The sequence below is a fragment of the Nostoc sp. 'Peltigera membranacea cyanobiont' 210A genome, assembly GCF_002246015.1.
GTDB lineage: Bacteria > Cyanobacteriota > Cyanobacteriia > Cyanobacteriales > Nostocaceae > Nostoc.
In genome coordinates this window covers 644,169-701,839 of the sequence record NZ_NOLJ01000005.1, presented here as the reverse complement: position 1 = coordinate 701,839, position 57,671 = coordinate 644,169, and the positions used below count along the sequence as shown (strand labels likewise).

Sequence of the window (57,671 nt, the reverse complement as noted above, 5' to 3'; positions counted from 1 at the left end):
TACATCTAGTGCTTGTCAAATCTTCAAACTTAACAGCAAAGACCTGTTCAAATCAGTTGTGGTTCAGTTCTCTCTTCTCACTCGTTATTTCTTTGCCTTGTTTTCTCGGCGTTGCTGAATGACAGTGTGAAATTTAAAAATTCAATCTTTGAAACTGTTTCCTTTACACCTTTGGGGGAAACCAAATTCATACTCTTAATCAGCAACACCGTTTTCTGATGGGAAAGTGACGAGGTTATTTTTTACCCACTAAGTTCAGGAGAAACTTACTAATGGCAATTATCAACGGTACCATTTTTAATGACAACAATACCATCAACGGTTCCCCACTAATCTTTCGCCCTGCCCTAAATGGGGGTGCTGGCAGCGATATCCTTAACGGCAATGCCGGCGACGATATCTTAAATGGGGGTGCTGCTAGCGATATCCTTAACGGCAATGCCGGCGACGATAGTCTAAATGGGGGTGCTGGCAGCGATATCCTCAACGGCAATGCCGGCAGCGATACCCTTAACGGTAATGCTGGCAGTGATATCCTCAATGGCGGTGCTGGCAGTGATATCCTCAATGGCGGTGCTGGCAACGATACCCTTAACGGTAATGCTGGCGGCGACATCCTCACTGGCGGTGCTGGCACTGATTCTCTTATTGGCGGTGCTGGCAACGATATTTTCGATTTCAACTTAGTTTCAGATAGTCCGACTGGTTTATCACGAGATATTATTGCTGACTTCGTTGGAAACGGTATCTTTGCAGGCGATCAAATCGATCTATCTACCATTGATGCTAACTCCAGTGTAGCAGGCAACCAAGCCTTCATTTTCATCGGTGCTGGCGCATTCTCAGCAGCCCGTCAGGTTCGTTATTCAGGAGGTATTCTTCAAGCTAACATTGATGGGGATCTGTCGGCTGAGTTTGAGATTGGACTGACAGGAGCACCACCACTAATAGCAAGCGACATCATCCTCTAATCTAATACACCTCTTGCAAAAGCGCTGAACACCCTACTTCTAAGAGCAAGCGCTTAGATGTGGGGTTCTTATTTATGATTTATGCAAGAAGTCTAATATTGAAGAATAATTTAGGTGCAAAGCAAAACATACTCTAATTGTGAGAAAATTCAGTAGGCTTTAACCTCTTAAGAATGATATTACTACAGTCAAACACAGTTAAATACTAACAAAGTTGCTCATATCAAATGCACCGAACAGAAGCACATCTAAAAAATAGAAAATTACCAATGCTTGCCAAGGTTCGATCGTGCTGTGTATGCATCAGAAAATCTGTTAATACAATCAATCGCAAAAGTTGTGATAATGCCACAATAGCCAAATTGTAACGCTAAGGATGCGCGATGTCTACGACGGGCTACGCCTACGTACTGGTCTAACAAGGGAATGGCACTCAATTCAAATACAGCCTCGATCCTGTAAGACTCTGCCTCCAGTGCCTTTACCATATAAAGCAAAGCAGTCCTCTCGAAATACATTTCCAGTCTAAGACTGAAAGCGAATTCAAGTTACACAAATCTTTAGGCTTTTCTTCGTCTCATGCGTCTAACAAAGCTTTTAACTTATTGGCAATTATTTGTTATATATAACTACAGAAACCACTAAACAAATACCAATATGCAAAACCAACTCTATCTGTACAAAGGTTTTTGATTTTATTCTGGCCAGAGAATAAAAGAAAGTTAATTATTCTTTTTTCTATTTATAAAAAAATCTGCTGGAGGGTAATACTATAGTATTGTTACTATGAATACAGTACCAATAGACTCAAGTCTATATAATTACGTAGAAAAAATCTCCTGTTCCCTTAGTATTTTCCAACTAAAACAACTGAAAACATAAGGTACAAGGAGATTAGATGATTTTTGGTACAATTTTGATGTAAACATCATCAAATACATCTAGTACTTCTTAAATATTCTCAAATATTCAAACTTAATAGTAAAGACCTGTTCTTGCCAGGTTTATTCAAGAATATATTCCCACTCTTGATATTTTTACCTTGCTTTTTCGGCATTGCGGAATGAAAGTATGAAATTCCCAAATTCTATGTTTGAAATTGTTTACTTTATGCATTTGAAGGAAAGCAAATTTATACTCTTAATCAGCAATGGCGTTTTATAATGGGGAAGTAAAGACGTAATTTTTTTTCCTCTAAGTTTTAGGAGAAATCCATCAATGGCAAGTTCAATATCAATTTCCTACGGTAGCGGCAGTGTTAGTGCCAGCTCTAGTAGTCATAGCAGTAGCAGTAGTAGCAATAACGGTCAGAGCGATGTCATTAACACTAGTGGTGGCAACAGTACCCTTATAGGTGGTAGTGGCAACAGTCTCCTTAACGGTGGTGGTGGCAATGATAGCCTCTTTGGTGGCGCTGGCAACGATACTCTTAACGGTGGTGGTGGCAACGATAGGCTCAATGGCGGTACTGGCAAAGATATTCTTTTTGGCGGTACTGGGACTGATAATCTCATTGGCGGTGATGGTGATGATGTCCTGATTGGCGGTAGTGGGAATGATATTCTCACTGGAGGATCGGGTAATGATATTTTCGAGTACAACTCAATTTCTGATAGTCCACTTTCGTCACGCGACTTAATCACTGACTTTCGTGGAAACGGTAATTTGCCAGGCGATCGAATTGATCTATTTACTATCGATGCCAACTCCACTATTGGGGGCAACCAAGCTTTCACTTTCATTGGGAGTGGCCAATTTTCCACACCCGGCCAAATCCGTTATTCAGGAGGTATTCTCGAAGGTAGCACTGATGGGGATCGGTCGGCTGAGTTTCAAATTCGGCTTATAGGAGCACCACAAGTAGTGTCAAGTGACTTCATTCTTTAATTTAATATTCCTGCCTTGAAAATAAGGTAGGAGGCAGATCGCTTTTAGCGTCTCCCCTTCTCCCACAGGGAGAGGCTAGCGCCAAGGGAGAAGGCAGAAAGCACTAGAGAATGAAAACATCTCTTTCCCAGTCCCTAGTCACTATTTTCAAGGCAGATATAATTTTGAAGAACTCTAGTGCAAAGTTAGAGTGTCTCCACCTTTGCGCCGGAATCAATATCAATATACTAAGCTATAAATGTGGAAAGTCAGAGCCTCAGCTTGGGGCAATGACTTTTTTTCATATTTAAATTCGTATTGCTATCTCTAGTATTTCCGGCACTCTAGATGCCTAACACACAAGAATCATCCCTATTTTATACAAACGCTTAGATGAAGATTTATTCTAATTAGGGCTGACCAAAAGACACGGTGAAATATAGAGAATTACTCATATTCGATCGCACCGCCCAGGCATGAGAAAATCATCAGGTAATACAATCGCAACTGTTGCGATAATGGCACGGAAGGAAAAAAGATGTCGGAGAATTTGAGAAGCCAAATTGTGACGCAAGGAGTGCAGCGATCGCCTAATCGAGCTATGCTGCGTGCAGTTGGTTTTAAAGATGAAGATTTCAATAAAGCCATTGTGGGCATTGCCAATGGCTACAGTACGATCACTCCCTGTAATATGGGAATAAATCAACTGGCGCAAAGAGCAGAGGTGGGGATTAAAACCGCCGGGGCGATGCCGCAAGTGTTCGGTACGATTACTATTAGCGATGGGATTTCGATGGGAACTGAAGGGATGAAATATTCCCTAGTGTCGCGGGAAGTGATTGCCGATTCCATTGAAACCGCCTGTACTGGACAAAGTATGGATGGTGTGCTGGCTATTGGCGGTTGTGATAAAAATATGCCAGGGGCAATGATTGCAATGGCCCGGATGAATATCCCTGCTATCTTTGTTTACGGTGGCACAATCAAACCCGGTCACTACAACGGACGCGATTTAACTGTTGTCAGTTCTTTTGAAGCTGTTGGTCAATACAGTGCTGGAAAAATTGACGAAAAGGAATTATTAGAAGTTGAAGGTCGAGCTTGTCCTGGTGCGGGTTCCTGCGGGGGAATGTTCACAGCTAACACCATGTCTTCAGCGTTTGAAGCGATGGGGATGAGTTTACCCTATTCTTCGACAATGGCAGCCGAAGATGCTGAAAAAGCGGATAGCACGGAGAAATCAGCATTTGTGTTAGTCGAAGCCATTCGTAAACAAATTTTGCCTCGTCAAATTATCACCCGCAAATCTATAGAGAATGCCATCTCTGTGATTATGGCAGTTGGTGGTTCGACCAATGCAGTACTGCACTTTTTAGCGATCGCCCGTGCCGCTGAGGTAGATTTAACTATAGACGACTTTGAAACTATCCGCGCCCGCGTTCCCGTTTTGTGTGATTTGAAACCAAGTGGTAAATATGTCGCTACAGATTTGCACAAAGCTGGCGGCATTCCGCAAGTAATGAAGATGTTACTTGTGCATGATTTATTACACGGTGATAGCCTCACCATCAGCGGTCAAACCATTGCAGAGATATTAGCAGACATACCAGAAGAACCATCTGCCAATCAAGATGTGATTCGTCCTTGGAAAAACCCGATGTATCCTCAAGGACATTTAGCTATCCTCAGAGGTAATTTGGCAACGGAAGGGGCTGTCGCCAAAATTACCGGCGTGAAAAAACCAGTAATTACCGGGCCCGCACGGGTGTTTGAATCAGAAGAAGCCTCTTTAGATGCAATTTTGGCTGGTAAGATTCAAGCTGGTGATATTCTCATAATCCGCTACGAAGGGCCTAAAGGCGGCCCTGGAATGCGGGAAATGTTGGCTCCCACTTCAGCAATTATCGGTGCTGGATTGGGTGATGCGGTGGGATTAATTACCGACGGGCGTTTTTCTGGCGGTACTTACGGCATGGTGGTTGGTCACGTTGCGCCAGAAGCCGCAGTTGGTGGAGCGATCGCGCTTGTAGAAGAAGGCGATAGTATTACTATTGATGCACCCGCTCGTTTATTGCAGTTGAATATATCTGAAGAAGAATTGGCCCGTCGTCGTGCTAACTGGCAACCTCCGGCTCCGCGTTACACTAAAGGCGTGTTGGCGAAATATGCCAAATTGGTATCTTCTAGCAGTATTGGTGCTGTGACAGATTTGGACTTGTTTTAGTTAACCTGACAACTGTGGCGCAAGTTTGCCTACCTTTAACAAGGGGCTGAAGCCCCTTGTCTAGTTATTTGAGATGATCGCTGGATTTATGCCGTACTGTAATAGTTTGATCTAGCGATCGCTTCTAAAGAAGTTGCAAGGACAAACTCGTAACTTACTTTGCGATCGCAAGCGTGGTAAAACATATTGCTGTATCGAAACAACTTGTCAGATGAAATACTGTTGATTGCCTCTAACTTTTGAAGCTATTGAAGAGGGATGTTCTGTATTTATACCAGATTTTTGCCTGAATTTTATGAGTTTTTGGAAAAATCTTGAAAAATTTTCAGGAAATTTACATAGAAGATGTGATGTCAATCGATATACTACAGAAATACTATTGACCATCAACTGCTGAAAAATCTAAAAGGGCACAAAATGAGTTCTGAATCTAACGTCAAACTGACCATCGCTCTTTCTAATCCAGACTTAGATGCAGAGGAGCAAGAACGAGAAGCACGGAATCTGCTGCGAGAAATCAAAGACTTAGATGTAGAAAGTGCTGATCTCGTAGCAGTTACAGAAATACCCGAAGGAGCCAAATCTGTTGGCGGTTTTCTGGTAGGGGTGTTGCAGGCAGAGGTGAGCCTTGCCAATTTTAAGAAATTGTTGGGATTTTTGGGCGATCGCTTGGGCAACAAAACCATTGAATTGGAAGTTGAGGCTAACGGTAAGAAACTGAAGGTGAAAGCTAGCAGTCAGGAAGAGTTAAACGCCGCCATTGAACAAGCGCAAAAGTTTATCGCAGGTAACTAAAAAATCCCAGCAGTAAGGAAGAATAGTGGCATGGTAAAAGTAGCACTGCTAATAGGAGTCGGTGAATATGAGTCTGGTCTTACTCCACTACCAGCAGCAGCAAAAGATGTCGAGGCTATGCACCGAGTTTTACTGCATCCAGAGATGGGTGGTTTTGATGATGTAACGCCCCTGATAAATCCTCGACGGCAAGCAATGGAGGAAGCCATTGAAACCTTATTTGCTGGTCGCCAAAAAGATGACCTAGTGCTGCTATTTTTCTCTGGTCATGGAATTAAGGATGAGGGCGGCAGGCTTTATTTCGCTACTCGCAACACTCGCAAAAATGAAAAAGGAGGGCTAGTTCAGGCAACAGCAGTTTCAGCCAATTTCGTGCAAGAAATCATGCGTACTAAAGGTCGCTCTAAGAGACAGGTAGTGATTCTAGACTGTTGCTTTAGTGGGGCTTTTGCTGAGGATATGCTAGTAAGAGATGATGGTTCTGTAGATGTCATGAATCAACTAGGCGGCGAAGGAAGAGCTGTGCTTACCTCTTCGACTTCAACTCAGTATTCTTTTGAGCAAAAGGAATCTAATCTGTCAATTTACACCCGTTACTTAGTGGAGGGTATTGAGACTGGAGCAGCAGATACAAATGACAATGGTGTAATTACGGTAGATGAATTGCATGAGTACGCCAGAAAAAAAGTTCGAGAAACTGCTCCAACAATGAGTCCTGAAATCTATCCAATCAGAGAAGGCTACACAATCGTACTTGCAAAAGCACCACTTGGTGACCCAAAGCTTAGATATCGCAAAGAAGTTGAACGTTTTTCCCGTGCTGCTGAAATTTCTCCTATAGGTCGTAAAGCATTAGAAGAGCTTCAAGTTAAGTTAAAACTATCTTCTGAAATAGCTACTGCAATTGAGAATGAGGCTCTACAACCTTATAGAGACTACCAGAAAAGATTACAAAACTATGAGCAAGCATTACTAGAAGAACTTCAACGAAACTCGATTCTCAGTAGTAATGCTCAAGATGAGTTACAACGTTTTCAGCAAATTTTAGGACTTAGAGATGAAGACATAGCTCCTATCAAAGAAAAACATACTAAAAATCGGGTAGATGAAAAATTTCTACGTCGTCGAAATATTAATTTTCGATACTACATAGGAGCGTGCATTATCGGAGTAATCGGAGTGTTTGTTGGCGGTACTTTAGCATATTTTTTTATAGGGCGCCCAAATCGAACTCACGTGATAGCTAAGAACAAGTCCTGTGATGATAAAGAGCAGTATAGTTTAGGCGACAGAATCAGCTTAGGTGAAGAAATTTTCTTGAAACAAGATACAAATTCAGATTCAGATAAACAAACTGCGGTTCAAGCATTTGCTAGTGGAGATTGTCAAACTGCTGTTGATAAATTCACTTCATACAGGAAAGCTAATCTTAGAAATCCAGAAGCACTGATTTACTTGAACAATGCTAAGGCTCGCCAGACAAAAAAATGGCTCAAAATTGCTGTGACCGTACCTATTGATAACGACCCAGATTTAGCAGAAGAGATCCTACGCGGTGTAGCTCAAGCTCAAGATGAGGTAAACAATGATAATAAGGGGATTAATAACCAATTATTGCTGGTAGCGATCGCCAATGATGATGAGCAAATAGGCAGTTCTAAAAAAATTGCGAAAGCCTTAGTCGAAGATCGGAAAGTCTTAGGTGTAGTAGGTGCAGCTTCTAGCAATGCTACCCTAGAAGCAGGTAACATCTTCAATACTGAAGAACTTGTAGCTATATCTCCTACTAGCACTTCTGTTAATATTTCTAATTTTAGCCCCTATATTTTTCGCACAGTTTTTAGTGATGAAGTAGCAGGTAAAAAATTAGCTAATTATATGGGGGAAAAATTGCATAAAAAAAAAGCAGCAGTATTCTCGGTTTTTAGTAGCGATTATAGTAAATCGCTCACGGAGCAGTTTGTGAAATATGTTGAAAACCCTAGTAATAGTAAGGTACTAAGAGACAATGAGTTTGATTTATCAAAGAGTGATTTTAATCCAAAAAAGGCTGTAAAAAAGGCGATTAGTCAAGGTGCAGAAGTATTGATGCTAGCCTCGACTAAAGAAACGCAAAACAACGCTTACGAAGTAATTAAGGCGGCGAATAATAGCAGATTAAATATACTTGCAGGAGATAATCTTTACAGCCAAGAAACTTTAAATTATTTGGGGCAACAAGCTGAGGGGATGGTAGTTGCAATTCCCTGGCATATTAATAATCCTTCCAACTTAAAGTTTGTTGAAAATTCTAAAAAATTATGGAACGCTCCAGTAAGTTGGCGAACGGCTACGGCTTATGATGCAACTCTAGCGATCGCCAAAGGTTTGGAGCAAAGTACCACCCATAAAGAACTGCAAAATACGCTACACAGTGCTGGTTTTTCAGTCGATGGTGCAACAGGGAAGATTGAGTTTAAACAATCAGGCGATCGCAAAGATAATTCCATCTCCTTAGTCAAAGTTCAAAAAAAATCTGGCACCGATCAATATGAGTTTGTGCCAATACCTTAGTTTTAAAGCTTTACCTAATAGCGATCACACTCAGTTTTTTATTTATAACAACTCGATAAATTCATCAAAAAAGCCAAAATTTCTCACAACATATCTGGATTTTCCCCCAATTCTCTCAATCTAGCCGCTAAACGAGCCACCTGTGCAGCAGCCGCTTCTTCTCGTATAGCAGCAACTTCTGCTTGTGCAACTGCGGCTTGTGCTTGTGCAACAGCAATTTCCGCTTGCGTGACTGCAACTTGTGCTTGTGCAGTTGCAGCTTCGTCTGGTAACAAAATCAAATTGCCAGCTACATCGTAAAACCGCAACCATACTGCCGTTTCTCTGTCTATTGTTCCTTCATACGTTCCCAACCATAAACCTAACTTTTGACACCACAACCAACCACGCTCATTTGGTGTCAAAGATTGATATTGCTGATTATGATCTAAATGCCACCCTTGCAAAGAAGTCGGGTCAAAGGGGTCATAGACAAAATAATCTGAAGTATGAAAAGTTTGTTCGTAAAGGTCTTTCTTAACAGTCTGATCTATTTTGGCTGTAGATGGTGACATTAATTCTACAATCACGTCAGGATAACGACCGTTTTCTTCCCACACTACCCAACCTTGACGAGAATTAGTCCCATCCACATTCAGGACAGCAAAGAAATCGGGGCCACGGAAATCCTGGTTACGTACTTGGGCGCTGCTGTAATAAATAAACATATTGCCACCAGTAAAAAAATCATTCCGGTCAGCCCAAGCTTGCTGCAATGACCGAATCAACACATTCATGGCAATGCGGTGGCGATTTGATTCCAAGGGTTCTCCGTCATCAAAAATTAAATCTGTAGGCGGTGTGGGGTGTTCCCAGTCTAGAATGGCTCTTGGGTTGTTTTCGGTAGTCATGAGCGATCGCCTTTCTCAGAAAGCCTTAGATTTCTATCATAAATTATTCTTCACCCAACCCCGAAAATTACGCATAGCTTGACTTCTACCAATTGTTAAACACTGCTGAACATATTCATTAACTAATTCAACAATTGGGATATTAGGAAAATTAGGGCTAGATTGAGATTTAATATACTTTCCCTCTTGTAGAATCGAAATTTCTAAACCTTGTTGTGTATGTCGCCAAAGTTCAGGAACTCCCAAAATTTCATAATTATCAAATCTAGTGCGAGAAGTAATATCAATTTTGATTGCTAAATCTGGTGGTGGGTCTATATTTAAATCGATGCGATTTTTACCAATAATAGCAGCTTGATTTTGAATATAAAAACTGGTATCTGCTTCTACTGCTTGCAGCATTCGCTCATTTTTAAGAGTTGTAGAACCAAAAGGTTCAAAATCAATTTGAAGTTTGTCTAATAAAACTCTTACTAACTCACCAATATATTCTTTATCTTTTTCGTGTTCTGGTAGGGGAACCATAATTTCTAACCAACCATGACTATAAGAAATACGTGCAGCACGTCTTTCTCCCATTTCTTCTAAAATATTTTCTAACTGCTGCCAACTAATATCTTTGACTAACATTTGTTGGCCAGGTTTAACAATAATTTGTTGCAGTTTTAAAAGCATATCACCTCAGAGAGTTGATGTAGTAATTTATGTAGCCGATATAATTTACAAATCAACTTTCTTAAAGTATATCGCCTCTGAGCATGAGTGCAGATATTATGTAAAAATATCAATGTAATGGAAGATATGCAACTCACTATTCGTAAAGCTTCTGGCGAGGATATTCCGGCTTTAGAAGCTTTGATTTAAAACTCAGTGAAAAATCTCTAAACTGCCTATTACAGTCGGGAACAAATAAATGGCGCTCTTGGATATTATCAGTAATTGTTACTTGTTAAAGGAATAACGATGGTAAACTCTGTTCCATATCCTGGAGTAGAATCAACTTCAATAGTTCCTCGATGTTTATCTACAACTATTTGATAAGCGATCGCCATTCCTAATCCAATTCCTTTACCCACAGGTTTAGTAGTGAACATATAGTCAAATACTCGTTGCTTTATTTCTTCTGACATCCCAATACCATTATCGGAAATCTGAATAATCACTTGTTTTTCATCAGTGAGTTCAGTCTGAATGCGAATTTGTCCTTCATTCTTTACTAATGACTCTTCTACAGCATCAATTGCATTCACTAGAACATTCATAAACACCTGATTGAGTTGCCCTGCATAGCATTCTACTAGAGGTAAATCACCATATTTCTTAACGATCTGAATTTCTGGTTGATTAGGCGTGGCTGTCAGGCGATGATTCAGAATCATCAGAGTGTTGTCTAATCCTTCATTAACGTCTACAAATTTCATGTCTGCTTCATCAAGGCGCGAGAAATTACGCAGCGACAGCACAATCTGACGAATGCGCTTGGTTCCCACTTGCATTGATGCCATTAATTTGGGTAAATCTTCTGCCAGAAACTCAATATCAAGTTCTTGGACGCGATCGCTAATTTCTGGGGTAGGATTTGGGTAGGTTTGTTGATAAAGCTTGAGCAAATCAAGGATGTCTTGGCTGTAAACGCTGGCATGATTGAGGTTGGCATGAATAAAATTAGCAGGATTATTGATTTCATGTGCCACTCCAGCAACCAATTGTCCCAGGCTAGACATTTTTTCGGTGTGGATAAGTTGAGCTTGGGTATTTTGCAATTCTTTCAGGGTTTTGCTGAGTTGTTGCGCCTGCTGGCTAGAAATCAAGGCGCGATCGCGAATCTGTTCGTATAGTTGCACCTGTCGCCATGCACTAATCAACCCAATCAATAGCAATCCTCCCAAAACTGTAGCCAAAAGGTTCAACGCCTGTAATGGCGATTCAATATTTTCTTTTGGCACAATTAACGCTACTGACCAATTTGCCTCTTTCAGAGGAGTGTAAGCAACATAACTCCACTTACCATCCAGTTGAAGCAATTCAATATTTGTGCGTTTAGCTACCATTTGTTGAGTAATTTCGACTAATCTGGGATTGCGCGAGTTCAGAAAACTCTTGGCAGCTTTTTCGGGTGTACCAATTAGTTCCGTGTTGGGATGGGCGATGGGAACTCCCTGAGAATTTAGCGCAAAGGCATAGCTGCCTTTACCTTGATGTAAATTGCTGATGACCTCAACGACCCGGTTAATTGGAATTCCTCCCATTAAAACACCTGCTGGCTTTGTACCTCTTTCGGCAGGAATCGGCGAACTAATCTGAATCTGTAACTGTTTAGTTGTGCGTCCAATAATTGGATCGGCTGCTATGGTTTCACCCGTCATACTCCGTTGAAAAAATTCTCGGTCTTTAACATTGAGATGATCTCCATGAGTATTAGTTAATGCACTATCCGGTGTTACCAACCCCATGAGCAAAAACGTTTGCAGCCGCTTCAACTCAGATTGCAAGTAAGGTTCCATCACAGACCAATCCAGCGATCGCACCACACCAGAATTTGCCAAAGTCTTAATTTCTGTCTTCCGAATGGCTAACCAGTTATCGATATCATCCTGACCTTGCCGTGTTTTTAACAGTGTTTGTTCTTTGAGACTATCGAGCAGCAACCCCTTAACAATCTTGTAACTAGTGATAGCTGTGGCGCTAATGCTAATGGACAGAATCACCACAATTGATAACAATAGTAAGTTTCGCGATCGCCATTTAAATGAGTAGTATTTTTTGTTGATTATGGCACTCCATCGGGGATTTATTTTCAACCATACTTTCCGCAATTTAAGCATCATCGTAGCTTTACTCCAAGTTAAAATTTCAAAAGCAAAAATGAAAAGTGCTGAGTAAAGTAGAAATTACTCAGCACTAATTATTAGACCTCTTGCAAAAGTCCCTAACACCCCACCCCCAACCCCTCCCCGCTGTTCGGGAGGGGAGACAAAGCGTAGCTTTGGCGGGGTGGGGTTCTTTCTTATTTTTGATTTATGCAAGAGGTCTATTGTTGTTGAGTAGAGATTTGAATGACAAACTCTGTCCCCTTTCTAAGTTCGGAAGTGCAAGAGAGTGAACCGCCATGTGCTTCTACAATAATTTGACGAGCGATCGCTAATCCTAATCCAGTGCCTTTTCCTACAGGTTTGGTGGTGAACAAATGGTCAAATACTTTTTGTTTAACCTCTGGTGACATCCCCACGCCATTATCAGCAATCTTAATCAAAATATTCTGACCTGAGTCTGCTACACGAGTTTGAATGGTGATGCAATTGGGGTTAGCAAGAATCGCTTCCAAACTCCGTTCTGTATTGTATTGTTCAAGCGCATCAATGGCATTTGCTAACAAGTTCATAAATACCTGATTTAGTTGTCCTGCAAAGCATTCCACTAGGGGAAGTTTGCCATAATTCTTCACCACGTCAATTGCTGGACGGTTTTCGTTAGCTTTTAAACGGTGTCTGAGAATCAGAATAGTACTGTCAATGCCTTCGTGAATATCAAAAGGAACTTTATAATCCTTATCTGCTCTGGAGAAGGTTCGCAAACTGGTACTAATACTGCGGATACGGCTAACACCCAATTTCATCGAGTCCAGCAATTTCGGTAAATCTTCTTGTAAATAATTCAGGTCGATGGCATCAATTTCATCTTGAATATCTAAACCGGGATTGGGAAACTTTTCTTGATAAAGATTAATTAGACCAAGCAAATCTTTGACATAATCTCTGGCTGGTTCTAAGTTGCCAGCAATGAAGCCGACAGGATTGTTGATTTCATGGGCAACACCTGCTACCAAATTACCAAGGGCAGACATTTTTTCACCTTGGACTAATTGCAATTGCATCGTTTGGAGTTCTTGCAGTGCTTGTTCTAATTGTTGCTTTTGCTGTTGTAGCAATTGTTGTGCTTGCTGGTATTTAGTGATGTCTTCAGACGTTCCAAGGATGCCAAAAACGTTTCCTTCTCTATCTTTTAGGGGAATTTTATTTGTATTAGACCAGATTTGTTTTCCGTCTGCTTGCTGTAACGTTTCAATAATATTTAGTTCAGCTTGTCCAGATTCCATAATGCGGCGATCGCACTCTACATACCAATCTGATTCCTCGCGAGTCCAAGATAAATCGTAGTCTGTTTTATCAACAACATTTTCTGGTATTCCTACACCCGAAGCTTGAGCAAACTTATGATTACAGCCTAAATAAACACTATTGCGGTCTTTCCAGAAAACAGATTGGGGGATATTGTCCATAATTAACCGCAAGAATTGTTCCGTCTGTCCCAAGTTTTCTAGAGTATTTTGTGCTTGCTGATAAAGTCGGGCATTTTCCAGGGAGATTGCAGCTTGAGTACATAATAAATTGAGAATTTCGACGCGATCGCTAGTAAACGCTCCAGTCATCAAATTGTTTTCTAAATATAAAATCCCTAAGAGTTTCCCTTGATAGAGAATCGGTGTACATAGCAAGCTTTTGGGTTGCTGACGAATAATATAGGGATCGGCTATTAGCGCCGGATGCAATGCTGTATCAAAGATAACGGTAGATTGCAGGTTACGTTTTATGGCGTAAATTAGACTATGGGGAACCTCTGCACTATCTTCCACAAAAATGGACTGTAACACCGTTGATTTTTGCCCAGCTTCAGCAGTCGCCTCAACTACCAATCTATTTTCTTTAAGCAGTAGTAACGCACACTTATCTGCTCCAGCATTTTCCATTACCACTTGCAGCAGCTTTGTAAGTAATTTATCTAGTTCAATTTCACTCGAAAGAGTCTGAGAGGCTTTTAAAACTGTTGCCAAATCTAGCATTATTGATGTGTTACTGCTAGAAGTTACTGATTTATTAATGCTGGGATGGAAGGTAGTAATGCTGTCAATATTTGCAAACGTCTCATTAGGTGTGAATAGTGAACGCTTCTGTTGTAAAATTGGGGCTAGCAGTTGTGGATAACGCTGTTCTAAGTCATTGACTTTGGCTTTAGCATCCCAGTGTGTGTAGCAATAGTAAGCATTAATCAAATACTCTTGAGCAATGCGCTCTTTACCCCATTCTAAATAGAACTTGGCTGCAAGTTCGTTGGCGAGAGCTTCTTCGTTAATGTATTCGTTTTCTTTAGCTTTAGCAATGGCGCGATCGTATGATTCGATTGCATCCATATACTTGCCAGAAATTCTTGCTATTTCCGCAGATAACAAGAGATATCGATGTAGAAAGTTGTCTGGGCAACTATTAGCCCAGGTTTTCTGAATTTGTTGATGCTCTCGAATAATGTCCCAATACTGCTTTTTCTTTTCTAATGCCACATTGGGATAGAGAGCTATCAAACTGAGTGGATAATAGAAATGATACTGAATAATTGGGAAGAAACCAGAGTTACAACCAAGAGTTTTCTCAGCTTCTTCTGCTGCTTCCACAGCATCTGTGTAGTGACCATAAAGGTACGACAATTGGATTTTGAGAAAGCAGTACCAATTAATTCCATGTTCAAAGTTCTTCTTCTGTCTCCACACTTCGATATAGGGAATATCTTCGTCATTGCGATCTTCTAATAAATCGGTGGTTTTAGATATATCTTGCAGGTTTAATAAGAACTGCCGCTGTAAAGTAAAGGCATACAGCATATTGGCATCATTAACCTGTTGGACATAGCTCAGATATTTTTCAGTTTCCGCGTAAACATCTGAGAGGCGATCGCCCTTAATTAACATCGCCCAAATCAAAAACGAAACCGCCCATACACCAAACACCAAATTTCCAGTTTCTTGACAGACTTGAAATGATTGTTGAGAAAGCGGCAAATTTGTTTTTAAATGCTGATTATAGGGATTAGTGGTGTGGGCAAAGATATTATTGGTCTTAAAAATAAACTGGGTACTATTGAAGTGACGATCGAGTTTTAGTGCTAATGTACCAAACTCATAAGCAGTTTGATAATTTCCTTGATTTGCCAGATTCATTCCATATAAACAGTAAGCAAAACCAGAGCTTTCTGCATTGCCATATCTCAATGATAAACCGATCATTAATAGAGGAGCCAAGCAACTGAGGTATTGATCTCCTCCCATATAAGCTGCTGCCCAAAGGTCAGCTAAAATACCCATACAAACCTTCTGATCTCGATCTGTCATCTCAGGCAGATCGAATAAATCTGATATACGAACCGTTTGCAGTTTAGCTTTTAATTCTTGAAGTTCAGTTTCGATAGCAGCTTGCTGTTCTTCAGGAGTGACTGGCAGATTCATCCCCATGATGCTCAAACCTTTTACTCCAGCTTCAATGCTAGCTGCTATATTTTCACCCTGAGTCATTTTCAGATACATCTGAATTCTATAAATATCTACTTGTTCAAACCTATCTTGGCTTTGAGCTAACGCTATCTCAAACAATCTTTCGGCTTGGTCAAAGCTACCAGTTAGATATTCACATTCTGCGGATTCTCGATGTAATTCAAACGTAATATTATAATTAACTAACCAACTTTCGTCTATTAGTAATTCTCTGCCCAAGGTGAAATACTTAAGGGCTGCTCTATAAGCAGTAGAAGCTTTTGCTTTCTTACCAGCAATTAGATTCAGTTGAGCCATTTCATATCTTTGGGATTGTTCATCAATTATGTCAATTCCCTCATTTAGCTGATTAACAATGTCAAAAATACTAGCTTCAAGCGCTTCAGGTAATGTATTGTTTAACAGTAATTGACCAATTTTGAAATGAGTAGCTTTTCGTTGAGATTCAGGGATAAGAGAATAAGCCGCTTGCTGAACACGGTCATGAAGAAATCTGTAAGAGCAAGAGGCAGGAGAATTGTATTGCTGAAATTCTGAATTCTGAATTATAAATTCAGACTCATCATGGTAAAACTTATAAACTTCATTGGTAGGAATAATCAACCCATCTTGCACAGCCTTCCAAAAATCTGTGGCTGTTTCCAATTGGGATTTTTCATGGACGATCGCTAATGTCTCTAAATCAAATTGGTTTCCTACACAAGCTGCTAACTTCAAAACTTCTTGAGTTTCTTTTGACAACTTCTGAAGTTGAATTGCCATGAACTCTACTACATCATCGGTAAGGGCGAGCGATCGCACCTGAGCAATATCACATTCCCACCCCCCTTGACTTCCCCCCTTAGTAAGGGGGGACTGAGGGGGGTTAAATGTAATTAGTTGATCTTGATGTAGCGCTTTGAGAAACTGGGTACTGAAAAAAGGATTTCCTTTAGTTTTGCTCAATACTAATTCTGTTAAAGGTGTGGCTAAAGCTAAAGAGCAACTCAATGTATCTGCAACCAAATGATTGATAGAAACCCGATCGAGGGGTAATAAAGTAATTGTATTGACTGTGGCATCTAATTTCTGAATTTCCTCCAAAGTTAGCATCAGCGGATGTACTGGGTTGACTTCATTATCTCGATAAGCACCAATTAACAGTAGATAGCGGATGTCAGCTTCGCTCATTAACAAGTGCACTAACTTTAAAGAAGCAGAATCTGCCCATTGCAGATCGTCAATAAAGATCGCCAATGGATGTTCTAATGCAGTGAAGACTTGAGTGAATTTCAAAAACAGCGAATTGAAGCGATTTAGTGCCGCACTTCCAGAGAGTTCCGGCGCAGGTAGCTGTTTACCAATCATACTTTCCAGTTCTGGAATCACCTCAATCATCACTTGTCCGTTGTCACCCAAAGCAGAAAGAATTTTGGACTTCCATTGCTCAAATTGGGCATCAGTTTCACTCAGCAGTTGCCCGATTAAATCTCGAAAAGCTTGCACAAAAGCAGAGAAAGGAATGTTGCGCTGGAACTGGTCAAATTTACCTTTAATGAAATAACCCCGTTGTCGCACAATTGGCTTGTGGACTTCGTTCACCACAGCAGTTTTGCCAATACCAGAGAAGCCTGCTACCAACATAATTTCAGTGCTTCCCTGACTGACTCTCTCAAAGGCATCCAGTAAGTTTTCAACTTCAGCTTGGCGACCGTAAAGTTTTTCTGGGATGATGAAGCGATCGCAAATATCCCGCTCACCTAATTCAAAAGATTTAACCCTGCCAATTTCCTGCAATTGAGACAAACATTTTTCTAAATCAAATTTCAGCCCTAATGCACTCTGATAGCGGTCTTCAGCATTTTTCGCCATCAATTTCATCACAATCTCACAAAGAACTTCGGGAATAGGTTCTTCATTTTTGAATTTTGAATTTTGAATTTTGAATTGATTTGGTTGCTTGGCAATATGACAGTGAACCAACTCCATCGGATCGTTAGACTGAAAGGGTAGATGTCCAGCCAGCAATTCATAGAAGGTAACGCCGAGGGAATAGTAATCACTGCGATAGTCGATTCCGCGATTCATCCGCCCGGTTTGTTCTGGGGAAAGGTAGGCGAGAGTACCTTCTAAGACATTAAAACTGTGAATTTCCTGGGTTTCTCTAGGTAAAAGAGAGGCAATACTAAAGTCAATCAACTTGACTTGGTTAGTTTCCGGGTTGATGAGAATGTTGGCTGGCTTGATATCTTTGTGGATAACTCGATGGCGATAGAGTCCGTCAAGAGTATTACTCAGAGCGATCGCAATATCCAAGAACTCTGTCAGAGTATATTGGTTGCTCCCTATTTTTTGGTTGAGCCAATCTTTGAGGGAAATGCCGCCAAAATCCTCCATCACCAAAGCATAGCTGTTGCGGTAAGGTTCCAGACTGTAGGGACGAACAATACCGGGTAGGTCAAGATTTTTAGCAATCGTGTACTGATTACGGAACAGCAGCAGTTCATTGAAGGTAGGATACTCTTGCTGGAGAAGTTTAATCACAACCGGAAGTCCATCCGCCTCTCGAATAGCACGGTAAACTAAGGTTCTAGAGCCTGCATAAAGTTGCTCGCTAATTTGATAGTTCAAAAGCTTGTCCATCGGCTCAACTGCTGTATTCATACTTCATCAACTCTTGTGAAATCAGCTACTTATTTAAAGTAGTTTGCCCAAGAATAAGCTTTTGCTAACTCAGTTTTCTTTTAAACAATCGCATTTTACGCGTGTAATCTATCTGTAGCTCCTTCAGCAAAACTACCGCTATTTCCGGTAAAATCAAGTTCTAAGGACTGTGGATTTGGGAGAAACTTGGGGTGCCTACACTTGGCGTTAACATTGACCACATCGCCACTATCCGGCAAGCGCGTCGGACGGTGGAACCAGATCCAGTAGCGGCGGCGGTACTGGCAGAATTAGCGGGTGCGGATGGAATTACGGTGCATCTGCGCGAAGATCGGCGGCATATCCAAGATCGGGATGTGCGCATATTGCGGCAAACAGTGCGATCGCATCTTAATTTAGAAATGGCCGCTACAGATGAAATGCTAGCGATCGCTCTCGATATCAAACCAGATTACGTAACTTTAGTCCCCGAAAAGCGCGAAGAAGTGACAACAGAAGGCGGACTAGATATTATCGGCCAAATTGCTAGAATAGGTGAAATAGTCGATAAATTGCAAAGCGCTAGCATTCCAGTTAGTTTATTTATCGATGCCGAACCAGCACAAATTGAAGCATCTGTCAAGATACAGGCGCAGTTTATTGAATTGCACACCGGACAATATGCTGAGGCTAAAGATGAAACAAATCGCCACCGAGAATTAGCCATATTAGCAAAAGGGTGTGAACAAGCGATTCAAGCCGGATTGCGAGTTAACGCTGGTCATGGACTCACCTACTGGAACGTCTATCCGGTGGCTGCGCTTCCAGGCATGGAAGAACTGAACATTGGTCATACCATCATCAGTCGGGCAGCATTAGTAGGTATGGAAAGGGCAGTCCGCGAGATGAAACAAGCTATAAGAGGGAATGGGGAATAGGGCATTGGGCATAGGGCATAGGCATGGGGCATGGGGCATTGGTTTTTCCCTCATCTTCCCCCCACCCCCCAGTCCCTAATCCCCAGTCCCCAGTCCCCCACAGAGGGTTGTCACTGCGAAATCTAGAAATTGGGATCAAATCTTCAGCAAAAACTTCTATGAGCGCAACACAATCTAACAACTTGCCACTTTGGGTACAGAACCGGGATAAGGTGATAGCAGAAAGCACTGATGTCGAGTGGCGCTATCAGACACCACCTGATTATTCCCGTTCAAATGAGAATCTTGCTAAAGAAAGTATCTACAATCATCTTGAAGGAACACTGGAAGCGATCGTCCAAAACTTAGTCAGAACCTTTGAGATGGAGGTATCCTTCAAAGCTAACCCGCAAGAGTGGTTATCTATTGTGAATGAACAGTTTCGCGTCAGTACCAATGGTGGAGTAGAGTATACCGCAGCAGATGTATCAGCCCAAGGTACTTACAATCTATTTATGCCTGATTCAGAGCATTACAAAGCTTCAGAAGAAACCTTTGAATCATCCGCAAAAGTCTTCCACACAACATTCCCTCAAGGATTTCCTTGGGAAGTTCTGGAAGTTTTTTCCGGTCCCCCAAATGTCACATTTAAATGGCGGCATTGGGGACATTTTAACGGAGAATATAAAGGCCATGCACCTACTGGAGAGACAATAGAAATTATCGGCATGAGCATTGCAAAAGTTACCGATGACTTGAAGGTTATTTCGTTAGAACACTACTTCGACAATAATCTGTTCTTGGAAAAGCTAACATCTGGTGGCAAACAGACAAAATCTGAAAACCAGAAAAGTGCTTGTCCGTTCAGTTCTTGGTTCAAGAAATCCCAGAAAAGTTAGTAGTTTGTCAGGGTACAGAGTCACTGTGCCCTGAAATTATTCACATAGCAACCAAAGGATGAAAATGCAAACATACTATTACGTTTTGGCAAGTCACCGCTTTCTTCTCGAAGAAGAACCGATACACGAAGTTCTCAAAGAACGCAACCGTAACTACCACGAACAAGAAAAACAAATAGATTTTTGGTTGGTTGAACAACCAGCTTTCTTGGAAGCACCGCAGTTTAAAGAGTTGAAGGCGAAGTGTCCCCAACCAGCAGTCGCAATTATTTCTACAAATCCTCAATTTATTACTTGGTTAAAACTGCGTTTAGAGTACGTCATCACTGGAGAATTCCAGGCTCCTTCTGAGGCAATACCAGATGCTTTGGCATCGCTTACTACCGTATCTTAGGCATAGCGCATTGACATTGGGCATGGAGAAAAGACAAGGGGTGTGGGAGGTGTGGGAGGTGTGGGAGGATGGGGAAGAAGTCTTACCCCCCACACTCCCCACACTCCCCACACNCACTCCCCCTGCCCCTCTGCCTCTTCCCCACACCCTAATTTTATTTTTGAGTAACAAAATATATTTTTTGACACATATTTCATTACCATACTGAAGTAGCTAGGTTTTCAGCTTTTTTCTTATAAAATCTTCTAGGACACCTTAATTTACATAATCTAACTTTTGTGCATAGATTTCAGAATTTACCAAGTGTTTTAGGATTAGCGATTGTAGGGTTGATTGGTGGCATGAGTTCTGTACTTGCTCAAAAAACCATTCCCTCTTGTCAACCACCAAATGCAGGTGAGTATCTTTTATTAGTAGTCAGTCCCACAGCAAATAATCAAAAGCAGTTACGTAGCGCCTTACCACCCGAACTTAAAACTATCACCTGCAAATATCTCAACGAAACCGTGACGCGAGTCGGGGGTTTTAATAAAATTGACGATGCCAATCGTTGGGCAAGATATGTCAGCAATATTGTTGGCTTGTCTGCCATAATTACCACTCGACCAACGACAACGGCAGATGTGCAATCACAGCCACAACAGTCACAGCCAAAACCACCTCAGCAGACAGTCAGCTATAATCCTCAAGCATTAGGAGAAGGTTATGCAGTGCTGGTAGATTATTACAACCGTCCAGAACTAGTAAATAGTGTGCAGCAAGTGGTGGGAGGTAACGTCGGTTTTGTTTCTTATGGACAACGCCCTTACTTGCTGGCAGTTTATACCACTAACCAAAGTGAAGCATATAATACATTGCAAAAGCTAAACAATGGTGGTTTCGTTGCCAGCCTAGTAGATAGTCGTAAAGTGATTCTGCTACGCTCGACTGTGCGGTTTTAGCAATCTTAAGTTCACTGGCATACTGATGCGATACCAGAGTGGTAATTTGTCAATTGACCTAATTTGTGATTTTAAATTCAAAATTTCAAAGGATTTTCAGCAAATATGTTTATACTCGCTTTGCGTGAAGCAAGTTATTTGGAACAAATCCTTTCATCCTTAATCCTCTGAATTTATTCACGGGATAAATCTAAAATCCAAAATTGATTGACAAATTACCAGTTACTAATTATCAATATCCCCTCAAACAAAAATTTATTGCCCTAGTTTAATAAGCAGACCTAGCTAACCAATAAATGGTTATACCCAAAGCCGATCCAGCAATTACCTGAACTGGTGTATGTCCGAGTAATTCTTTCAGACGGTCTTGGCTAAAGTCTGGTTTTTCATGGAATAATTCATCAATCATTTGATTGAGAATACGAGCTTGCTTACCAGCCGCTTGTCGAACTCCGGCTGCATCATACATGACAATGATGGCAAAAACGATCGCAACGGCAAAATCAGGAGATGCCCAACCCAGTGTTTGCCCTACACCAGCGGCTAGAGCTGTAACCAGAGCCGAATGGGCACTGGGCATACCTCCGGTTGTCACCAAAACACGCACATTCAATTTGCGATGTTTGACGATCTCAACTACGAGCTTTAATGCTTGAGCAATTAAACAAGCTACCAGAGCAACCAGCAGCACCCGGTTGTCTAAAATGTTGCCTATGTCCTGCATGTTATTTTGGTTAGGTTAGTAAATATTAGCAGCAGTTGTTGGTTGAGGAAACATTTAGATTCAACCCAAAATCCCAAATTAATCTAGTACATCACGGTGGAAACAGACCTACTATTCAAAATCACCTAAAAGCTTATCAAATAAGCTTTTGTAATTTTGAATCAGTGAATTTTGAATTCCGCTGGGCAGTAGTAGTACAGTATCGTGTAAATAAACTACCCATTCCCAATCAATAAAACGCTTGCGGTACAGGAATTACGAATTACGTTAGCGCAGCGTTAGCGACGCAGGAGCGTCATTACGAATTACGAATTACCCAAAGCGTTACTAGTTATTACGGCTGGTAATATAATGAGCGATCGCTTGGAGTGGTTTAGCTCTGTCTCCAAATGGTTCTAATTCCACACAAGCTTCTTTAACTAGCTCTTGGGCTTTTGAGCGCGATTCCTCAAGTCCCCAAAGGCTGGGATAGGTAACTTTCTGAGCTTTTTGGTCTTTGCCAGCTGTTTTACCTAATTGCTCTTGGGTAGAAGTGATATCCAAAATATCATCAATGATTTGGAATGCTAGCCCAATATTTTGAGCATAACGGGTTAATCGCTGCACATCTTCAGGTGATGCATTAGCAATCAGTCCGCCACAAACTACGCAAGCTTCCAAAAGTGCGGCTGTTTTGTGTTTATGAATGAAATTTAAGGTTTCTAAGGAAATATCAGATTTACCTTCCGACTCTAAATCGACAACTTGACCGCCGACCAAACCACCTGCCCCCAACGCCCGACCAAGACGGGCAATAACCTGCAAGACTACCTCTCTCTTAACACTTTGGGGGGTTTGAATGGCAACAGACTCAAAAGCAAGAGCCAACAAGCCATCCCCAGCCAAAATCGCAACATCTTCACCATAGACTTTATGATTCGTCAGCTTTCCCCGGCGGTAATCGTCATTATCCATCGCCGGGAGGTCATCGTGAATCAACGACATTGTGTGGATCATCTCCACGGCACAAGCTGTTGGCATGGCCATCTCAATGGTTCCACCCATCATTTCACAGGTGGCAAGGCAAAGAATGGGACGTACACGCTTACCTCCAGCTAATAACGAGTAGCGCATCGCCTCATAAATCTTTTCTGGATAAATGACCGGGATAGACCGATCCAAAGCATTATCACAAAGCTTTTGCCGCTCTTTTAGATAGCCTGCTAAGTTAAATGTGGCTTCCTCTGGTGGTGTCTTTTGGACTTTATCAGTTGCTACCATTCTTTAATTCCTGACATTTTGCGATTTTTGCCTTATACGTCACAATTTTAAGGTGCTGTGGGGCTGAAAAAAATGAAGAGTTAGGAGCAGAGACGCGATTAATCGCGTCTGTACAGGATTTAGAAGTTAAGAGTTATTAAGAATAACTTTTAACTCTTCACTCTCTTTCTTCTTTTGCCGCTCTGGAATAGCTAGCAAATGTATTTTCCAACAATATGGCAACAGTCATCGGGCCAACACCACCAGGAACTGGGGTGATAAATCCTGCTATATCAGCGGTTGATTCAAAATGGACATCGCCAATGAGACGACTTTTGCCATTCGCATCGGTGACGCGATTCATCCCCACATCTACCACAACAGCGCCCGGTTTCACCATATCAGCAGAGATCAATCCGGGACGACCTACTGCTGCAATTAGAATATCAGCATTTTGGGTGATGGTTTTGAGGTCATGCGATCGCGAGTGAGCGATCGTGACTGTGGCATCAGCTTCTAATAGCATCAGCGCCATCGGTTTACCCACTAAAATACTGCGCCCCACGACTACTGCCTGTTTTCCCTGCAAAGGAATCTCATATTCTTCTAAAAGCCGCATCACACCAGCCGGGGTGCAGCTACGTAAACCCCTTTCTCCCCGTACTAGTCGCCCCAAGTTAACTGGGTGCAGTCCATCAGCATCTTTATCGGGATCAATTTGATGTAGCAGAGTTACAGCATCCAGGTGGTTAGGTAAGGGCAATTGCACAAGAATGCCATCAACCCTTTTATCGTGGTTGAGTGCAGCAATTACCTCTTCTAACTCCTCAAGGGTAGTTTCAGCAGGAAAATGCTTACCAAAAGAAGCGATCCCAACTTTAGCGCAGGCTTTTTCTTTATTGCGTACATAAGCGGCTGACGCTGGGTTATCACCAACCATCAACACTGCTAAACCAGGAGGTCGTCCAATTTTTGGTTGTAATTGTGTAATAGCAACAGCAAGTTCTTGCTGAATTTTTGCAGCTAATGCTTTCCCATCAAGGAGTTTGGCAGTTTTTGTTTCCATGAAAATTCCCAGCTATGTTCGCTTTTTATCCAAAGTCCAAAATGAAAATATTGATTCTTAACTCTTGACTTTCGACTATTATTGTGTTGCTGTTTGATGTCGTAGCGTTTCTCTCACAGTAAATCCATAATGTTTATTTTCTCAGATCAACGGCATCATCTGAAGAATAAAGAATTGGGAGAGTGGGAGTGGGGGAGGAGAGGGGCAGGGGAGCAGGGGGGAAGTCAGTTGCAGTAAGTTTTTCGTTTCTGCACCTCTGCCTCTTGTGCCAAATGCCCAAAATAAATAAATCGGTGGCTTTTATGCGACAAATAAGAAATTTATCTCTTTCGTTCTTGTACGGGCACAGTATTGTTCCTTACCGTTTGGGGTTGACTTTTTTCCTGATAACAGGACTTTGTAGTTGTGGTAACTTGACATCGACTGGTTTGCGTGGGGCTGGCTTAAAAATTGGTACAAATGTCACTCCAATTGGAGAGATTAAAGCAAAACAAGACAATCAGGCTATAGTTTACATCCAAGGTCAGGTAGAAAAGCAAGCTCCCCTGATCAAACAGTGGGCTTATAAAATTAAGGACTCAACGGGCAAAATTTGGGTAGTCACCAATCAAAAGAATCTGGGTGAAGGTTCAGAAGTTGTAATTAAGGGTAAAGTTCGCTACCGAAGTATTCCTTTAGCTGGCAAAGAATTGGGGGAAGTTTATTTAGAAGAAGAATAATCCGCAATTAAAAATAAAGATATGAACAATCAACAGGTGCACGTAGCGATCGCAATTCTCTACCAGAAAAACAAGTTTCTCATGCAACTGCGTGACAACATCCCCGGTATTCTCTACCCTGGTTACTGGGCACTGTTTGGCGGTCACATCGAACCTGGTGAGACGCCGGATGTAGCAGTAAAACGAGAAATTTTAGAAGAAATCGGTTATAATTTACCACCTTTTGTTGAATTTGGCTGTTATCCCAACGAAAGAGTTGTCCGTCATGTCTTTCATGCACCACTCTTGGTGGAATTAAATCAACTGGTTCTGAATGAGGGCTGGGATATGGCGTTATTTACACCAGAAGATATTCGCCAAGGTAACTGTTATTCACAAAATGCTGGCGAAGTGCGACCTTTAGGGGCAATGCATCAGAAAATTATGTTGGATTTTATTGAGAAAAATCCAACATAATTTGGGGATTAGTCATTTGTCATTTGTCATTGGGCATTGATTATTAATTCTTCTTCCCCATCTCCCACATCCCAAGAAGCCAAAATAAAGTTAGAACGAACTCTTATGAGGTCATCACTAATGCAATCAGCAAACAAACTGCCGCGATGGTTAACTATAGGATTGGCATTTCCCATTGCCATTCTCAACGGCTGGCTATTGCTCCAGGTTATACAATATTTTCAACCCTTAGTTAGCATCATCGCCGCCGCCATCCTACTGGCTTTTGTCTTGAACTATCCAATCCAGTTTCTTCAGGAGCAAGGAGTGAAACCCAACTTAGCGATCGGGGGAGTGTTGCTTTTGACTCTGGTGGTTTTAGTAGCTTTAGGCATCACCTTGGTTCCCCTGATTATTCAACAGCTGGTTGAACTGGCTAATATTTTGCCCAGTTGGATTGATTCTGGCACTCAGCAGCTGCAAGCTTTTCAGGATTGGGCGTTAAGTCAACAGCAACTTCCGATTAATTTAAGTGGTTTATTTACCCAAGTTCTGGAACGATTATCTAACCAACTTCAGTCTTTCACTGGTAGAATTCTTGGTTTTGCTGTCGATACCATTGGTATTGTTCTCAATGTGCTGCTGGCTGTAGTGTTGACTATCTACCTAATATTGAACGGTGAACGTCTTTGGGACGGAATTTTTCAGTGGTTTCCCCTTAATATTGGGTCAAGAGTACGGGAACTACTGCGAGACGATTTCCACAATTACTTCATCGGTCAAGCAACATTGGGAGCTGTGTTAGGTGTGACAATTACACTAGTGTTTTTGGCGCTGCAAGTTCCCCTAGCTTTACTTTTTGGCATTGGTATTGGCTTATTTTCACTCTTCCCCTTTGGTACAGGAGTCGGTATCGCGATAGTAAGTTTGTTGGTAGCGCTGCAAAATTTTTGGTTAGGGGTGGAAGTCTTAGGTGTAGCTGTTGCGATTGACCAAGTTAATTCTAATATTATTGCACCTCGAATTCTCAGCAATTTGACTGGCTTAAATCCTGTATGGGTGGTGATTTCTTTGTTGCTGGGCGCAAAGTTGGGAGGAGTACTGGGTTTGTTAATTGCGATCCCGATTGCTAGTTTTATCAAGGATATAACAGATAGCTGGCAGGCTGGAGAGTTTAATAAGATAGTGGATATGGAGTCAGAACCCGTGGCGGTAAAAAGTGAGAGAGCAGGAACTTATAGCTAAAGTTTCATCATTCAGATTAACTGAAAAGCTGGTGCGATAGTCGATAAATAAACTGCAAAATCCTAATTTAAGATGTCAACAAACAAGAAGCTATTATTTTGCGATCAATAGTTTTTTAGAAAGCTTCGTCAAGGTAATAACGAAATACAACGTTTGCAGAACATGACCGAAAACGAAAAGGATGCAAGCCCCTAAATTTATTTATGGGGATCATTAATTTTGAATTTTGAATTCGGAGCGTTCGCGCAGCGTCTCGTAGAGAAGCGACGTGACTGCGAAGCTCTACGCCAGAAACCCTAAGCAGTCAGTATTTTAAAAAAATGAAAAGTTGTTTAAAACTTACCTTTAATAATGGGAAAACAGCATTAGCTACTCAAGTTGAACAGCCAGCAGAATTGCCTTATGCTCTTGAGACAATAGGGCTGTGCGGTTCGCGTCCTGTTTTAGTAGTAGTGGGGGGTGCAAGTAACATCAGTGAAGCTGACTTTTTCCGTATTCAACGGTTGTTTGTGGAAGTTTTAGCCCCCATCGCCGAAACTTTGGGGGCTTATGTCGTGGATGGGGGTACGGATGCAGGAATTATGCGAATGATGGGTGCGGCTCGTAACCAAATAGGTGCTAAATTTGCTTTAGTTGGTGTAACACCTGAAGGCAAAGTAGCTTTACCTAATCATTCGGAAACTGCTGCTGATTTAATACCCTTAGAGCCAAACCATACTCATTTCGTGCTAGTTTCTGGTAACGATTTGGGCGACGAGTCTCCTTGGATATCTCGCGTTGCAACTATGCTGGCCAATGATGCACCTTCGGTGACAGTACTCTTGAACGGTGGTGAAATTACCTTTAAGGATGCGTTTTCTAGCGTTGATAGTGGAAGGTTAGTTATTGTGATTGCTGGTAGTGGTAGAACCGCAGATATACTTGCAGATGCCTTGCGTGGAAAAGCTACTGATGAACGAGCCAAAAACCTAGCTAAATCTGGTACATTACAATACATCGACTTAATCGATATAGAGAAAGGAGTTGAGAATTTAGGCAAATTAATTAAGGGGTTACTTTCTAATTAGGAGTAAAAAGGGCTAAAAAAGATAGTTATCACGAATTTTTAAAAGAAGATTTTAACAAGTTATTTGCAGGTATTAACTTAGGTTATGTGCAAAAACATTTTTTGCGATCGCGCTGGTTAGACCAAGTACTTTTGATGGAAAGTAAGGCGAATTTCTCACGCGATCGCCATTATTTTCACGGATAACAACTATTATTGGTAGTGTAATTCTTCCGGCATTAGTAAGTCTAAATATTAACACTAATTTCAAACCTAACAATAGGGATATCATTATATGGTCAACTTTTGGTTTGAGCCAAATAGTTGCTATTAGTGCTGCCATTGAAGAGTTTTTTCACTATGGAGAACGCTGGCGACACTATCGCCGAACAGTTGAATCTTTGAAAACCCAAGGGTGGCAATTCTCGCAGATGACAGGCCCTTATCGTATTTATCCAAGTCACGAACAGGCATTTAATCTATTTGCAAGTCATGTAGAAGATATTATTCAGCGTGATGTGGAAATATATGCCACTCAAGTTGTACAAGAAAAGAAAGAAGAAAGACACAATCAGGAAGACCATATCCTTCTGCAAAATACAAAGATAACCAATTTAGAAGAGAAGAAAGAAGAATAAAATCGTATAAACTAATCCTCTAAAATCTGGATTTCATCAAGTTTATTAATCACCACATCCGCACCTCGGACGTTATCTGACTTACCTATCCAAGTGATACCAATACAACCTGCGGCTTTAGCATTACGCGCCATTTGCATATCACCAACTGCATCACCCACCATCAAGGTAGCGTTTGGTTCAACTCCCAAAGCTTGGCAAGCTTGCAAAAATAGCACCGGATCTGGTTTACTCGGCCCTTCATCTACGCCCATTTCCAACTGGATATAATCACTTAATTCGTGATTGGCTACAAAATTACGTACTTCTTCAGTTGTTGCAGCTGAGAGGATGCCAAGTTTTAGCCCACCATCTCGCAGGTATTTCAAAATTTCTAGGCTACCTACAAATAGGGGTGAAGGAGTTTGTCCAATGTATTTTTCCGCTTCATCCAAAGCTTGACGGGCTATTTTTAAGCACTCAAACCATCCTCTTCCTGTTTCGGCAATATATGCCGCAGCCGCAACTTCTGTTTCACGGCGGCTTGCTACTGATATTAAACCTGCGGGATCTAGAAAATTGCCATTGATGCCAAATGCCATTAATAGGGGTTCCCCAGTTCCAGGGATTTGAGCATCTATTAATCTTGCTGCTTTTTGTGCTAGCGATCGCAAATACGTTTCTGAATCTTCTAGAGTACCGTTTTTGTCAAACAAAATTGCCTGGATATTATCAAAAGTGATATTTCTACATTTAATGGTTGCCATAATATTTAACTTCTAACTACTCCCAACTCTTCACTTTTAACGATTCTCCACATAAAAAAAGAGGGAAAAACCCTCTTTATAAAATGATTTAATACTCTTACTTAAAGACAAGTAAAACTATAAAAAATTTATTACTCTTCAATAGCTGCTGGAACTGGTGCAATTTCCTCTTCAGTTTCCGTCGCTACTGGAATTTCCTCTTCAGTTTCCGTCGCTGCTGGAATCTCTGTTTCAATTGCCGCAACTACTGGAATATCTTCTTCAAGTTCTGCTGCTGGTGGAATATCTTCTTCAAGTTCTGCTGCTGGTGGAATATCTTCGTCAAGTTCTGCTGCTGGTGGAATATCATCTTCGTCTGCAATCACTTCCGCAGGTGCAGCCGCAGCAGTAGCACCTTGCTGCTTGGCTAATAGCTGTTCGCGATACTTAGCAGCCATTTCTTCTGCCTTATCGTAGACCAAATCCCGGTTTTTAATCATGTCGCCGGGTTCGGGTTCTAGCTGCTTGGTAGATAGGGAAATGCGACCCCTTTCTGCATCCAAGTCAATGATCATAACTTTCACTTCATCATTGACATTGAACACGCTATGGGGTGTATCAATATGTTCGTGAGAAATTTCAGAAATATGCAGTAGACCACTGACGCCGCCAATGTCGATGAAAGCACCGTAGGGTTTGATACCACGAACAGTACCAATTACTACTTCGCCGACTTCTAGGCGGTTCATCTTACGCTCAACCAGCGCCCGACGATGAGATAGAACGAGGCGATTACGTTCTTCGTCTACCTCTAGGAATTTCAACGGCAGATCCTCGCCGACTAATTCTTCTTTAGGTTTGCGGGTACTGATGTGGGAACCTGGGATAAAGCCACGTAATCCTTCAATTCGTACCAATGCTCCACCGCGATTGGTTGCAAATACACCAGAACGGACAGTAGCATCTTCTGCTTGCAACTGTCGCACGCGTTCCCAAGCCCGCATATATTCAATACGGCGAATGGAAAGGGTTAATTGACCATCTTCGTTTTCATCGGTAAGGATAAAAAATTCGCGCGTTTCGTTTGACTGTAATACTTCTTCCGGGCTATCCACCCGGTTAATAGACATTTCTTGTATAGGAATATATGCTGCGGTTTTAGCACCAATGTCAATCAGAGCGCCGCGCGGCTCTATACTGAAAACTGTTCCTGGGACAACATCGCCAGGGCTAAAATGATAATCGTATTTGTCAAGTAGAGCAGCGAAATCTTCGTGAGTGAATCCAATTTCTGTAGCGGTTAAATTCTGATTGACCATGCTGATTTGTTCCTGGTTCTAGTCTCCGTAAAGGTGGTGCGACAGGCGCGATGCGTTATGTAAGCAGTACTATGGCAGCTTACACAAAACATCCTTTTTCATCCTAGCGCAGAAAAGCTAGCATTAACACATATCTACTCCCAAGATTGGAAATTATATCACAATATAAAAATGATTTGTCATTTACTTAGTAGTGAAAACCAACAAAGGACAAACACAATAATATCCGTTGCCACCATACTTAGTAGCAACGGATATTAAGATTAAATCCGCTTAAAAGTCTGTGGATAGGATCTACTTATCTTTTGGTTTCTCAAAGCGAGGGGGTTCGCGAAATGCGATCGCAAAGAAGAGAGTACCTATACACAGAGTAAAAATCAAGATGTACGCAACGCTTTCCATATTACGATTTCCTCTTTATCCAGCTAGTTAATGAGGGATTAGGGATTGGGTACTGGGTATTGGGGATTGGGTATTGAAAAGAGTCAGCGGGGAAGGGTGCGAGGACTAGAGGGGAAAACTCTTCTCCCTTGCTTCTTCCCCAGTCCCAAGTCCCCAGTCCCCAGTCCCTTAAAGGGCTTCCTTACGGCGGGTTGACTTGTCACCCACTTTCTGGAACAGACCCCACTCAACTTGCTCTTCAAGATCGGCGTCAACACCAGCAAATACGTCTCGGTAGATTGTCCGAGCGCCATGCCAGAGATGACCAAAGAAGAACAGCAGAGCAAATACGGCGTGTCCAAAGGTAAACCAACCTCTAGGACTGGTGCGGAATACACCATCAGAGTTCAAGGTTTCTCGGTCAAATTCAAATATTTCACCACCTTGAGCCTTACGGGCATACTTCTTCACATCAGCTGGTTCTGTAAAGGTCTTACCATTCAGATCGCCACCATAGAAACTAACGGTGACACCAGATTGCTCGAAGCTATATTTAGATTCTGCCCGACGGAAGGGAATGTCAGCGCGGACAATTCCATCTGCATCAGTCAAAATCACTGGGAAGGTTTCAAAGAAGTTGGGGAGACGACGTACAGTCAATTCTCGTCCTTCAGAATCTTTGAATACGGCGTGACCTTGCCAAGATTGGGCAATGCCATCACCCTTCACCATTGGCCCTGTACGGAATAGACCGCCTTTAGCGGGGCTATTACCGACGTAATCGTAGAAAGCCAATTTTTCAGGAATCTGCGACCAAGCTTGATCGAGGCTTTCACCTTGAGCAACGCTAGTTTGGACGCGGCGCTGAATTTCTTGACCGAAGTAGCCTTGATCCCATTGATAGCGGGTGGGGCCAAACAATTCGATGGGTGTGGCGGCATTACCGTACCACATAGTACCAGCAACAACGAAAGCAGCGAAGAAGACTGCTGCAATACTGCTAGAAAGTACTGTTTCAATGTTCCCCATCCGCAAGGCTTTGTAGAGCCGTTCGGGGGGTCTAACTGTCAGGTGGAATAAGCCTGCAATAATACCAACAACACCAGCAGCAATGTGGTGAGCCGCAATGCCACCAGGGTTATAGGGGTTAAAGCCATCTGGCCCCCATTCTGGTGCTACTGCCTGTGCTGCGCCAGTTATACCATAGGCATCAGAAACCCATATTCCCGGCCCAAAGAGTCCGGTGACGTGAAAAGCACCAAATCCAAAACAAAGTAGACCAGATAAGAACAGGTGAATGCCAAACATTTTTGGCAAGTCGAGAGCCGGTTCACCAGTGCGGGGATCTCTAAAAAGTTCCAAATCCCAGTAAACCCAGTGCCATACGGCGGCTAGAAATAGCAGACCGGAAAGAACAATATGAGCGGCAGCAACGCCTTCAAATGACCAGAAGCCAGGATCGGTTGATGGCCCACCAGTAACGTTCCAACCACCCCAAGATTGAGTAACACCTAAACGTGACATGAACGGCAAGACGAACATTCCTTGACGCCACATCGGGTTGAGAACTGGATCGCTAGGGTCAAAAACAGCTAGTTCGTAGAGTGCCATCGAACCAGCCCAGCCTGCTACTAAGGCTGTGTGCATTAAATGTACAGAAATCAGTCGCCCTGGATCATTCAGAACGACTGTATGTACTCGGTACCAGGGTAGTCCCATCGACTACGCTCCTCCTCGATGAGTTAGTTTACAAAGCAATTTTCTTACTGAGGTTATGAGAGACGAAAATCGCCACTCATAAAACTCTCTCTTGTTTTTTGTTATTGCCAGAGCCAGAGTATCACCACGGCTTAGTCTTAATAAGTCAGACAGCGTGGGAGATGAGGCAATGCTTACTCGCTTCGGGAGGTTTACCTATGTAGGGTAGCCATCGCCAAGCAAAAATGAGAATGTTTTAAAAAGTGTAACTATTGATGGAATTGTTTGCAAGCGTGTAAATTGATGCGATCGCGTAGCATCTCCAAGTTTTTTCGCTACCAATACTCGTCGGGGATTAAATTTTCTTATCTTTTCTTTACGAGGAGGGTGGGGAGTGGGGNCAGTTACAACGGGCAGTATTTGGCAATTCCTGAAACTAGAAGAACAAACATTGACTATTGATTTAAGCGGGGGAGAAGAGAAGTTGTAGTAAGTTTTATCCCCTCTGCCTCTCTGCCCCTTGTGCCCCATAGCTACTATCTAGTGAACCACCAACTGGATATTTTGCAGTTGACACTTCGCCTCAGCTGTACCCAGGCGTTCGATTACCTGTTCGGCGCTCATCAGACGCTTGAGTACTACTTGGCCGATGGGTTGACTGGCAATTGCTGGTGTTGTTGGCTTCACTTCCACGGTTAAAACGGCTTCTTCAACTCGATAAAGCCAGAGCAATTCATTTTCTTCGACTATACAAATATTCATTCGCTGAATATCTGGTTGGCGTCGCCATGCAGTTATTTGCCAGAGTCCATCAGATGCCCAGACTCTTGCAACTGCCCATCCCTCAGATAGAAAGAAATACTTCACGGTCTTAGTCTCACTATTTCGACTTTCAATCTGCTGTTAACAATATCGCGATCGCTTTAGTCGCTGATGTTCAAACACTCTTCTTTTTGACAATACAGCCAATCTTGACGATAAACCGCTCTATCGGTGTCTGTTCCCAAGCAGCAACAGGTAAAATCTCAACGTACACTACTTGGGCTAAAGTCAAACCTTAACAAGACCTATTTTCCTAGTAACTATGAATTTAAGACAAATTTAACCAATGTTGAAAATTTTAATTAAATAAAAACTTTTCAATACTTAACAAATCTTAAATTTAAAATTCTGTATCTTAATCAATAATTTTTTGTAATCAAATAGTGCATAGGTGTAGGTATCACACAGTAGCAATAAACTTAATTATTAAGTTGAGTATCCGCCACAAATTTTTGATTTAGATGGCTACGAGTGTTCCATCGAAACAAAAACTGCTATAAATTGTGAAGATTCAGCAAAAGAGTCACAAATGTAGTAAAATTGCTGACCGCTGATATCAAATATATTACTGCCATGACCTGGTTTTCCTTGTCCGTGAAACGGTGGGGTCGGATTACACAATTCCTATCTTTATTCTGTTTATGTTTATTTTTAGTTGTTAGTTGCGCTCCTCGTCCGCAGCCAACTACGCCGCCATCTGGTTCTGTAAATACCCCTACAGGTGATGGTCGTATTACTATCGGTACAACAGCCAAGCCAAGAACCCTCGATCCGGCTGATGCTTATGAGTTAGCATCTTTAGGTTTGGTGTTTAATATGAGCGATCGCCTCTACAACTACGAACCAGGAAGCACCGAAATTAAACCCCAATTAGCCACAGCATTACCCAAAGTCAGTCAAGACGGCCTAACTTATACCATCCCCTTACGTCAGGGAGTAGTTTTTCACGATGGAACTCCCTTCAACGCTCAAGCAATGGCCTTTACCATCCAGCGTTTTATTGAAAATAAAGGAAAACCCTCATTCTTACTAGCTGATATAGTAGATTCGATAAAACCTACAAGCGAGTATGAGTTAACCATCAAGTTGAAAAAGCCCTTTGCAGCTTTTCCCTCACTGTTGGCATTTCCTGGAATTTGTGCAGTTTCGCCAAAAGCTTATGAAGTCGGCGCTGGTAAATTCAAACCGAATATTTTTGTGGGAACTGGCCCTTACAAATTAGGACAGTATGGTACTGATTCGATCCGATTTGATGTGTTTGATAAATATTGGGGAGAAAAACCAGCTAACAAGGGTGTTAATCTCCAAATTCAAACTAGTCCAGTTAATTTGTTTAATGCTTTCCGTACAGGCGCAGTTGATGTAGCTTATCTGTCGCTGCAACCAGATCAAAATCGCAGTTTAGAAGAAGGTGGTAAAAAAGGGGATTGGCAAGCGATCGCAGCTGAAGGTAGTGTAGTAAGTTATCTGGTATTAAACCGGAATCAAAAGCCTTTAGATAAATTAGAGGTAAGACAAGCGATCGCATCCATAATTGACCGTCCACTTTTAAACGAGCGAGTGTTACTTGGTCAAGCAGATCCGCTTTATAGCATGATTCCCACGACATTTAAAGTTTCTGTGCCATTATTCAAAGATAAATATGGCGATGCTAACTTCGATCAAGCTAAAAAATTGTTAACTACTGCTGGCTTCTCCAAAGAAAATCCTGCAAAAGTGCAAGTTTGGTATCCTTCTAGTTCACCTACTCGGAGTTTGGCAGCACAGACACTCAAATCCCTTGTGGATGTCAAAATGGATGGAATACTCCAATTTGAAGTTACCCAAGCGGAAGGGCCTGCCTTCTTTAAAAACATTGCCAAGGGTTTGTATCCGGCAGCTTTACTTGATTGGTATCCAGACTTTTTAGATCCAGATAATTACGTCCAGCCATTTTTATCTTGTGACAAAGGTTCAGTTGCTAAAGGATGCGAAGATGGAGGCAGTCAAATTCAGGGTTCGTTCTACTATAACGAAGCCATAAATAAATTGATTGATGGGCAACGCAAAGAACAAAACCCCGAAGCGCGTCAGAAAATTTTTAACGAAATTCAAACGCAAGTTACTACTGATGTACCTTACGTTCCCTTATGGCAAAACAAAGACTATGTATTTGCCCGAAATGGTGTTAATGGCGTGAAACTTAACCCTACCCAAATTTTGCTTTACCAGACACTTAAAAAGTAGTCATTAGTCATTGGTCATTAGTCATTAGTAATAACTGTTGACTATTGACTTTTGACTATTCGATAAAAAATTTCTTGTTCAATATCTATCTAATTTATAGCTAAAATAGGTTCCAAAAGTGCTTTGTAAATTTTAAAATTTAAATTACTTATGTCTCGTTCTAAAGCTTTACAATATTACATTATTTCTCGGTTGCTTCTTGCGCCACTTCAGCTATTAACGATCATCACCATTGTATTTCTTTTACTAAGAGCAACACCAGGAGATCCAGCAGATGCAATTCTTGGTGGACGTGCGCCAGAAGCTGCAAAAGAGGAATTACGCAAACAACTAGGTTTAAACCTTCCCCTGTGGCTACAGTACCTAAATTATTTGGGAAGCATACTGCGCTTTGACTTGGGAACCTCTTTAATGAGTCGCGGACAAAATGTTTGGGACATCATTGGGCAATATTTCCCGGCGACGGTGGAGTTAGCAGTATGTAGTATGGCGGTTGCACTCATCGTCGGAATTGCAGTTGGGACTCTTTCGGCTTCTCGTCCTGGAACATATTTCGATGTCGGTGGGCGCTTATTTGGGATCATCACCTACGCACTCCCCATGTTTTGGGCGGGAATGCTTTTGCAGTTGATTTTCTCAGTCCAATTGGGTTGGTTTCCCAATTCCAACCGCTTTCCGCCCAATCTCCCGGCTCCCACTCCTGTCACTGGATTATATACAATTGATAGCCTACTCGGTGGAAATTTTACCCAGTTTTTGGCATCTTTGCACCATCTTGCCCTACCAAGTCTCACACTAGGAATTTTGCTCAGTGGGATTTTTGAGCGAATTGTGCGAGTGAATTTAAAGCAAACCTTGCAAGCAGATTATGTAGAAGCTGCTAGAGCCAGAGGTATTGGTGAAAATAAGATTTTAGCCTCCCACGCTTTAAAAAATGCGCTAATTCCAGTGATTACAGTCTTGGGATTAACCTTTGCATCTCTCTTGGGTGGGGCGATTTTGACAGAGGTAACATTTTCTTGGCCTGGGTTAGCTAATCGACTTTATCAAGCGATCGCCGATCGCGATTATCCCACAGTCCAGGGAGTGTTGGTATTTTTTGGTGCGATCGTTGTGAGTGCCAGCATTTTAATTGATATTTTAAATGCTTATGTTGATCCGCGAATTCGTTATTAAGCTGTTGGACATTTTGTTAAATTTCTTGAGAAATACCATTGGCTAAAATTCCAAGAATTTTGTTTACATCTTTGAGATAATATTCGCTTAAATCAATAGTCAATGTTTGTTCTTCTAGTTTCAGGAATTGCCAAATACTGCCCGTTGTAACTGCACCATAAATTGTTTTAATCTCAGTTGCAGCTTGTTCATTAAATATTTGGGCTGCTACCATTTCTGCTGCACACTGACCCAAACCTCCATTAATATTTTCTTTTTTAGCTTCTACAACTGTAATTACTGGTGCTGTCAAAATGAGAATTTCTGGAGATTTAGTAATAATAAAATCGCAAGTGCCGTTTAATCCTTTGCTATTATCGACAGTAAAATCTACTCCAGAAAATAAACTAACCTGTTCGTGTAATTGTCGGCGTAAATCAACTAAGATGGGAGCAATAATTAACTCAGAACGAGCTTTTTCACTATTACTTCCTAAAGCGATATCCAGGTTATAATTGAGTGTTTCTACAAGTAAATTACTCGCTGTTAATTCAGAAACACCAGCGAAAATATTGCGTTTTTCTAATGTGCTTAAACTAAAGTCTTGTTTTGCTTTAGCTAGACTAAACTCACTGTAAGCCATAAAACTATTACTCTCTTTCGCTTTTAAATAGAAGACTTAAATTACCGTCCAACGTCTAAGTTAAAGTAGAAACTACTATCTACAATTCTGTTGCTGCCAAGATATTTGATAATGGGTATGCTAACTCGGTGCTGTCCTGGTTCAAGCTTCCAAGCTTGTTGAAAATTACCAATATTATGACAAGCAGCATTAATCGGGAAGTTACTAGGAGTGAAAAGTCCATTTCTATAACTCTCAACTCCATTTGGAAACAGATAAACTTTTACTTCTACTCGATTGACTGGAGTTTTAGATGGTATGCAATAGGTTAGATTTGATAATCTTAGAGTATCTCCAGCTTTTAAAGGTATGCGATCGCTATTTTTTACTTGCTGAGGTTCGTTGCTATTAAACTGCACTGTAAGATTATTAACGCATACTTTAGCCACAGTAACTTTATCACACGTTGTAGAAATGGCGGTGGCAGAGGGTAACTCTAGAGAAGATTTGTTGCCAAGCCCCATTATGGTAGGCACTCCAGCAGCTACTATGGCGGCTGTAGCAGCGATAAGAGCAAGTGCAAGCTGTTGTCTAAAAGTTGTCATTTCTCAAACTCCTCAACTTTTGTGCTGTAACACCATCATCACTTGAGACACAGGCACTATAGGTAGGCGCTAGTAGGAAGTTTGAGTGATTAAATTGTTGTAAGAGAAAGTAGGCAAATGTAGGTTTGTAGGGTAAAGTATTGCACTAACAGCTGATTTTTACTTTGCTCTGCCAATTCAATTACGCCTAATGGACTCAAAACAAGCGTTAGCATTCATTAATGCGCTGTTTGCTAAAAAGACTAATCAAGTCTTAAATGAATTGGAAGAAAAGCTTTTTTTAGGAATCTGGGAAGGTCAGATTTATTCAGATATTGCTACTCAGACTTTTCTCTCTGAGCAATATTTGAGAGATGCAGGTGCAAATTTATGCAAAAAGATTACAAAAGATTTAGGGATAAAAGTTAATAAGAGAAATTTTAAAAATCAAATTAAATATCATTATCAACAGCATTCAGAAACAACTTTACCTTCCCAACAAACAATTATAGAACCAACTAATCCAGCACAAGGAGATGAATCACAGTCAGATAATCTATTACAGCGAAATCATAATCCCTTCATTCCCTTTAATGGCAGAGTCGAAGAAAAGTATTTATTCTTTGACCGAGAGCGCGAAATCCGGCGAGTATTTGAGGTGTTGAATAACGGTAGTAGTGTTGTTTTAATTGGGGAAGAGGGAATCGGAAAATCCTCGCTGCTATGGATGACTTGCCAAGAAGCAGAAACTCGTTTAAACGTTAAACGTCAGCCAGTTTTCTTAGACCTGAATTTACTTCATAATGAAAGTCAATTTTATAGTGATTTGTGCTACGAGATTGGTATACCCGAAAGTAAAGACTATCAGTTAACTCGCAATTTGCGAAGTTGTAAAATACTACTGGCTATAGACAATGTAGGAAAACTTACAGGCGAAGGTTTTACTCGCAACATAAGGGATTATTTGCGCGGTTTAGCCGAAGGAAGTAATGCTCCGTTGAAGCTGATTTTAGCTGCCACCGAACCTTTGAACAACTTATTTAACGATAGTCAGGAGCAAGGTAAGACTTCTCCGTTGGCAGGTATTTGCCAAGAGGAACACATTCATCCTTGGAGTGAAGCTACTATGCGTACTTTTATTACCAACCGTTTAGCCAGAACTTCTGTGAGTTTTACTGAAGGAGAAATTATCCAACTCATCCAAGAAAGTGGTGGACATCCTCGCAAACTGATGCAACTGTGTTATCGAACTTTTTTGCAGTATGTGGAGAGTTTGCAATGAATGACACCGCTTTGACCTCTTTCCGAACCCCTCCCCTACAAGGGGCTACGGTGTACACACAATTTATCGAATTACCCCACCCTAACCCTCCCCTTGGAAAGGGGAGGGAACTAGATTTTCTTGTTTTCCCCCTTTACAAGGGGGGATTAAGGGGGGTAAAACCCGGATCTCAAAGTAACTCCGATTTGTGTGTACACGGTAGCCTACAAGTGGAGGAGAGCAAGATTACTCCTACTCCACCTTCCCTGGAAGGGGCTGGAGGATTAGGTTCTTCATGGGCGAAGATGGAGGTTGAATAATGACCCCAGTACCCCGCTTAGACTTAGCGCCCAAGTTGAGGCGTCCTCTCTCGCTGTGGAATCCTTTGGATTATCTACGCCTGCTGTATTGGGTGTTTTTCTTTCCTCAGGCTTTGCGATGGTATGTGGATAGATTCGGGGGTGGGTATATTCCTGAAGGGGAAATGAATTGGCGGAAGGGATGGGAATTATTGCGTCAAAATGCTATCCAACGTCAGTTGCTTTTTCAAGGATTAGTTTTAACAGTAATTACACCTGTAGCTATAGGTTTAATTTTTCAGACTGCAAATGTTCACATTAATTGGTTTGGCGTGGCGGGAGGCGTGGCGGGAGGCGTGGCGGTAGGCGTGGCGGTAGGCGTGGCGGTAGGCGTAGCGGTAGGCGTGGCGTTCGGCGTGGCGTTCGGCGTGGCGGTAGGCGTGGCATTCGGCATGGCGGTGGGCGTGGCGTTCGGCATGGCGGTGGGCGTGGCGTTCGGCATGGCGGGAGACGTGGCGTTCGGCATGGCGGGAGACGTGACGTTCGGCATGGCGATGGGCGTGGCGCTAGGTGTGGCGTTCGGCGTGGCGGGAGGCGTGCCGGAAGGCGTGGCGGGAGGCGTGGCGCTAGGCTTGACGGTAGGCGTGGCGAGAGGCGTGGCGGGAGGCGTGGCGGGAGGCGTGGCGCTAGGCTTGACGTTCGGCGTGGCGAGAGGCGTGGCGGGAGGCGTGGCGGGAGGCGTGGCGTTCGGCGTGGCGTTCGGCGTGGCGGTAGGTGTAGGGGAACTGCGTCCAGAAACCTGGCTTATTGGCTCACCTTTAAACTTGCGAACAATTCAAAACAGTAATTGGCTACTTCCCCGCATTACTCCGCTTGCTCTTCCTAATCTTGTCTGGCACTTGCAAAATTGGTTGCAAAATGATTGGGAAACAGGTTTACATAATACTAATGAACTGCTGGCATATACCCTACAATTCATTCCCGTTGTCCAAGCAGTCAATAGAGTACTTGCCAAAATCCCTTCAGACCGACTTATTTGGACTGTCTCTCGACTGGCAGCAAATCCCTTTGATTGGAATATAGTACGTTTTACTTCGGCTTCTCTAGATGAAACCCTAAAGTCAAGGTTTATCAGAGATTTCTTATCCTACCCCTGGTTCTTTTTCTTCCCTCATTCTTGGCGAGAAGGTTTACAGGCTCGTCTTAACACAGACACTCGTTTAAATACTCCTGCTCGTGCTGCTGCGGCTGGTTTTTGGCATCTACATAAAAAAGAACCAGCAAGAGCAATAGAGGCTTTTGCTGTAGTGCGTTCTCTACTTTATGGCGAGGAAATGTTTACCCTTGCCCAAACTCTAGCGGCATTCAATAAAGCCCAAAAACCAGCCTCTATTGCTGCTATACAAGTTCCTCCTTTTCCACAGGAACCTATTTTACGTCCAGTTACCTGGAAAGTCCTTGCTAGTCTGCATCGAGTTGTTGAAAATGTCCAGTTTGTTAATCGCAGTGTCTCACGTTCAGCCAGGTCTTTAGCTCTCAATCGAGCATTAGGTGAACTGACAAAAATCCTAAATCAAGCCGACACCTTACCGCAAGCAGAGCAAAGGTTAATCATAGATATCGCTGAAACTTGGAAAGAAAGCCTTTTAGAAATCACTGGTGAAGTGGGAGAGATTTCCATCACCAAGCCTGTGGTTAATCCTTATGTTGTAGGCGACCCGGTTCAAGGTCATCTTTTCGTTGGGCGAGAAGATATTATCAGACAATTAGAAGAACTCTGGATAATGAGTAATCAACTCCAGTCCGTAGTTCTCTACGGTCACAGGCGCATGGGCAAAACTTCTATTCTGCTTAACGCTGCTAACTGTCTAGGCTCACAAATACAGCTAGTTTATGTCAACTTGCTACGTTTGGGAGATAGCCCCCAAGGTGTGGGTGAAGTACTAATGGCAATTTGTGATGAAATTTCTCAAACTGTAAAACTTCCAGCACCAGCTGACGCTGATTTACTAAATCTTCCCTACCGGACTTTTGAACGCTATTTAAAACAGGTGGAAGCACAGCTAGAGGGTGGGTTAATCATCGCCTTAGACGAATTCGAGAAAATTGAAGATTTAATTGAAGCGAAAAAAATCCCTATCGACTTTATGGGTTTTCTGCGCGGTTTAGTGCAAATGAGTTCTAAAATCGCTTTTGCATTTGCTGGTTTGCACACTTTAGACGAGATGACAGCAAATTACTTTCATCCATTCTTTGGAAGCCTAATTAATATCCATGTCAGCTTTCAAGAACGTGCAGCTACCCGCCAAATTCTCGCTAACCCAGGTAATGAAGACTTCCCCCTCGACTACATCCCGGAAGCTTTAGATGAAATTTATGCTTTGACACACGGTCAACCATATTTAGTGCAAATGCTGGGTTTTCAGCTAGTGCGCCGCTACAATGACTTTGTTTTTGAGCAAGGGCGATCGCGTGACCCAGTTTTCATAGTAGAAGACGTGGAAGCAGTTATCAATAACCCTGAGTTTTTCAAGCGGGGACGCTACTACTTTGATGGGGTTTGGGGTCAGGCGGCGCGGGGTGCTGAGGGTCAACAAGCAATTGTACAAGTGCTTGCACCTTACCCAGAAGGGCTAAGTCTGGATGCTTTAGCTCAATTTACAGGTATGAACGATGCCGATTTACAGGAAGCGCTGAATACTCTGAAGCGTCATGATGTCGTTGAAGAAATTCAGGGAAGCTGGCGGATTATGGTAGAACTTTTTCGTCGTTGGGTTTTGCAGCAGTAGAGTAGAGCGATGCATACGCATTTGCTATTTCGGAGTACGCATTTGTTATTTCGGGGTTCGCATTTGCTATTTCGGAGTACGCATTTGTTATTTCGGGGTTCGCATTTGCTATTTCGGAGTACGCATTTGCTATTTCGGCGATCGCATTTGCTATTTCGGGGTTCGCATTTGCTATTTCGGAGTACGCATTTGCTATTTCGGAGTACGCATTTGCTATTTCGGAGTACGCATTTGCTATTTCGGCGACACCATTTACTATTTCGGCGACACCATTTACTATTTATTGGAGGCTTATCTTCTTAAACTGCGCGGGTCTAGTGCATCTCTCAACCCATCACCGAGTAAGTTGAATGCCAGCACTGTGAGAATAATCAGCACAGCCGGCGGCCAAATTAGCCAAGGTTGCAACACCAAGATTGAAGCATTACTTGCCAGAGAAAGCATATTTCCCCAAGAAGGGTCTGGTTGTTGAATTCCCAAGCCGATGAGACTCAGTATCGCCTCTGCACCAATAAAGCTGGGAATTGCAAGAGTCGCAGAGATAACTACATAACTAGCCGTTTGTGGCAAAACGTGGCGGACAATGATATAGAGTGGGTTCGCACCCATTGCCCGCGCGGCTTGGACAAATTCTCGCTCTTTAAGTGATAGTACCTGTCCCCGAATGACCCGTGCTAAACCAGCCCAGCTAATAACTGAAGTAATCACCACAATCAGCAAAAAGCGCTGGGTACTACTTAAACCAGCTGGTAAGACTGCGCCCAATGTTACCAAAAGATAAATACTAGGGAAAGTCATTAGCACTTCTGCCAAGCGCATAATGAGGCTATCAGTCACACCGCCGAAATAGCCAGAAATTCCCCCAATGAGCAAACCGAGGGGATAGGTAATGATAATGCCAAAAATTCCGATAAACATACTGATGCGACCGCCATGCAGCAGGCGACTAAATTGGTCGCGGCCTTGGTCATCAGTGCCCAAAATATTGACTTTTGCGCCAGTTGTTGTGCCAAATAAATGCCAATTTAAGGGGATACCACCAAAGATTGTAACTTCATCCCACTTCGGGGGTAGTGGCAAACTCATCTGCAACAATCGGTATTCTGGCCCGGAGACAAATAGACGCAAGGGTGAAGGCTTTGTCGAGTCTACAATGAGTTTGCGATCGCCTGTATCTAAATTCGTATCTCCCTGAGTCGTCGGATAAACATAAGGCCCGACAAACTGCCCAGATTGAGAAACCCAGCGTATCTTAGTTGGTGGCAGCAGTGAACCATTAGGCTGTGAAGCATAGGGGTCATAAGGAGCTACGAAATCAGCTGCAATTACTCCTATATAGAAAATTAACAGCAAAATTGCCCCAAATCGTGCCAAAGGATTTTTCTTAAGTCGTCGCCACCAATCCATAGTAGTTAGGAGTTATAAGTTAGGAGTTATGAGTTATTAAGTTTTTATCTTAATTCATAACTCATGATTAATAATTTTCAACTCCCAACTCCTGTATAGACGCGATTAATCGCGTCTCTCCTAACTCCCAACTGCTAACTTCTCCAAATACCGCTGCTGTTCTTCCTGTTGTTTTTCATGTTCCACAACAAACACGTTTGAGTAGAGATTCGCGAGAATTTGTTTTCCCTGCTGTGTCAGCGATAGGTAATGCAGTCCGTCTTGGATATAGGGATAGACGCCATTCCAGTAAAACTTAGCGTAGTTATTACGTAAATCGGCAGGGGTTTTATAGCCCAAAACTTTGTTTACACCAGTTTCTTCAAATTCGTAAAATAAAGAAGTAATTTTCTTCAGGTAACGTGGGTCGCTTAGTTGACCAATCAAATCAGCAGCACGGACTAATCCTGCAAAGCACTTTGTATCTTGATGATCTTCTGCCGCAGGCACGGGAAATCGAGTCAATTCAATATTGCTCTTAATTGCCTCAGCATCGATTAACTTGTGACCTCCAAAACGCTCATCAATAAAAAGTTTCGCTCTATCAACATGATACGGCGTCAGACTGGCATCAGAAGCGCCAGCAGCCACAGAAATCATTCTGCCATTTTTACCTGTGGAATATAAGTTTGCTGTTTCTCGGTCTTGTCGGCAAACTCCCTTAACATAGCCAATATCATGACTGACTAAAGAAATAATACAATGCAACCAGTCTTCACTAGAAACACCGCCTTCTCTGATGTGTTTGCCACGTAAAATTTCTTGTCCCACCAGGGTGACTAAGACAGTGTGTTCAACATTGTGGTAAAGGGCATCGCTATTGGCAATGTTTTCCAAAGCCATGTTACCCGCCCAGGCGATAATGTCCTGATAATCATTTTTAAAGCAGCCATAAGTGCGACGGTAGCCGTCTCGAATTTCATTTACAAAGGCATCAATTAAAATTTCAGTGGCATTGAACATATCTGCTTTCTCTGGTAAATACCAATTTTTTATTGATTTGATTGATTTCAAAATTCCAGAATCAAGGCTACCCTTGCTGGAATTTAAGGCAATGGAGTTTGCTCCTTTGTAACTCACGTGTAGCTGTAGACGCTAGCTTTTTCTATGCCTGGATGCACGGCTTGCTGGCAACACAAAGGCTTTAGAGGAATGATTGATTACGTGTAAAAAATAATTTACTGGTGTATCAAGGTACATAAATACTTTCAATTCTAATTAGATAAATCTAGATGAGCTATATTAGTTTTTCATATCTAAGCATTGGTTGACAGTGATCTAAATACGGATGGTGTGTGACATAGAGTAGCTCTATGAGATGAGAGAATTTTTTGTATCATAATCTACATAAAATTTATGATCGTTTTTTGATAGTAATTTCTCTTAGTTTTGAAGTTGTATTATATACTATTGCAGATAAAAGACATTTACTATGAAATGCGTCATAGTTGATATCGAAGTAAATAAACTTCAAGTTTTCTTAAGAAAATACCAAGATTTGGTATGCATAGACAGCAAGTAGAGGTGAAACTGTGAGCGATGAAAGTCTTTCAGAAGTCGAGGTGGAAGAAGCTATAACCTCTGAAGATAGGAATTTTTTAAGCAAATCAGATCAAAAACAAACCAGGGCATGGTTGAAGCCATTATTCTTGGGTACTGGTTTAGGAATTGCGATCGCCTTGGTTGGGATGAGTGTATTAAATCGTTTTCCATCCCGTCAACAAAGTGCGGTAGCGGATAAAAAAGTTAACCCAGCGATGACAGTCACCATCGCCACAGTAGAAACCGCCCGTGTTGTCCGTACCCTTAAAACGACTGGGACTGTAGCCGCGAGTGATTTAATTCCGGTGCTACCGCAAACAAACGGTTTACAAATTAAAAGCATTCCCGCAAATGTCAAAGAAGGAGCTTTTGTTAAACAAGGTCAAGTGTTGGCGGTGTTAGATGGTTCCATACTGCAAAGCCAAATTAGCCAAGCAAAAGCAGATGTGGAATCGAAACAAGCAGATGTGGCATCCAAACAAGCAGATGTGGCATCCAAGCAGGCAGATTTGGCATCAAATAAAGCAATAGTCCAGCAAAGACAAGCCGATTTAGCTCAAGCTAAGGCAAGGTTAGAGGAAGCAGCCAAAAATTATCAGCGCTATCAACAACTCGCTGACTCTGGGACGATTAGCAAACAAGAACTTGATACTCGTTCCTATAATGTGAAAACTGCCGTAGAAGTTGTGAACCTGTCCCAAGAAAATATACGCAGTGCCCAGGCTAATAAGCTATTCCACATTTAAGTTGCAATAGTAATATTACCCTTATTCTTAATTTTTCTTCCCCATTTAATAATTAATTCTCCTTGATTTAACAGCTTATCAAGTAAATTTTTTAGTTCATCGACTGATTTAAATAACCTGTGGGCTACATATTCTTTAGCTGAATGCCATACCAATTCTACTAAATTCATATCTGGGCTATATGCCGGCAGAAAATATAGTTGAATGTTTGGCAACTCTTTCTCAATTGCCTCTATAATTACTTTCTTTTTATGGTAACTAGCGTTATCCAGAATAATTAAAATTACTGGGCCATTCTCGGAAAAATTAGATTCTAGATTTCCTGCTAAAACCCATTCTTTTTTCACAAATTCATTTAATTTTTTTAACTGCGCATAAAAAATTTCACCATTCCCTTTCTCAATGAAATAACACATTCTCTTGCTGTCGTGATATCTTACTCCTCCCATTATATTTACACGCCCGCGACTCCTCTGACCTGTTACTTTTTTACTCGAACCTTTTTTGCTCCAATTTTTACGTCTAATTACCCTGAGACTAAAACCACTCTCATCCCAAAACCAGACTTGTAACCTTTCAGGGCAAGACTTTGAAGCTTCTAGATATCCAAGCAGTTTTTCTTTAAAGACCTCTCTTTTTATCGGATCTTGCTTATCCTCTAGACTGTATTTTGCCCAAAGGTAAGCATACTTTTTTTGCTTTAATATTCTCCTGACTTGTTCTCCGCTTAACTTAATATCAGTTCTTTTGTCTAAATATGTAGCTAATCTTGCTGTTGTCCATCGTCCAAATTCATAGCCTAATTCACTTGGTTCTTTGTCAATAACTTCCATTAATAATTCAATATATTCATTTGTTGCTTTCTGGTAATTTCCTTTTCTCCTGCCATCTTTTAGACTTTCTAAATTGTCTGGATCACCATGAACACACCAATATGCTACACTTCTACATGAACAGCCTAAAAATTCACTTATCTCCTGATAAGTTTTTCCATCATTCATCAGAAGTAACATCAATATTCTCTGTATAAATTGAGAGCGATCGCTATCTTTTAAAGCTTTTTGTAAATTGTCTTTTTGAGATTGAGCTAGAAACCCTTTAGCAGGCATGATAACGCTATAGACACGGATATATCTATTTTACCATTTATGCAATTTAAATGTGGAACAGCTTACTAACCCAAATATTGATGTGCCAACGGTTTTGATCAAAGTCACTCAACCGGGCGCAGGCCCAGCAGAACTAGAATCCCAAGTGACGAAAAAAATTGAAGATGCTGTGGCGGGGTTGGGCAATATCGATTACATGATTTCCACCGTCAGCGATGGGAATTCTAAGACGACAATCAATTTTGTTTTGGGTACAGATAGCGATCGCGCCACCAATGATGTTAGAAATGCGATCGCTCAAATTCGCCAAGATTTACCCCAAGATATTAACGATCCAATTGTGGAACGCCTAGAATTTTCCGGTGGCCCGGTGATTACCTATGCAGTTAAATCAGATCGGCGTTCTGTAGAAGAGTTAAGCAATCTCGTAGACCAAACTATTAGCCGTGCTTTGTTGGGAGTTCGTGGTGTAGCACAAATTCAGCGCGTGGGTGGTGTTGACCGAGAAATTCGCATTAATCTTAATCCAGACCGCTTACAATCTTTAGCAATTACCGCCACTCAGGTAAACGACCAAATCCGCGCTTTGAACATTAACTTACCTGGGGGACGCGCCGAAGTCGGTGGTAGCGAACAAAGTATCCGTACTTTAGGAAGTGCCGTCAGTGTGGATATTTTGAAAACCTACGAAATCGTTTTACCACAAGGTGGTTCTGTACCGTTATCTAGCCTGGGAACTGTAGAAGATAAATTTGGTGACGTGCGCCAAGCCGCCCGTTTGAATAATCAACCCGTGGTAGCTTTTCAAGTTTTACGTAGTACTGGCAGCGTTCTGGTGACTGTGGAAGAAGGAGTGAAAGCAGCAGTCAAACAACTGGAAAAAACCCTTCCCCCAGATGTCAAACTGGATTTAATTTTTACTAGAGCCGATATTGTCCGCCAATCTTACCAAAGCACGATTGATGAATTGATTCAAGCTTCGGTGCTGGCGGTCATCGTTATTTTAGTGTTTTTGCGGGACTGGCGAGCAACATTAATTACGGCTGTTGCCTTACCCTTGTCAATAATTCCCACCTTCGCAGTGCAGCAAGCCCTTGGTTACACCCTCAACAATATGACTTTGTTGGCATTAGCCCTGGCGGTGGGCAACTTGGTTGATGATGCCGTTGTGGAAATTGAAAACATGGAACGGCATATCGCTATGGGGAAGTCAGCTTGGGAAGCGGCTTTTGAGTCTTCCGACGAAGTAGGGTTAGCGGTAATCGCCAGTTCAGCGACAATTATTGCAGTGTTTCTGCCCGTTGCTTTTATGGGTGGAATTCCAGGGCAATTTTTTCAACCATTTGGCGTTACCGTTGCCGTTTCCACAATTTTCTCAACTCTTGTCGCGCGGATGGTTACGCCGATGATGGGGGCGTATCTTTTAAAGGAGGCGGAGGGGCACGCTTCTCTACGAGAGGCTGCGCCAACGACTACGCTCAGTGACCGAGGGGCAGAGGGGCAGAGGGGAGTAATAAAAATTTTTAATTTTAAATTTACACTTCCAGGTGGTGGTAACAGAAGTAGAAAACTTGGAGATGAAAAGCGTCAAGGCTTTCAACCTTATAGATTGCTTTTACAGTGGGCGTTACGCCATAGATTGACAACAATGGCGATCGCTTTAGCTTTTTTTATTGCCAGTGCGATGCTGGTTCCTTTAATTCCCAAGGGTTTTGTTGATGATGGTGATTTTGGAATTTCTAATGTATCTATAGAACTTCCTCCTGGTTCCACGTTAGAAGACGTTAACAAGGTAGTCACACAAGCTACTGATATTATCCGCCAAAATCCAGTAGTTGAACGTGTACTAGCAACTGAAGAGATCAATTCTGCCAGCCTTGCGATTAATCTCAAACCCAGAGAGAAACGAAATATTTCCCAAAAACAGTTTGAGGAACAAGTGCGTCCTGACTTTGAGCAAATACCAGGAGCGAGAATTAGTTTTCAAAGTCAGTCACCGGGTGACAGTCGTAAAGGTTTATCAATTGTTCTCAGAAGTGAAAATCCCGAAGCGTTGAATCAAGCTGCTGAGGCCCTAGAAAAACAGATGCGATCGCTACCTGGATTGGTAGAAGTGGCTTCGACTGCCAGTTTAGTCAAACCAGAGATTTTGGTAATTCCCAATCCACAACGGGCAGCAGATTTGGGCGTAACAGTGCAAGCGATCGCTCGGACTGCTTCCCTTGCCACCATCGGCGATAATGAGGCCAACTTGGCGAAATTTAATTTAAGCGATCGTCAAATCCCCATTCGCGTGCAAATCGATCCAAAAGCGCGGGCTGACATTAACACAATCACAAATCTGCAAGTCCCCAGTCAAAATGGTAGATTGGTTCCCCTCATCGCAGTGGCAGATATCCGCTTTGGTAGCGGCCCTGCTACCATCAACCGTTACGATCGCGCCCGTCAAGTTGCTGTAGAAGCCAATTTGCAAGGGCTTTCTTTAGGAGAGGCTGTGCAGACAATCAACCAACTACCTGCAATGCAAAACTTACCGCCAGGAGTAGTACAGCAACCATCAGGCAGCGCCAAAATTATGCAAGATATTTTCGGTCGCTTTGGCGGTGCATTAGGGCTGGCATTAATGTGTATCTATGCAATTCTGGTGCTGCTGTATAACAACTTCCTCCATCCATTATCGATTATGGCAGCCTTACCCTTTTGTTTAGGCGGCGCATTAGTAGCGTTGATGGTTGCTCAAAAACCCTTGGGAATATATGCCCTGATTGGTATTGTGTTGCTGTTGGGGATTGTCACCAAAAACTCAATTTTGTTGGTTGACTATACCATCATCAATATGCAAGAAGGCAAAACCCAACGTCAGGCACTCATTGAATCAGGTGTGTCACGTCTGCGCCCAATTTTAATGACTTCTTTTGCAACAGACTTATCCAAAAATCTGAAATGTTTACTATACAATGCTTTTAGCGATTTTAATGGCTTGCGATCGCTTGCGCTTGGTGGACGCAAGAATAAGGCTTTAGGGGAATTAATCGAGCTAATTTATCAGTTAGCAAGGAAAAGATAGAAAGAGTGAAAATTTATTTTTTCCCGATAAACTCAATTATTAACAGATAAAAACCATGAGCAATTAAGTCGCAATCTGACAAGTCCACATACTGCCATTATTACCCGATTATAGCGATGACGAGATAAACGAAATTTCTCACTCGCTACTCGAAATATTTTCACTCGACATATCATGTGTTCAACACCAATTCTCCGTGAAGATAATTGTTTATTCTGTTCTTTTTGCAGTTGTGAAATCTCTGATTTTTTGGGTTTTTTATGTGGTGTAGTAATTGCATTATCTCCGATATAAGCTTTGTCACCAATAAACTTTTGTTCAACATTGAATTTATGCCGTGTTTCTCGAAATAAACCTATATCGCTTGTTTTACCTAATTTACCAACATATACATCAACAATATCTTCTCCCTTTGGCAGCACAATAAACTGATTTTTTAGAGTGTGCATTTTTTCTTACTAGAATAATATTGTTTCTGATTTTGGTAGTCCATAGGTCTTTCTATGGCTTGCTCTGCGCTATCTACAATTAATTCGTATTCACCAAGTATTTTACGTAAATTTTGATATTTTTTGCTATCTTTTTCTACTTCTTCTATTTGAGAGGCTGGTAAAACTTCTCTTAAAATTTCTACCCAATAATTAAATGTATCATTAGCTTTTGTTTTGGAGATGTCAAAGAGTAAACCTAATATTTCAAAAATTGGTTTTTGTCTAAGATAAATTAGGCATAAGCAGATCCCTTCTTTTGAAGATATCTCCGGTTTTCGTCCACCCCCAGGGGCAATAATACGAGTTTTATTCCTTTCGATTTCTGCACGTTTTTCTAAATGGCATTTTTCCGCTAAACTTACTAATGCTAAAAATTGCTCATAATCAATACCGATTAATCGCTTTGCTTCTTGCGGATGTGATTCAATTCTTGCCAGAGGACTTGTCATTATTCAATATACATATTTCTTAATTCTTGGTTGATTATCCCACAAAGCTTATATTAAGGATAGGTCTAACGATCGCCGGTATTCTGCCCTTAGCATTAGGAATTGGCGCCGGTTCTGAAGTTCGCCAACCGATGGGAATTGCCATTATGGGCGGTTTTACAACTTCTACTCTGTTGACACTGGTGGTAGTGCCAGTGATATTTAGCTACATTGACAACTTTCAAACTTGGATTATGCATACACTGCGCGATGGCTTTGGTAAGAAACCATCGCGTTAATCATAAAAATAATAAAGACGCGATAAATCGCCGTCTCTACAATCAATCTTTTGTAGAGACGGCGATTTATCGCGTCTCCTTAACTTTCCAAGGCAGGGCTGTTTCATTCGATCTCTTAATGAAGATTTTTACGGGCTGTAGAAAATTGCTCCTGCTGTCATATTGCTTTACATCTAGATGGATAGACAGCTTGACCGAAAGGTTCTACAATCTGACTGATTGCGGTAAATTTACCTATTGCCCAATCCATATAAGCATAGTAAAGATTTTCTAGTGATTCCGTTTGATTGCAGAAGCACTAAATTAATATAGGAAAGTCTTTGAGTAAAGGGCAGCAAACAAATGGATGTAAAGCTGATTCTAGCCGGGTTAACAGTTATATTTACGCTTTCGTGCTTATTCTTTGGCACGAAAAACGGATTCTATGATTCAGATAACTATCACGGTAACGGCTCCGCACATTGAGATAAGTCTGTAGACCCTTTGGCGACTTGCTGTAGGGTGAGTTGACTAAAAATAGCTGAGACTTGCAAAGGGAAAAGAAACAAGAGCCAGACTCCTTAAGTTACTAGCTTGATGGCTTTTCGTTAGCCCACCTTTCCGAACCAGTGCGGGTTCGTGGAGGCGTCCTCCCCAATCAAAAATCTGTATTCTCAGGGTGTAGGGGCGCACGATATAAACTTACCCCTAAGTCACAAAAGCAAAATTTGTGTAACTTTTGGCTTTTGGGATATGTCCATGATGATGAGGTTTGAGGGGAGGAGAGCATGAGGGATAATCTGTCGGCATCCTCTCGCGTAGATGCTGCGGAAGCGGGTAGTGAATTAGAATGTTTGCCCTATAGTGTCCAGCATGACAATGAGGGCGTGTGTTTATTGGTGAAAATGGGCCCACACCGCATTCTGTTGGACTGTGGTTTTGAGGATATTTCATCGCTGGCTAAGGGGCTTACTAAATCGGGACTTGGAACTAATTCGCCCCTACCAGCAGATTTAGTTTTGATTAGTCATGCCCACCCAGATCACTCCAAAGGCTTACTGGCGCTGCATAAAGCTTTTCCCAAGTTACCTATTTATGGTAGTGAGGTAACTAGCAAGTTACTGCCGCTGAATTGGCTAGACGAAGACCCTGAGAAAATTTCCCAATTTTGTCATGCATTGCCATTGCGATCGCCTATAGAATTGCAAGATGGTTTGGTAGCAGAATTATTTCCCGCAGGGCATCTACCAGGGGCAGTAGCAATTCTCCTTACCTACACCACCAAGCAGCGTACTTACAAATTACTGTATACAGGTGACTTTTTCCTGTCCAATTCCCGCTTAGTAGAAGGTTTGCGTTTAGAGGAACTGCGGGGCTTAGACTTGGATGTGCTAATCATTGAAGGTAGTTATGGCACATCCCGTCATCCTCACCGCCGCAACCAAGAAAATCAACTAGCCGAGCGAATCAATCGAGCGATCGCTGATCATTGTTCTGTAATTCTTCCCACCCCGGCTTTAGGATTAGGTCAAGAATTATTAATGCTGTTGCGATCGCATCACCACTTCACCGGACGAGATTTAGATATCTGGGTAGATGGTGCTGTCGCCACTGGGTGTGATGCATACCTCGAACTGCTACCCCATCTCCCCCCATCGGTGCAAAATTTCGCCCGCCATCAACCCTTGTTTTGGGATGAACGGGTACGTCCCCGCGTGCGTCGTTTACAACCAGAACATCGTTCCACAGTGGGCAAGTCACCTTGTATTGTCCTCACTGACTCGACATCTGATTTAGGCAAACACTGCCAATTAGACACCGGCCCTTGGCTGATTCTCCTACCAGAAAAAATTGATATAAAAGTTAACAAAGAATATTTAGCACCCACAACTGTCGAAAGCTATCTCTTAGCTCAACATAGTGATGGCCCTGGTACTACGCAGCTAATTCATAATTTGCGACCCCAGCACGTCATTTTTGTCCACGGTTCTCCTGCCTACTTGGCAGACCTGACTAGCTTAGAGGAGTTGCAAAACCGCTACCACGTACATTCCCCGGCGGCTGATACCTTAGTAGAACTGCCCATCGGCGACACATTTTTACAACCGGCAGCACCTGAGACTAACTACGAAGGCGAACTGACAGAGTTAGGAACAGTAATCACAATTACCCTACCCAATGTGATTACTGCCGATCCGCGTTGGCGGCAATTTGCCGATACTGGTTTAATCGAAGCTCGTTGGCAAGGGGAAGAATTAGTATTAAGGGGATTGTCTCAACGAGAACTGCTCAACCAAAACAGCGATCGCTATACATGGACAGATGTAGACTGTTGTGGTACTTGCCGACATCAAAGAGGGCAGCGGTGTTGGAACCCAGCTTCCCCGTTGTATAACTTTAAGGTAACTCTCGAAGGTTACTGTCCTGCCTTTGAGGGCTTATCTAATCCTGAGTCCTGAATGCTTAATGCTGAGTTAGGATTTGTTACTCAGCACTGGGCACTCAGCACTAAATTATTCTGGATTCGAGTCAGTGTAACGGTTGTGGATGCGCTCTGCTTCGGGACAATCTTCAGTCATCAGAGGTTCTACATTACCGCGTGGTACTGAAGCCAATTTTTGCGTTACAGCACCAATGCTCTCGAGGCGAACCATTTCTTCCCAAGAACAAACTTCGTCCTCTTCTTCTGTTTCATAGCGTAGGGTGACTAAATCTCCCTCTATGTCTATGATGCGGGCGCGTTCAATCCAGCGTTGCTGGTCCCGCAAGAAAACACATACCTCGCGCCCATCGCAACACAGTTGATAAATCTTGCGGTGTAGCATGTACTGTTTCTGCCTTTTTAAACAACGTAGTTAAACCTGTCAAAATCTGGGTTCTACCCCATTACATTACACCTTTAAGAGGTTAATTTCACTGTTTAGAACAAGTACGCTTCATAACCCAATCCCAAGATTTGCTTCTAGTTGTCAAAATATCAGGATAATGTTGGGTCATAAATCAGATGCTCTAGCAATGAACTCAATTTCTTTCCGGCTTATTCTAGGGAATGTCTGCTTCTATAGAAGTCAGACAATTCGGTACCTGTCCTAACCAGGTTTATATTTGTTGGTGAGTCATTCCTACCATTATGTAATAAAGAATACTCCAAAACAATCGTTGATTGCGGTTGTTTAACTTGCCTACTTTTAATCATTGGCATTACTGGGAAGTCCGGGGACTTGGCTTTACTTTTACCCACTTGTATCTGATCTTAACTCATTCTCTTGCTGACCTTGATGCTTTTCAACAACAACACCGAAATAGTTTTGAGTTTTTCAGGTTTTTGTCTGAAAAAAGGCAACAGCGTAAGGGAAGAGGTAGAGGGAAAAGACCATGAGAAAATTCTACTCCAGAAGTCTCAGGAGGATTTATGTGGTAAAGGAAATTCTATAAGCACGTTCGACGAGGATGCTTCTCGTTTAATTTTTCCTGCGCGAACTGCATCGTATAGGGCTGCGAGTTCCGGCAAATCCTCTGGCTGATAGCATTTAGTGGCTAGCACCTGCTGGAGTAAACCCTCAGATTCAACACTAAGATATCCCGTTTGGAAAGCAGATGCGATAATTGTGCGAATCATCTTGATTAAGGCAGAGTGAGCAAATTATTAGGTCTAGTGTGAAACATTTTTCTCTGTTACTAATTGATATGAAACATTAATACTGTGTGATTAGTATTACGCTCAATCAGTGATTTACATCACAACATGATTTTTAGATACTCCGTCTATTAATATACAGAGATAAAAGGGCAGAGGAATTTTCAGTATCAATGTTGAGAAGCTGAATGTTTTAACAAAATTAAAATACAACAATCAATTTTTTCGACAAGTATCCAAAAAATATAATTAAACATCAACAATCAAGCAAAAAACTGGCGGAAATCTTCATCTTTTTGACTTAATTGCACCCAGTCTAAGTTTAAAGACTGGAATTTTTGTACCAAGCGATCGCAAGCCGGACGTTCGGTAGCGTAATGTCCAGCATCGATTAAAATGAGATTGCAATCGCGGCTTTCTTGAAACTGATGGAATTTACAGTCAGAAGTCAGATAAGCTTGAGCGCCAGTTTTAGCGACGGCTGAAATGTAACTAGCTCCTGAACCACCCAAAACGGCAACTCGTGAAATTGTTTGCTGTAAATCAGTAGTTGGGGAAAAAATCAAATTAGGGGAAGCAAGTCGGGTTTGAATGGTGGCGAGTAATTCCTGTAATGTTAGAAATGGCTCTAGCAAACCAACACGGCCATATCCTAATCCTCCTTGTGTAAGTTCTATGGGGGTAACTTCTTTGAGTTCTAAAATCTGAGCCAAAACGTCAGCAGTCCCATCTTGCACTTGGTCAAAGTTCGTGTGAGCAGTGTAAATACCAATATTGTGGGTAAAGGCTAACCGTACCATTTCAGCGATCGCTTCACCAGTGCGTAAAGATTTGAGGGGATTAAAAATCAAGGGGTGATGGGCGAATATTAGATTAGCATTTTCTGCGATCGCTTCCTCCATTACCGCCAAAGTTGGTGTCAAGCACACCAAAACCCGTGTTTCTTCCTGCAAAACTCCTGGTTCAATTTGCCAGCCACAATTATCCCAGCTTTCACACCAAGCGGGATTTGCCCATGCTTCAAACCAAGTAATTAAATCAGTAATTTTCATAATTATTTTCTTCAGCAATTTTTAATTGCTAATCAGCGTCTCTGTGGTTGAATATTTAATTTTAATGCTAATTGCTGGCGCATTTCCTGGAAAGGTTTGTTCCATACAGGGCTAGCATTCCAGTTCCATACTGCTACTGGAATAAGTTCTTCTTCAGCAAGATAAGTTAGCAGACGGTATTCATCTTCTGGTTCACGAGAAAAAGTGAATGGGTTGCGGTAGCCAGTCTCACACAGTTTATAAGATACGACCTGACCATGATTAATCCGTTGTAAAAGTTCTTTACCTTTAGCGAGCAAATAATCAAAAAAAACTAGACTAAAAGGTTCTATATGTGCGCGATTTTGTGGCTCTTTTTGCACCCATCTTGCCCAATCAAATCCATACATAAAATCATGAACATAACGGAAGCGCATTTCCGTTTTATTGCCAAACATTTCTGTCAGGGAAATCATCTTTTTACTAAAAGTTTTTAAGAAATTAATAGCTCCCTCCTCTGCGGTTAAAGCCTGTCTAAGCATACTACTTACAAGAAAATCAAAATCCCAGAAGATGTTTTCTGGGAAGTTTTGCAATTGAGTACGGACTATGCTTTCGAGAGTTTTTTGAATAGTTGTGATAATTTGAATGTCGGTATTTTGTTCCGCAATCAAATTTCCCAATTCTTTAAAGCTGGTAATTAATGTTTTTTGAGGACTAAGTGACAATAAGTTAACAGACTGCTGGGCAAGGATTTCATCAATAAGTTGAAAAGTATTAGTTGGTGTTAATTCTTGCTTCATAGTAATAGTAATAGCCCAGAAAGCTTACACTAAATATTAGTGTATATCGGCATAAGTGGATTCTTTAATAATCACAAATAAACTTAACTTTTTGATTTACAAATATACACGAAATATTTAATGCATATCTGGCTAGTTTTGCATCAATAATTATAATGATAAATTTATCAAGGCGATATTTTTTTAATGCATATCACCGTGATTTTAGGAGATTATATCCAAAAGGTAGACAGTATAACCAGAGTATTTAAACTCTACAAAAACACACCTTCAATAAAAAATGAGAATCGGCTATCCAGAAATGTGAACAACCAATTCTCTGGAATGACTGCGTTGGCGGTGTTCCCAAATATAAATTCCCTGCCAAGTTCCTAGTACTAAGTGGCCGCGATTAATGGGGATATGTTCAGAAGTGTGGGTGAGTGCAGTACGGATATGTGCTGGCATATCATCGGGGCCTTCTGCATCATGGATATATTTGCCTGATTCTGGTACGAGTTTTGACATAAAATTAGCTAGATCCACAAGAACATCAGGATCGGCATTTTCTTGGATGATCAAACTGGCTGAAGTATGGCGCAAAAATAAAGTACAAAGACCAGTTTCAACACCCGATTCTGCAACTACGGCTGCAATTTTTGCAGTGATGTTGTAAAAAGATTTACCAGTAGTAGAAATTTTTAGTAACTTTTGGTAGTGAGTCACGTCGC

The 57,671-nt window shown here is 41.8% G+C and carries 47 protein-coding genes and 1 pseudogene; 23 read left to right on the top strand and 25 right to left on the bottom strand.

Annotated features, from left to right (window positions below):
- Positions 1-272 precede the first annotated feature (272 nt).
- On the top strand, positions 273-971 hold the full coding sequence (locus tag CDG76_RS19025) for a calcium-binding protein (protein WP_094350491.1): 699 nt from the start codon (positions 273-275) through the stop codon (positions 969-971).
- Positions 972-1,234: 263 nt separating this feature from the next.
- Here CDG76_RS19025 and CDG76_RS19020 read toward each other — a convergent pair whose 3' ends face one another.
- On the bottom strand, positions 1,235-1,459 hold the full coding sequence (locus CDG76_RS19020) for a hypothetical protein (RefSeq protein ID WP_094350490.1): 225 nt from the start codon (positions 1,457-1,459) through the stop codon (positions 1,235-1,237).
- 730 nt (positions 1,460-2,189) lie between these two features.
- Here CDG76_RS19020 and CDG76_RS19015 point away from each other — a divergent pair.
- From CDG76_RS19015 to CDG76_RS19000, 4 genes are all read left to right on the top strand, one after another.
- Complete coding sequence (locus tag CDG76_RS19015) at positions 2,190-2,858, top strand: calcium-binding protein (protein ID WP_094350489.1); 669 nt, start codon at positions 2,190-2,192, stop codon at positions 2,856-2,858.
- 517 nt (positions 2,859-3,375) lie between these two features.
- Positions 3,376-5,061, top strand: a complete 1,686-nt coding sequence (ilvD, locus tag CDG76_RS19010) for a dihydroxy-acid dehydratase (protein ID WP_094350488.1) — start codon at positions 3,376-3,378, stop codon at positions 5,059-5,061.
- 417 nt (positions 5,062-5,478) lie between these two features.
- Complete coding sequence (locus tag CDG76_RS19005) at positions 5,479-5,856, top strand: hypothetical protein (protein ID WP_094350487.1); 378 nt, start codon at positions 5,479-5,481, stop codon at positions 5,854-5,856.
- 30 nt (positions 5,857-5,886) lie between these two features.
- Positions 5,887-8,409 carry a caspase, EACC1-associated type gene (locus CDG76_RS19000; protein ID WP_094350486.1) on the top strand — a complete coding sequence of 841 codons (2,523 nt, stop codon included), beginning with the start codon at positions 5,887-5,889 and terminating at the stop codon, positions 8,407-8,409.
- An 83-nt stretch (positions 8,410-8,492) separates the two neighbouring features.
- Here the strand turns inward: CDG76_RS19000 and CDG76_RS18995 are convergent, their stop codons facing one another.
- From CDG76_RS18995 to CDG76_RS18980, 4 genes are all read right to left on the bottom strand, one after another.
- Positions 8,493-9,299, bottom strand: a complete 807-nt coding sequence (locus tag CDG76_RS18995) for a Uma2 family endonuclease (RefSeq protein WP_094350485.1) — start codon at positions 9,297-9,299, stop codon at positions 8,493-8,495.
- A 36-nt stretch (positions 9,300-9,335) separates the two neighbouring features.
- A complete protein-coding gene (locus tag CDG76_RS18990; RefSeq protein ID WP_094350484.1) occupies positions 9,336-9,974 on the bottom strand; it encodes a Uma2 family endonuclease in 639 nt (212 codons plus the stop codon).
- A 257-nt stretch (positions 9,975-10,231) separates the two neighbouring features.
- Positions 10,232-12,127 (bottom strand): sensor histidine kinase, encoded by a 1,896-nt coding sequence (locus CDG76_RS18985; RefSeq protein ID WP_094350483.1) that lies wholly within the window; start codon positions 12,125-12,127, stop codon positions 10,232-10,234.
- 203 nt (positions 12,128-12,330) lie between these two features.
- Complete coding sequence (locus CDG76_RS18980) at positions 12,331-18,261, bottom strand: trifunctional serine/threonine-protein kinase/ATP-binding protein/sensor histidine kinase (RefSeq protein ID WP_094350482.1); 5,931 nt, start codon at positions 18,259-18,261, stop codon at positions 12,331-12,333.
- A 191-nt stretch (positions 18,262-18,452) separates the two neighbouring features.
- Between CDG76_RS18980 and CDG76_RS18975 the strand changes: the two genes are divergently transcribed.
- The 4 genes from CDG76_RS18975 (at position 18,453) to CDG76_RS18960 (ending at position 21,391) form a co-directional block, all read left to right on the top strand.
- Positions 18,453-19,178 (top strand): pyridoxine 5'-phosphate synthase, encoded by a 726-nt coding sequence (locus tag CDG76_RS18975; RefSeq protein WP_094350481.1) that lies wholly within the window; start codon positions 18,453-18,455, stop codon positions 19,176-19,178.
- A gap of 158 nt (positions 19,179-19,336) precedes the next feature.
- Positions 19,337-20,056 (top strand): SnoaL-like polyketide cyclase, encoded by a 720-nt coding sequence (locus tag CDG76_RS18970; RefSeq protein WP_094350539.1) that lies wholly within the window; start codon positions 19,337-19,339, stop codon positions 20,054-20,056.
- A 64-nt stretch (positions 20,057-20,120) separates the two neighbouring features.
- Positions 20,121-20,450, top strand: a complete 330-nt coding sequence (locus tag CDG76_RS18965) for an MgPME-cyclase complex family protein (RefSeq protein ID WP_094350538.1) — start codon at positions 20,121-20,123, stop codon at positions 20,448-20,450.
- A 278-nt stretch (positions 20,451-20,728) separates the two neighbouring features.
- A complete protein-coding gene (locus CDG76_RS18960) occupies positions 20,729-21,391 on the top strand; it encodes a hypothetical protein (RefSeq protein WP_094350480.1) in 663 nt (220 codons plus the stop codon).
- 268 nt (positions 21,392-21,659) lie between these two features.
- On the opposite strand, the gene CDG76_RS18955 is transcribed toward CDG76_RS18960, so the two are convergent.
- From CDG76_RS18955 to folD, 3 genes are all read right to left on the bottom strand, one after another.
- On the bottom strand, positions 21,660-22,115 hold the full coding sequence (locus CDG76_RS18955; protein ID WP_094350479.1) for a divergent PAP2 family protein: 456 nt from the start codon (positions 22,113-22,115) through the stop codon (positions 21,660-21,662).
- A 327-nt stretch (positions 22,116-22,442) separates the two neighbouring features.
- A complete protein-coding gene (gene crtE, locus CDG76_RS18950) occupies positions 22,443-23,375 on the bottom strand; it encodes a geranylgeranyl diphosphate synthase CrtE (protein ID WP_094350478.1) in 933 nt (310 codons plus the stop codon).
- Between the two features lie 157 nt (positions 23,376-23,532).
- Positions 23,533-24,420 (bottom strand): bifunctional methylenetetrahydrofolate dehydrogenase/methenyltetrahydrofolate cyclohydrolase FolD, encoded by an 888-nt coding sequence (folD, locus tag CDG76_RS18945; protein WP_094350477.1) that lies wholly within the window; start codon positions 24,418-24,420, stop codon positions 23,533-23,535.
- A gap of 302 nt (positions 24,421-24,722) precedes the next feature.
- Here folD and CDG76_RS18940 point away from each other — a divergent pair, with 302 nt between their 5' ends.
- From CDG76_RS18940 to CDG76_RS18920, 5 genes are all read left to right on the top strand, one after another.
- On the top strand, positions 24,723-25,139 hold the full coding sequence (locus tag CDG76_RS18940) for a hypothetical protein (protein WP_094350537.1): 417 nt from the start codon (positions 24,723-24,725) through the stop codon (positions 25,137-25,139).
- A 21-nt stretch (positions 25,140-25,160) separates the two neighbouring features.
- Positions 25,161-25,595: an NUDIX hydrolase gene (locus tag CDG76_RS18935; protein ID WP_094350476.1), complete on the top strand. Its 435-nt coding sequence runs from the start codon at positions 25,161-25,163 to the stop codon at positions 25,593-25,595.
- A gap of 120 nt (positions 25,596-25,715) precedes the next feature.
- A complete protein-coding gene (locus CDG76_RS18930; RefSeq protein ID WP_094350475.1) occupies positions 25,716-26,819 on the top strand; it encodes an AI-2E family transporter in 1,104 nt (367 codons plus the stop codon).
- Positions 26,820-27,139: 320 nt separating this feature from the next.
- The gene (locus tag CDG76_RS18925) at positions 27,140-27,886 is read left to right on the top strand and encodes a hypothetical protein (protein WP_094350474.1); all 747 of its coding nucleotides are present in this window, start codon (positions 27,140-27,142) and stop codon (positions 27,884-27,886) included.
- A 181-nt stretch (positions 27,887-28,067) separates the two neighbouring features.
- Positions 28,068-28,502, top strand: coding sequence for a DUF4231 domain-containing protein (locus tag CDG76_RS18920; RefSeq protein WP_223265287.1), 435 nt, complete (start codon positions 28,068-28,070; stop codon positions 28,500-28,502).
- 11 nt (positions 28,503-28,513) lie between these two features.
- Here CDG76_RS18920 and CDG76_RS18915 read toward each other — a convergent pair whose 3' ends face one another.
- The 5 genes from CDG76_RS18915 to CDG76_RS18895 all read right to left on the bottom strand — a co-directional run bounded on the left by CDG76_RS18915 (position 28,514) and on the right by CDG76_RS18895 (position 33,492).
- A complete protein-coding gene (locus CDG76_RS18915; RefSeq protein WP_094350473.1) occupies positions 28,514-29,248 on the bottom strand; it encodes an HAD family hydrolase in 735 nt (244 codons plus the stop codon).
- Positions 29,249-29,379: 131 nt separating this feature from the next.
- Entirely contained in the window at positions 29,380-30,546 is a 1,167-nt protein-coding gene (locus CDG76_RS18910) for a 30S ribosomal protein S1 (RefSeq protein ID WP_094350472.1), read from the bottom strand.
- Between the two features lie 294 nt (positions 30,547-30,840).
- Positions 30,841-30,948 carry a photosystem II reaction center protein T gene (locus CDG76_RS18905; protein WP_084227385.1) on the bottom strand — a complete coding sequence of 36 codons (108 nt, stop codon included), beginning with the start codon at positions 30,946-30,948 and terminating at the stop codon, positions 30,841-30,843.
- Positions 30,949-31,116: 168 nt separating this feature from the next.
- The gene (psbB, locus tag CDG76_RS18900; RefSeq protein WP_094350471.1) at positions 31,117-32,646 is read right to left on the bottom strand and encodes a photosystem II chlorophyll-binding protein CP47; all 1,530 of its coding nucleotides are present in this window, start codon (positions 32,644-32,646) and stop codon (positions 31,117-31,119) included.
- A 519-nt stretch (positions 32,647-33,165) separates the two neighbouring features.
- Positions 33,166-33,492 carry a hypothetical protein gene (locus CDG76_RS18895; RefSeq protein ID WP_094350470.1) on the bottom strand — a complete coding sequence of 109 codons (327 nt, stop codon included), beginning with the start codon at positions 33,490-33,492 and terminating at the stop codon, positions 33,166-33,168.
- Between the two features lie 528 nt (positions 33,493-34,020).
- On the opposite strand from CDG76_RS18895, the gene CDG76_RS18890 reads away from it, so the two are divergent.
- Together CDG76_RS18890 and CDG76_RS18885 are read left to right on the top strand one after the other, a co-directional pair.
- Entirely contained in the window at positions 34,021-35,673 is a 1,653-nt protein-coding gene (locus tag CDG76_RS18890) for an ABC transporter substrate-binding protein (protein WP_094350469.1), read from the top strand.
- A gap of 150 nt (positions 35,674-35,823) precedes the next feature.
- Positions 35,824-36,849 carry an ABC transporter permease gene (locus tag CDG76_RS18885; protein WP_094350468.1) on the top strand — a complete coding sequence of 342 codons (1,026 nt, stop codon included), beginning with the start codon at positions 35,824-35,826 and terminating at the stop codon, positions 36,847-36,849.
- Between the two features lie 16 nt (positions 36,850-36,865).
- Here CDG76_RS18885 and CDG76_RS18880 read toward each other — a convergent pair whose 3' ends face one another.
- A complete protein-coding gene (locus CDG76_RS18880; protein WP_094350467.1) occupies positions 36,866-37,471 on the bottom strand; it encodes a hypothetical protein in 606 nt (201 codons plus the stop codon).
- Between the two features lie 41 nt (positions 37,472-37,512).
- The gene (locus CDG76_RS18875; protein WP_094350466.1) at positions 37,513-38,055 is read right to left on the bottom strand and encodes a hypothetical protein; all 543 of its coding nucleotides are present in this window, start codon (positions 38,053-38,055) and stop codon (positions 37,513-37,515) included.
- Positions 38,056-38,245: 190 nt separating this feature from the next.
- On the opposite strand from CDG76_RS18875, the gene CDG76_RS18870 reads away from it, so the two are divergent.
- The 3 genes from CDG76_RS18870 to CDG76_RS38430 all read left to right on the top strand — a co-directional run bounded on the left by CDG76_RS18870 (position 38,246) and on the right by CDG76_RS38430 (position 42,686).
- Positions 38,246-39,316: an ATP-binding protein gene (locus tag CDG76_RS18870; RefSeq protein ID WP_143854119.1), complete on the top strand. Its 1,071-nt coding sequence runs from the start codon at positions 38,246-38,248 to the stop codon at positions 39,314-39,316.
- 298 nt (positions 39,317-39,614) lie between these two features.
- Positions 39,615-42,383: an AAA family ATPase gene (locus tag CDG76_RS18860; RefSeq protein WP_094350464.1), complete on the top strand. Its 2,769-nt coding sequence runs from the start codon at positions 39,615-39,617 to the stop codon at positions 42,381-42,383.
- A gap of 9 nt (positions 42,384-42,392) precedes the next feature.
- Positions 42,393-42,686: a hypothetical protein gene (locus tag CDG76_RS38430; RefSeq protein ID WP_223265280.1), complete on the top strand. Its 294-nt coding sequence runs from the start codon at positions 42,393-42,395 to the stop codon at positions 42,684-42,686.
- Here CDG76_RS38430 and CDG76_RS18850 read toward each other — a convergent pair.
- Positions 42,675-43,790, bottom strand: coding sequence for an ABC transporter permease (locus tag CDG76_RS18850; RefSeq protein ID WP_094350463.1), 1,116 nt, complete (start codon positions 43,788-43,790; stop codon positions 42,675-42,677). The genes CDG76_RS38430 and CDG76_RS18850 overlap by 12 nt on opposite strands.
- A gap of 120 nt (positions 43,791-43,910) precedes the next feature.
- Positions 43,911-44,792: an Npun_R2479 family HD domain-containing metalloprotein gene (locus tag CDG76_RS18845; RefSeq protein WP_094350536.1), complete on the bottom strand. Its 882-nt coding sequence runs from the start codon at positions 44,790-44,792 to the stop codon at positions 43,911-43,913.
- A gap of 569 nt (positions 44,793-45,361) precedes the next feature.
- Here CDG76_RS18845 and CDG76_RS18840 point away from each other — a divergent pair.
- Positions 45,362-46,117: an HlyD family secretion protein gene (locus tag CDG76_RS18840; RefSeq protein WP_223265279.1), complete on the top strand. Its 756-nt coding sequence runs from the start codon at positions 45,362-45,364 to the stop codon at positions 46,115-46,117.
- Here the strand turns inward: CDG76_RS18840 and CDG76_RS18835 are convergent.
- Complete coding sequence (locus CDG76_RS18835; RefSeq protein ID WP_094347467.1) at positions 46,114-47,226, bottom strand: IS630 family transposase; 1,113 nt, start codon at positions 47,224-47,226, stop codon at positions 46,114-46,116. The genes CDG76_RS18840 and CDG76_RS18835 overlap by 4 nt on opposite strands.
- A 52-nt stretch (positions 47,227-47,278) precedes the next feature.
- Here CDG76_RS18835 and CDG76_RS38425 point away from each other — a divergent pair, with 52 nt between their 5' ends.
- A complete protein-coding gene (locus tag CDG76_RS38425) occupies positions 47,279-50,293 on the top strand; it encodes an efflux RND transporter permease subunit (protein WP_262984339.1) in 3,015 nt (1,004 codons plus the stop codon).
- A gap of 32 nt (positions 50,294-50,325) precedes the next feature.
- Here the strand turns inward: CDG76_RS38425 and CDG76_RS38420 are convergent, their stop codons facing one another.
- Both CDG76_RS38420 and CDG76_RS38415 read right to left on the bottom strand, forming a co-directional pair.
- A complete protein-coding gene (locus CDG76_RS38420; RefSeq protein ID WP_223265278.1) occupies positions 50,326-50,742 on the bottom strand; it encodes a transposase family protein in 417 nt (138 codons plus the stop codon).
- The gene (locus tag CDG76_RS38415; protein ID WP_223265277.1) at positions 50,730-51,233 is read right to left on the bottom strand and encodes a helix-turn-helix domain-containing protein; all 504 of its coding nucleotides are present in this window, start codon (positions 51,231-51,233) and stop codon (positions 50,730-50,732) included. Before CDG76_RS38415 ends, CDG76_RS38420 begins: the two co-directional genes overlap by 13 nt.
- A 68-nt stretch (positions 51,234-51,301) precedes the next feature.
- Between CDG76_RS38415 and CDG76_RS18815 the strand changes: the two are divergent.
- Positions 51,302-51,511, top strand: a pseudogene (locus CDG76_RS18815) (efflux RND transporter permease subunit); the annotation flags it as partial.
- Positions 51,512-52,278: 767 nt separating this feature from the next.
- The gene (locus tag CDG76_RS18805; RefSeq protein ID WP_094350461.1) at positions 52,279-53,949 is read left to right on the top strand and encodes an MBL fold metallo-hydrolase; all 1,671 of its coding nucleotides are present in this window, start codon (positions 52,279-52,281) and stop codon (positions 53,947-53,949) included.
- A gap of 54 nt (positions 53,950-54,003) precedes the next feature.
- Here the strand turns inward: CDG76_RS18805 and CDG76_RS18800 are convergent, their stop codons facing one another.
- The 5 genes from CDG76_RS18800 to CDG76_RS18775 form a co-directional block, all read right to left on the bottom strand.
- Positions 54,004-54,315 (bottom strand): DUF6679 family protein, encoded by a 312-nt coding sequence (locus CDG76_RS18800; protein ID WP_012408115.1) that lies wholly within the window; start codon positions 54,313-54,315, stop codon positions 54,004-54,006.
- A gap of 575 nt (positions 54,316-54,890) precedes the next feature.
- Positions 54,891-55,109, bottom strand: coding sequence for a hypothetical protein (locus CDG76_RS18790; RefSeq protein ID WP_094350459.1), 219 nt, complete (start codon positions 55,107-55,109; stop codon positions 54,891-54,893).
- 281 nt (positions 55,110-55,390) lie between these two features.
- Positions 55,391-56,179 (bottom strand): Nif3-like dinuclear metal center hexameric protein, encoded by a 789-nt coding sequence (locus CDG76_RS18785; protein ID WP_094350458.1) that lies wholly within the window; start codon positions 56,177-56,179, stop codon positions 55,391-55,393.
- A 32-nt stretch (positions 56,180-56,211) separates the two neighbouring features.
- Positions 56,212-56,961, bottom strand: coding sequence for a hypothetical protein (locus CDG76_RS18780; protein WP_094350457.1), 750 nt, complete (start codon positions 56,959-56,961; stop codon positions 56,212-56,214).
- 291 nt (positions 56,962-57,252) lie between these two features.
- The gene (locus CDG76_RS18775; protein ID WP_094350456.1) at positions 57,253-57,666 is read right to left on the bottom strand and encodes a secondary thiamine-phosphate synthase enzyme YjbQ; all 414 of its coding nucleotides are present in this window, start codon (positions 57,664-57,666) and stop codon (positions 57,253-57,255) included.
- Positions 57,667-57,671 lie beyond the last annotated feature (5 nt).

What these genes read in the sequence shown, in the direction of transcription:
- psbB (WP_094350471.1), bottom strand. Translation starts at nt 32,646, where the DNA reads ATGGGACTACCCTGGTACCGAGTACATACAGTCGTTCTGAATGATCCA.
- ilvD (WP_094350488.1), top strand. Translation starts at nt 3,376, where the DNA reads ATGTCGGAGAATTTGAGAAGCCAAATTGTGACGCAAGGAGTGCAGCGA.
- CDG76_RS18970 (WP_094350539.1), top strand. Translation starts at nt 19,337, where the DNA reads ATGAGCGCAACACAATCTAACAACTTGCCACTTTGGGTACAGAACCGG.
- CDG76_RS18835 (WP_094347467.1), bottom strand. Translation starts at nt 47,226, where the DNA reads ATGCCTGCTAAAGGGTTTCTAGCTCAATCTCAAAAAGACAATTTACAA.
- CDG76_RS38415 (WP_223265277.1), bottom strand. Translation starts at nt 51,233, where the DNA reads ATGACAAGTCCTCTGGCAAGAATTGAATCACATCCGCAAGAAGCAAAG.
- CDG76_RS19005 (WP_094350487.1), top strand. Translation starts at nt 5,479, where the DNA reads ATGAGTTCTGAATCTAACGTCAAACTGACCATCGCTCTTTCTAATCCA.
- CDG76_RS18925 (WP_094350474.1), top strand. Translation starts at nt 27,140, where the DNA reads ATGAAAAGTTGTTTAAAACTTACCTTTAATAATGGGAAAACAGCATTA.
- CDG76_RS18930 (WP_094350475.1), top strand. Translation starts at nt 25,716, where the DNA reads ATGCAATCAGCAAACAAACTGCCGCGATGGTTAACTATAGGATTGGCA.
- CDG76_RS18885 (WP_094350468.1), top strand. Translation starts at nt 35,824, where the DNA reads ATGTCTCGTTCTAAAGCTTTACAATATTACATTATTTCTCGGTTGCTT.
- CDG76_RS18880 (WP_094350467.1), bottom strand. Translation starts at nt 37,471, where the DNA reads ATGGCTTACAGTGAGTTTAGTCTAGCTAAAGCAAAACAAGACTTTAGT.
- CDG76_RS18870 (WP_143854119.1), top strand. Translation starts at nt 38,246, where the DNA reads ATGGACTCAAAACAAGCGTTAGCATTCATTAATGCGCTGTTTGCTAAA.
- CDG76_RS18985 (WP_094350483.1), bottom strand. Translation starts at nt 12,127, where the DNA reads ATGATGCTTAAATTGCGGAAAGTATGGTTGAAAATAAATCCCCGATGG.
- CDG76_RS18790 (WP_094350459.1), bottom strand. Translation starts at nt 55,109, where the DNA reads ATGATTCGCACAATTATCGCATCTGCTTTCCAAACGGGATATCTTAGT.
- CDG76_RS19000 (WP_094350486.1), top strand. Translation starts at nt 5,887, where the DNA reads ATGGTAAAAGTAGCACTGCTAATAGGAGTCGGTGAATATGAGTCTGGT.
- CDG76_RS19015 (WP_094350489.1), top strand. Translation starts at nt 2,190, where the DNA reads ATGGCAAGTTCAATATCAATTTCCTACGGTAGCGGCAGTGTTAGTGCC.
- CDG76_RS19020 (WP_094350490.1), bottom strand. Translation starts at nt 1,459, where the DNA reads ATGGTAAAGGCACTGGAGGCAGAGTCTTACAGGATCGAGGCTGTATTT.
- folD (WP_094350477.1), bottom strand. Translation starts at nt 24,420, where the DNA reads ATGGAAACAAAAACTGCCAAACTCCTTGATGGGAAAGCATTAGCTGCA.
- CDG76_RS18935 (WP_094350476.1), top strand. Translation starts at nt 25,161, where the DNA reads ATGAACAATCAACAGGTGCACGTAGCGATCGCAATTCTCTACCAGAAA.
- CDG76_RS18910 (WP_094350472.1), bottom strand. Translation starts at nt 30,546, where the DNA reads ATGGTCAATCAGAATTTAACCGCTACAGAAATTGGATTCACTCACGAA.
- CDG76_RS18980 (WP_094350482.1), bottom strand. Translation starts at nt 18,261, where the DNA reads ATGAATACAGCAGTTGAGCCGATGGACAAGCTTTTGAACTATCAAATT.
- CDG76_RS18990 (WP_094350484.1), bottom strand. Translation starts at nt 9,974, where the DNA reads ATGCTTTTAAAACTGCAACAAATTATTGTTAAACCTGGCCAACAAATG.
- CDG76_RS18860 (WP_094350464.1), top strand. Translation starts at nt 39,615, where the DNA reads ATGACCCCAGTACCCCGCTTAGACTTAGCGCCCAAGTTGAGGCGTCCT.
- CDG76_RS18955 (WP_094350479.1), bottom strand. Translation starts at nt 22,115, where the DNA reads ATGCAGGACATAGGCAACATTTTAGACAACCGGGTGCTGCTGGTTGCT.
- CDG76_RS18805 (WP_094350461.1), top strand. Translation starts at nt 52,279, where the DNA reads ATGAGGGATAATCTGTCGGCATCCTCTCGCGTAGATGCTGCGGAAGCG.
- CDG76_RS18780 (WP_094350457.1), bottom strand. Translation starts at nt 56,961, where the DNA reads ATGAAGCAAGAATTAACACCAACTAATACTTTTCAACTTATTGATGAA.
- CDG76_RS18995 (WP_094350485.1), bottom strand. Translation starts at nt 9,299, where the DNA reads ATGACTACCGAAAACAACCCAAGAGCCATTCTAGACTGGGAACACCCC.
- CDG76_RS18800 (WP_012408115.1), bottom strand. Translation starts at nt 54,315, where the DNA reads ATGCTACACCGCAAGATTTATCAACTGTGTTGCGATGGGCGCGAGGTA.
- CDG76_RS38420 (WP_223265278.1), bottom strand. Translation starts at nt 50,742, where the DNA reads ATGCACACTCTAAAAAATCAGTTTATTGTGCTGCCAAAGGGAGAAGAT.
- CDG76_RS18890 (WP_094350469.1), top strand. Translation starts at nt 34,021, where the DNA reads ATGACCTGGTTTTCCTTGTCCGTGAAACGGTGGGGTCGGATTACACAA.
- CDG76_RS18965 (WP_094350538.1), top strand. Translation starts at nt 20,121, where the DNA reads ATGCAAACATACTATTACGTTTTGGCAAGTCACCGCTTTCTTCTCGAA.
- CDG76_RS19025 (WP_094350491.1), top strand. Translation starts at nt 273, where the DNA reads ATGGCAATTATCAACGGTACCATTTTTAATGACAACAATACCATCAAC.
- CDG76_RS18940 (WP_094350537.1), top strand. Translation starts at nt 24,723, where the DNA reads ATGCGACAAATAAGAAATTTATCTCTTTCGTTCTTGTACGGGCACAGT.
- CDG76_RS18915 (WP_094350473.1), bottom strand. Translation starts at nt 29,248, where the DNA reads ATGGCAACCATTAAATGTAGAAATATCACTTTTGATAATATCCAGGCA.
- CDG76_RS18905 (WP_084227385.1), bottom strand. Translation starts at nt 30,948, where the DNA reads ATGGAAAGCGTTGCGTACATCTTGATTTTTACTCTGTGTATAGGTACT.
- CDG76_RS18850 (WP_094350463.1), bottom strand. Translation starts at nt 43,790, where the DNA reads ATGGATTGGTGGCGACGACTTAAGAAAAATCCTTTGGCACGATTTGGG.
- CDG76_RS18875 (WP_094350466.1), bottom strand. Translation starts at nt 38,055, where the DNA reads ATGACAACTTTTAGACAACAGCTTGCACTTGCTCTTATCGCTGCTACA.
- crtE (WP_094350478.1), bottom strand. Translation starts at nt 23,375, where the DNA reads ATGGTAGCAACTGATAAAGTCCAAAAGACACCACCAGAGGAAGCCACA.
- CDG76_RS38430 (WP_223265280.1), top strand. Translation starts at nt 42,393, where the DNA reads ATGCATACGCATTTGCTATTTCGGAGTACGCATTTGTTATTTCGGGGT.
- CDG76_RS18785 (WP_094350458.1), bottom strand. Translation starts at nt 56,179, where the DNA reads ATGAAAATTACTGATTTAATTACTTGGTTTGAAGCATGGGCAAATCCC.
- CDG76_RS18845 (WP_094350536.1), bottom strand. Translation starts at nt 44,792, where the DNA reads ATGTTCAATGCCACTGAAATTTTAATTGATGCCTTTGTAAATGAAATT.